The 57,671-nt window shown below is 75.3% G+C and carries 28 protein-coding genes; 16 read left to right on the top strand and 12 right to left on the bottom strand.

What is annotated here, in order from left to right; all coding sequences use genetic code 11:
- Positions 1-35 precede the first annotated feature (35 nt).
- Genes AB0J72_RS23610 through AB0J72_RS23600 form a run of 3 tightly spaced genes read right to left on the bottom strand, consistent with a single transcriptional unit; the run spans position 36 to position 7,503 of the window.
- On the bottom strand, positions 36-779 hold the full coding sequence (locus tag AB0J72_RS23610; RefSeq protein ID WP_363402031.1) for an HAD family hydrolase: 744 nt from the start codon (positions 777-779) through the stop codon (positions 36-38).
- A 17-nt stretch (positions 780-796) separates the two neighbouring features.
- Positions 797-2,545 (bottom strand): fatty acyl-AMP ligase, encoded by a 1,749-nt coding sequence (locus AB0J72_RS23605; RefSeq protein ID WP_363402029.1) that lies wholly within the window; start codon positions 2,543-2,545, stop codon positions 797-799.
- On the bottom strand, positions 2,542-7,503 hold the full coding sequence (locus tag AB0J72_RS23600; RefSeq protein ID WP_363402027.1) for an aminotransferase class III-fold pyridoxal phosphate-dependent enzyme: 4,962 nt from the start codon (positions 7,501-7,503) through the stop codon (positions 2,542-2,544). Before AB0J72_RS23600 ends, AB0J72_RS23605 begins: the two co-directional genes overlap by 4 nt.
- Positions 7,504-7,622: 119 nt before the next feature.
- Between AB0J72_RS23600 and AB0J72_RS23595 the strand changes: the two genes are divergently transcribed.
- On the top strand, positions 7,623-8,363 hold the full coding sequence (locus AB0J72_RS23595; RefSeq protein WP_363402025.1) for a rhomboid family intramembrane serine protease: 741 nt from the start codon (positions 7,623-7,625) through the stop codon (positions 8,361-8,363).
- Between the two features lie 59 nt (positions 8,364-8,422).
- Here the strand turns inward: AB0J72_RS23595 and AB0J72_RS23590 are convergent, their stop codons facing one another.
- Genes AB0J72_RS23590 through AB0J72_RS23575 form a run of 4 tightly spaced genes read right to left on the bottom strand, consistent with a single transcriptional unit; the run spans position 8,423 to position 11,778 of the window.
- The gene (locus tag AB0J72_RS23590) at positions 8,423-9,145 is read right to left on the bottom strand and encodes a 4'-phosphopantetheinyl transferase superfamily protein (RefSeq protein WP_363402024.1); all 723 of its coding nucleotides are present in this window, start codon (positions 9,143-9,145) and stop codon (positions 8,423-8,425) included.
- A complete protein-coding gene (locus AB0J72_RS23585) occupies positions 9,142-9,447 on the bottom strand; it encodes a ferredoxin (RefSeq protein ID WP_360565541.1) in 306 nt (101 codons plus the stop codon). Before AB0J72_RS23585 ends, AB0J72_RS23590 begins: the two co-directional genes overlap by 4 nt.
- 43 nt (positions 9,448-9,490) lie before the next feature.
- The gene (mqnE, locus tag AB0J72_RS23580; protein ID WP_354905225.1) at positions 9,491-10,657 is read right to left on the bottom strand and encodes an aminofutalosine synthase MqnE; all 1,167 of its coding nucleotides are present in this window, start codon (positions 10,655-10,657) and stop codon (positions 9,491-9,493) included.
- Between the two features lie 44 nt (positions 10,658-10,701).
- Entirely contained in the window at positions 10,702-11,778 is a 1,077-nt protein-coding gene (locus AB0J72_RS23575; protein ID WP_363402021.1) for a hypothetical protein, read from the bottom strand.
- Positions 11,779-11,983: 205 nt separating this feature from the next.
- On the opposite strand from AB0J72_RS23575, the gene AB0J72_RS23570 reads away from it, so the two are divergent.
- From AB0J72_RS23570 to AB0J72_RS23535, 8 genes are all read left to right on the top strand, one after another.
- Complete coding sequence (locus AB0J72_RS23570) at positions 11,984-12,856, top strand: 1,4-dihydroxy-6-naphthoate synthase (RefSeq protein WP_363402019.1); 873 nt, start codon at positions 11,984-11,986, stop codon at positions 12,854-12,856.
- Positions 12,857-12,894: 38 nt separating this feature from the next.
- On the top strand, positions 12,895-13,275 hold the full coding sequence (locus AB0J72_RS23565; RefSeq protein WP_363402017.1) for a DUF6069 family protein: 381 nt from the start codon (positions 12,895-12,897) through the stop codon (positions 13,273-13,275).
- A gap of 79 nt (positions 13,276-13,354) precedes the next feature.
- Positions 13,355-15,970: a LuxR C-terminal-related transcriptional regulator gene (locus tag AB0J72_RS23560; protein WP_363402015.1), complete on the top strand. Its 2,616-nt coding sequence runs from the start codon at positions 13,355-13,357 to the stop codon at positions 15,968-15,970.
- Positions 15,971-16,100: 130 nt separating this feature from the next.
- Complete coding sequence (locus tag AB0J72_RS23555; protein ID WP_363402013.1) at positions 16,101-16,256, top strand: hypothetical protein; 156 nt, start codon at positions 16,101-16,103, stop codon at positions 16,254-16,256.
- Positions 16,253-16,396, top strand: a complete 144-nt coding sequence (locus AB0J72_RS23550) for a hypothetical protein (RefSeq protein ID WP_363402011.1) — start codon at positions 16,253-16,255, stop codon at positions 16,394-16,396. Before AB0J72_RS23555 ends, AB0J72_RS23550 begins: the two co-directional genes overlap by 4 nt.
- Positions 16,393-18,867: a LuxR C-terminal-related transcriptional regulator gene (locus AB0J72_RS23545; RefSeq protein WP_363402009.1), complete on the top strand. Its 2,475-nt coding sequence runs from the start codon at positions 16,393-16,395 to the stop codon at positions 18,865-18,867. The genes AB0J72_RS23550 and AB0J72_RS23545 overlap by 4 nt, the downstream gene beginning before the upstream one ends.
- The gene (locus AB0J72_RS23540; protein WP_363402007.1) at positions 18,861-22,079 is read left to right on the top strand and encodes a LuxR C-terminal-related transcriptional regulator; all 3,219 of its coding nucleotides are present in this window, start codon (positions 18,861-18,863) and stop codon (positions 22,077-22,079) included. The genes AB0J72_RS23545 and AB0J72_RS23540 overlap by 7 nt, the downstream gene beginning before the upstream one ends.
- A gap of 470 nt (positions 22,080-22,549) precedes the next feature.
- Positions 22,550-23,317: a LuxR C-terminal-related transcriptional regulator gene (locus AB0J72_RS23535; protein ID WP_344506688.1), complete on the top strand. Its 768-nt coding sequence runs from the start codon at positions 22,550-22,552 to the stop codon at positions 23,315-23,317.
- 75 nt (positions 23,318-23,392) lie between these two features.
- On the opposite strand, the gene AB0J72_RS23530 is transcribed toward AB0J72_RS23535, so the two are convergent.
- The 4 genes from AB0J72_RS23530 to AB0J72_RS23515 are packed head-to-tail and all read right to left on the bottom strand — an operon-like array spanning position 23,393 to position 42,234.
- Positions 23,393-33,163, bottom strand: a complete 9,771-nt coding sequence (locus AB0J72_RS23530) for a type I polyketide synthase (protein WP_363402005.1) — start codon at positions 33,161-33,163, stop codon at positions 23,393-23,395.
- Positions 33,164-33,206: 43 nt separating this feature from the next.
- A complete protein-coding gene (locus tag AB0J72_RS23525; RefSeq protein ID WP_344506573.1) occupies positions 33,207-33,416 on the bottom strand; it encodes an MbtH family NRPS accessory protein in 210 nt (69 codons plus the stop codon).
- A gap of 39 nt (positions 33,417-33,455) precedes the next feature.
- Entirely contained in the window at positions 33,456-34,211 is a 756-nt protein-coding gene (locus AB0J72_RS23520) for an alpha/beta fold hydrolase (RefSeq protein WP_363402002.1), read from the bottom strand.
- Complete coding sequence (locus tag AB0J72_RS23515) at positions 34,204-42,234, bottom strand: amino acid adenylation domain-containing protein (RefSeq protein ID WP_363402000.1); 8,031 nt, start codon at positions 42,232-42,234, stop codon at positions 34,204-34,206. Before AB0J72_RS23515 ends, AB0J72_RS23520 begins: the two co-directional genes overlap by 8 nt.
- A gap of 133 nt (positions 42,235-42,367) precedes the next feature.
- Here AB0J72_RS23515 and AB0J72_RS23510 point away from each other — a divergent pair, with 133 nt between their 5' ends.
- The 5 genes from AB0J72_RS23510 (at position 42,368) to AB0J72_RS23490 (ending at position 54,116) form a co-directional block, all read left to right on the top strand.
- Positions 42,368-49,939 carry an amino acid adenylation domain-containing protein gene (locus tag AB0J72_RS23510; protein ID WP_363401998.1) on the top strand — a complete coding sequence of 2,524 codons (7,572 nt, stop codon included), beginning with the start codon at positions 42,368-42,370 and terminating at the stop codon, positions 49,937-49,939.
- A 1-nt stretch (position 49,940) separates the two neighbouring features.
- Positions 49,941-51,332: an MFS transporter gene (locus AB0J72_RS23505; RefSeq protein ID WP_363401996.1), complete on the top strand. Its 1,392-nt coding sequence runs from the start codon at positions 49,941-49,943 to the stop codon at positions 51,330-51,332.
- A gap of 104 nt (positions 51,333-51,436) precedes the next feature.
- Entirely contained in the window at positions 51,437-52,414 is a 978-nt protein-coding gene (locus tag AB0J72_RS23500; protein WP_363401994.1) for an NAD(P)-dependent oxidoreductase, read from the top strand.
- 28 nt (positions 52,415-52,442) lie between these two features.
- Entirely contained in the window at positions 52,443-53,753 is a 1,311-nt protein-coding gene (rfbH, locus tag AB0J72_RS23495) for a lipopolysaccharide biosynthesis protein RfbH (protein ID WP_363401992.1), read from the top strand.
- A 183-nt stretch (positions 53,754-53,936) separates the two neighbouring features.
- Complete coding sequence (locus AB0J72_RS23490) at positions 53,937-54,116, top strand: hypothetical protein (protein WP_363401990.1); 180 nt, start codon at positions 53,937-53,939, stop codon at positions 54,114-54,116.
- Here the strand turns inward: AB0J72_RS23490 and AB0J72_RS23485 are convergent.
- Complete coding sequence (locus AB0J72_RS23485) at positions 54,113-55,330, bottom strand: nucleotide disphospho-sugar-binding domain-containing protein (RefSeq protein ID WP_363401988.1); 1,218 nt, start codon at positions 55,328-55,330, stop codon at positions 54,113-54,115. The genes AB0J72_RS23490 and AB0J72_RS23485 overlap by 4 nt on opposite strands.
- 161 nt (positions 55,331-55,491) lie before the next feature.
- On the opposite strand from AB0J72_RS23485, the gene AB0J72_RS23480 reads away from it, so the two are divergent.
- Both AB0J72_RS23480 and mqnC read left to right on the top strand, forming a co-directional pair.
- Complete coding sequence (locus AB0J72_RS23480) at positions 55,492-56,400, top strand: menaquinone biosynthesis protein (RefSeq protein ID WP_363401986.1); 909 nt, start codon at positions 55,492-55,494, stop codon at positions 56,398-56,400.
- Between the two features lie 23 nt (positions 56,401-56,423).
- On the top strand, positions 56,424-57,671 hold a 1,248-nt coding region (gene mqnC, locus AB0J72_RS23475), incomplete at its 3' end, for a cyclic dehypoxanthinyl futalosine synthase (protein ID WP_363401984.1).

Here is a 57,671-nt window from a genome sequence, read left to right as displayed (position 1 = left end):
GGCAGCCACAAGGACGTCGACCACAAGGCAGGCGGTCACCGCACCGCGGGCACCAGGTCCAGGACAGGAGCCAGACCGCGGTCGCCGGTGCGGTGCTCCGCCGGCAGGATGAAGCAGCGCAGCCCGGCCGCGGAGGCGCCGCCGTCACGGACCGGGTTGTCGCCGACCATGAGCGTCGCCCGGGGGTCGGCACCCAGGTCCGCGCACGCCTTGCGGAACAGCTCCGGGTCGGGCTTCTCCCGGCCGGCCTCGTAGGACAGCGCGTACGTGTCGACGAGGTCGCCGAGGCCGAAGTGCGCGACGTGCGCCCGGATGTCCCAGGCGATGTCGCTGACCACCCCGACCCGGACACCGCGCGAACGCAGCCCGCGCAGGACGAGGCCGGTGTCCTGGTAGGGCACCCAGGACTCGGTGTGGACCATCCGGGCGTGCGCGGCCGCCTCGTGACCGCGCAGGAACGGCACCTCGGCGAACCAGGCGAGCATCGCCGAGCGGTGCCGGTCGGCGGACAGGTCGCGGCCCGCCTGCACGGCGAGGACCTCCGGCAGCTGGTAGGCGGCGGTGAGGTCGGTGAGCGCCGCCGCGAGCACGGCCGGGTCGTCGAGCTCCCCGGCCCGGCCGGTGTCGGCGGCGATCAGCCGCAGCCACTGCTCGGCGTCGATCATGTGGAAGATCGTGTTGGCGAAGTCGAAGAGCACCGCCTGCACCGGCGGCACCGGACCTGCCTGCGCGGCGGGGTCGGTGCTGTACGCGGAAGGCGTGTCGAACAAGGTGCGCATCGGCAGTACGGTACCGGTCACCACGCCTTGGGCCCGCCGTCGGGCAGCAGCTCCCGGCTCAGCTTGCGCTGGACCTTGCCGCTGGTGGTGCGGGGCAGGCCGCCGGGGCGCAGCAGGGTCACCGACGCGACGTGCAGCTGGTGCTCGTCGGCGACCGCCCGGCGGACCGCGGCGGCCACCTCGTCGAACGCGACGCCCGCACCGTCGGGCGCCCGCGAGATCCGGACCTGGCGGGCGGTCTCGGCGACGACGCCGAGCCGGCCGTCGTCGCCGAACTGGAACGCCGCCACGCAGTCCGGGCCGACCGCCGGGTGCGCGGCGCTGACGGTGCGCTCGATGTCGCTCGGGTAGTGGTTGCGCCCGTCCACGATGATCAGGTCGTCGATGCGGCCCAGCACGTAGAGCTGCCCGTCGCGCAGGAACCCGAGGTCGCCGGTCTTCAGGAAGCCGACGCCGGGACGGTCCTCGAGGGTGCCGCCGAACCGGGCCTCGGTCGCCTCCGGCTGCCGCCAGTAGCCGCCGGAGACGCTGTCGCCGGCGACCCAGACCTCCCCCACCAGGCCTTCCGGAGCCGGTACACCGGCGGCGACGATCCTCACGTCGAGGTTGGCCGGGACCCGGCCGCACGCGACGACCTGCCGCGACGGGTGCCCCGGCCGCGCCGCGACGAGCTCCCCGCGCTCCGCCAGCGCCGAGGCGTCCAGGTCGACGTGGCGGGCGTCGTCCGGGAGGCGGGCGCCGCTGACGTACACGACCGCCTCCGCCAGGCCGTAGCAGGGCCGGAACGTCGACGGGCTGAACCCGGCCCCGGCGAACGCCGACATGAACGCGGTGAGCGTGCCGTGCCGCACGGGTTCGGCGCCGTTGAGCGCGACCCGCCACGGGCTCAGGTCGAGCCGCGCCTTCTGCTCCTCGGTGATCTTCGCGACGCACAGCTCGTAGGCGAAGTTCGGGGCGGAGGAGACCCAGGCGCGGAAGCGGCTGATCGTGTCCAGCCAGACGAACGGCCGCATGAGCAGCGCCATCGGCGGCAGCAGCACGGCCCGGCCGCCCGGGTACAGGCCGCCGATCAGCTGGGCGAGACCCATGTCGTGGAAGACCGGCAGCCAGCTCACGACGCAGAAGTCGTCGGGGTCGCAGGCCGGCGCCTCGACGAGGACCGCGATGGCGGCGGCGTTGGCCAGCACGTTGCCGTGACTGAGCACGACACCCTTCGGCGCGCTCGTGGAGCCCGACGTGTACTGCAGGAACGCCGGATCCGACGGCCGCACCCCGGGGTCGCGCCACAGCCCGGCGAGGCCCTCCGGCACGTCCGCCACGACGATCGGCTCGACGCTGCCGAGGTCGGCGACGAGCGACGACTCGGCGTGCTCGGCGGTGGTGAGCACGACGGCGGGGTCGGCGTCCTTGACGATCCCGCCGAGCCGGCCGAGGGTCCGCTTCCCGCCGTGGATCGCGTCCGGGGCCGGTGACGGCACCGCGACGAGCCCCGCGTAGGCGCAGGCGAAGAACGCGACGACGAAGTCGACGCCGTTGGGCAGCATCAGCATCGCCCGGTCGCCCGGCTGCGCGGTCTGCTGCAGCAGTGCCGCGGTGTCGCGGACCCGCTCCTCCAGCTGCGCGTAGGTGAGGGTCAGCACCTCCTCGCCGTGGCTGTCCAGCTCGGTGCAGGCGGGCCGGTCCGGCCTGTTCGCGGCCTGGTGGCGCAGCAGGTCGACGAGGGTGCCGGCGCCCTCGAGCACCTGGATCGGGTGCCGGGACGTCACAGCGCGCCCGCCAGCATCAGCCGGGCGCCGGGGAACAGCCCGTTGGCGGTCATCGCGTCGGCTGCCTTCACGACGGCCGCCTCGATCCTGTCCAGGTCCTCGTCGGTGTGCGCAAGGGACAGGAAGCAGTTGCGACCTTCCCAGATGTACAGGCCGTCGTGGACGAGCATCGTGTGGAAGATCTCGGACCGCTCCGAGTTCGCGGGCTCCTCGACCAGCCGGAGCCGGAACAGGGAACCGAACCGGGCGACGCGGATCGGCACCCCCGCGCCCTCGAACCTCGTGTCGAGGCGGGCGCCGAAGGCCTCAGTCCTGGTGTTGAGCTCCTCCTGCAGCGCCGGGCCGCGACGGACCAGCTCCCGCAGGACCGCCCGGGCGGCGGCCATCGACAGGGGGTGTTTGCAGAACGTGCCGGAGAAGAAGGTGCGGACCGTCTGCGGGTACGGCTGGTCGCCGAACTCCCAGGCGCCGCCGTCGATGGCGTCGAGGTACCTCGCGGCGCCGGCGACCACCCCGATCGGCATGCCGCCGCCGACGACCTTGCCGTAGGTGGTGATGTCGGCGGCGATGCCGAAGAGGCCCTGGGCGCCGTTCGGGTGCATCCGGAACCCGGTGATGACCTCGTCGAAGACGAACGGGGTGCCGGCGTCGGCGGTGATCCGGCGGACCTCGCGCAGGAACTCGACCGGCTGGATGTCGGGGCGGCGGCTCTGCACCGGCTCGACGATCACCGCGGCGAGCTCGTGCACCCGCTCCCGCAGCACCTGCAGCGACGCCGGGTCGCCGTAGGGCAGCACGAGCGCGTTGGCGCTGACCTCCGGCGGGATGCCGGGCGCCATCGGCACCGACTCGCCGGAGGAGCCCTCGATGTCCTGCCGCGCCAGGATCGGGTCGGCGGTGCCGTGGTAGGCGCCCGCGAACATCGCGATCCGGTGCCGCCCGGTGACCGCCCGGGCCAGCCGGACCGCCACCATCACCGCCTCGGAGCCGGTGTTGCAGTAGACGACCCGTTCCTTGCCGGTCAGCTGCCTGATGAGGTCGGTCGTCTCCGGTACCAGCGGCGAGTGCGGCCCGAGCTGCATGCCGTCGGCGAGCTGGGCGGTGATGGCCTCGTTGATGAACGGCTCGTTGTGGCCGAACAGGTTCACCCCGAAGCCCATGGTGAGGTCGACGTACTCATTGCCGTCGACGTCCCACACCCTGGCCCCGTTGGACCGGGCCACCACGATCGGGTAGCGGGTCTCCTTGAGGTTGAGGTACGGCTGCGGCGCGTGCCGGACGTCGGCGTGGCCCACCCGCTCGGCGGCGGCCTGGGTGCGGGAGCCGGCGGTGCGGGCGCAGTACGCGCTGGACAGGTCGGCGATGAAGGCCCGCTGGGCGTCGGTGAGCTTCCGCGAGGCGCCGCCGGTGCGGGGGCCGAACGCGACGAACGTCCCCTGCGGCGCGGCCGGGATCGCCGTGCGCTGCACCGCCTGCTCAACCGGCTCGGGCGCCACAGCGGGCGCGGGCAACGCGGGTGCTGCAGACGGCGCGGGCAACGCGGGTGCTGCAGAAGGCGCGGCGCCGGGCTGACGGCGGCGGATCAGCTCGTACGCCTGATCCATCACCTGCGCGTGGACGTCGAGGAACCGGTCGACGGCGCTGCCACCACCCGGCGCGACCGGCGGCAGCACCGCGGCGACCGGCGACAGCACCGCGGCGGCAGGCGGCGGACTGACGACGGGCAGCGGGGCCGGCGCGGCGGGCGGGGGCGGCTCGCGCAGGGCCAGCACCGCGGCCGGGGCGTTGCGCATGATGTACCCGGCCAGCCGCCGCAGCGTGTTCACCTCCTCGAACAGCATCCCGATCGGGATGACCACCTCGTAGGTGCGCTGGATGCTCTGGATCGTGTGGAACAGCGTCATGGAGTCGGCGCCGAGCTCCAGGAACGACATGTCCGGGTCGATCGGCGCGTCGGACTCCAGCAGCGTCGTCACCACCTGGCCCAGCTCCGCCAGGACGCGGGCGTCCGCTCCTGCCGACGTCGGTTGTGCCACGTGCTCCTCAGCCCCTCTCTGGACGGGGATCGATGCCGGTGCGGGCTTCGGCAGGGTCGCCGTGGGCAGCCAGAACCGTCTGCGCTGGAACGGATAGGTGGGCAGGTCGACCCGCCGGCGGCGGAACCCGTCGTGGAAGGCGGCCCAGTCGAGGTCGTGCCCGGCGGCGTACAGCTGGGCGAGCGAGTCGGTGAGCACGTCGCCGTCCTCCGCGCCGGAGCGCAGCGACGGCAGCCACCGCGCGCCGGACACCACCCGGCGGCCGGCGCCGAGCAGCACCTGACCGGGTCCGACCTCGACGAACGTGGTGCAGCCGGCCTCGGCCAGCCGGCGCACGCCGTCGGCGTAGCGGATGGTCGAGGTGAGGTGCCTGGTCCAGTACGCCGCGTCGGGGCGGTGCAGGTCGTCGAAGAGCCGGCCGTCCAGGTCGCTGACCAGAGGGATCCGCGGCGACCGGTACGTCACGGCGGCGGCGACCTCGGCGAACGCGTCGCGGGCCGCGGCCATCATCGGCGAGTGGAACGCGAGGCCCGACTTCACCGGCCGCACCGTCACCCCGGCGGCGGTCAGGTACGCCTCGACGGCCGCGACGGCCTCGGCGGTGCCGGCGACGGTGACGTTGGTGTCGGCGTTGACCGCGGCGATCGCCAGGCTCGGATCGGCGACGGCGGCGAGCGCGGCCCGGACCGTGTCCTCGCCGGTGAACGCGGCGAGCATCGCGCCGGGTGCGCTGCGCTCCTGCACGAGCCGGCCGCGGGCGGCGACCAGCCGCAGCCCGTCCTCGAGGTCGAAGACCCCGGCGACGCAGGCCGCGGCGAGCTCGCCGACGCTGTGCCCCAGCAGGTGGCCTGGGTGCACGCCCCAGCCGGTCCACAGCCGCGCCAGGGCGTACTGGAGGCAGAACAGCGCCGGTTGGGTGTAGCGCGTCTCGTCGAGCAGGTGCCGTTCGGCCGGCTCCGGGAACAGCACCGTCTGGAGACTGCGGCCGATCAGGTCCCGGAGGATCTCGTCGCAGCCCAGGAGGGTGGCACGGAACTGCGCGTTCGTCACGTACAGCTGGCGGCCCATGTCGGCGTACTGCGATCCTTGCCCGCTGAACAGGAACGCGATGCCGCCGGGTCCGCCGGGCGGACGCTCGCCGGTGTGCAGGCCCTGGTGGGCCGTCCCCGAGGCGATCCGGTGCAGCTGTCCGGCGGCTTCTTCGCCGGTACGGGCGGCGAACGCGGCCCGGTGCCGGAAGTGCGACCGTCCGGTGTGGACGGAGGCGGTGAGGTCGGCGAGCGAAGGGGCGGGCCGCTGTTCGAGGCGGGTCGCGTACCGGGCGGCGAGCGCCGCGACCGCCGCCGGCGTCTTGGCGCTGACGGTGACCAGGTGCGAGGTGCGGACGTTGCCCTTGTTCGCGGGCGGCTTCGCCGGGGCCGGCGCGGCCTGGAGGATGACGTGGGCGTTGGTGCCGCCGAACCCGAACGAGCTGACGCCGGCGGTGAGGGTGCCGCGCCGCGGCCGCCACGACTGCCCGGTGACCGGCACGGTCAGCGGCGCGTCCGCGGGGATGCGCGGGTTGCGTTCGCGTAGGTGCAGGTGGGCCGGCATGTGCTCGTTCCGCAGCATCAGCACGACCTTGAGCACCCCGGCGATGCCGGCCGCGGCCTCGGCGTGGCCGATGTTGGTCTTCACCGAGCCGAGTATCAGCGGCTCGCTCGCGGGCCGGCCGGCGCCGAGGACGGCGGTGAGCGCGGCCGCCTCGATCGGGTCGCCGAGCGGGGTGCCGGTGCCGTGCGCCTCGACGTAGTCGATGTCGCCGGGGGCCAGGCCCGCGTCGTGCAGGGCGTCGCGCAGGACGTCCTGCTGGGCGCCGCCGTGCGGGGCGGTGAGGCCGTTGCTGCGGCCGTCCTGGTTGACCGCGGACCCGCGGACGACGGCGAGGATCCGGTCGCCGTCGCGGACCGCCGCGTCGAGGCGCTTGAGCAGCACCAGGCCGCAGCCCTCGGCGCGGACGTAGCCGTCGGCGGCGGCGTCGAAGGTCTTGCACCGGCCGTCGGCGGCCATCATGCCGGCCTGCTCGAAGACGTCGGTGCCGTCGGTGTCCAGCAGCAGGTTGACGCCGCCGGCGAGCGCGGTGTCGGACTCGCCGAGCCGCAGGCTGCGGCAGGCCATGTGCAGCGCCACCAGCGAGGAGGAGCAGGCGGTGTCGACGGCGACGCTGGGGCCCTTGAGGTCCAGCGCGTAGGAGATGCGGTTCGCCGCGACGCTCAGCGCCTGCCCGGTCCCGGAGTACGGGGTGTGCAGGTGCGGCTCGCGGGCGATGAGCCGGCCGTAGTCGCTGCCGCTGATGCCGACGAAGACGCCGGTGCGGGTGCCGGCCAGGCTCGCCGGCACGACCCCCGCGTCTTCCAGGGTCTCCCACGCGACCTCGAGCAGCAGCCGGTGCTGCGGGTCGACGTGCCCGGCCTCCTTGCCGGAGACGGCGAAGAACTCCGCGTCGAACTGGTCGACGTCGGCGAGCAGCCCGTGCGGTCGGCCGAGCGGCGGGTGGCCGGGCACGTCGCCGCCGACGGCGTCGGTGCCGGTCTCCAGCAGCCGCCAGAACGCGTCGGGGCCGGTGGCGCCCGGGAAGCGGCAGCCCATGCCGATGACGGCGACCGGCTCGGTCACCTCGGGTTTCGCCGCGCGTTCGATCGCCGCCACGGGTTCGCCGGTGCCGGTGAGGTGGCGGGCCAGCAGCCGCGCCGTCGGGTACTGCCAGAAGACGGTCGCCTCGACGGGCCGGCCCAGCAGCTGCTGCAGGTCGCCGAGCAGCACCAGGGCGTCGCGGGAGGACAGGCCCAGGTCGGCGAGCACCGCGTCGGGCTCCACCGTGCCCGCGCCGACCTTCTCCGCGACGTGGCGCAGGATCCACGCCTCGACGTCCGCCTGCGTCACTGGTTGCACGTCTCGCCTCCCATGCTCGGTACAGAAGCATCGGCGATCGCGGTTAAGAGAACGCCTAGTTCGCCGAGCGCGCCGAGAGGGACGAGCACGCGACCGGTAGCGTATGAGCAGTGACCGCCGTCGAAACCCGCCGCCGCGCGGGCCTGCCGATCGCCACCGTGGTCGTCGCGTTGATCACCACGCTCGGGGCCGCCGCTCAGCTCAACGATCCCGACGTCCTGGAACGGTTCCGGCGCAACTACCCGGCGCTGCACGACGGCGAGTGGTGGCGGTGGTTCACGCCGCTGCTCGTGCAGGGTTCGGGCTGGGGCCAGATCCTGTTCAACATCGGTTCACTGGTCGTCGTCGGCGTCATCGCCGAGCGCCGGTTCGGCACGTTGCGCTGGCTCGTGCTGTACATAGGAATCGGGCTGGCCGGTGAGGCCTTCGGCGAGCGGCTGGACCCGACCGGCTCCGGCAACTCCCTCGCCGTCTGCGGCCTCGCCGGCGCCCTGGCGACGCTGCTGCTCCTGCGCCCCGGCGCGGCGACCCGCCCGCACGCGTTCGTGGTGCCGTACTACGTGGCGTGCGTGGCCGGGCTCGGGTTCGGCGGGGTCGTCGGCGCGACCGTGGCCCCGACCGTGGTCCTGGTGGTGATGAGCATCCTGCTGCGCCGGGACCGCTACACCGGGATCGCGTTCGCCGCGGGCCTGGCCGCGCTGGTCGGCGCCGGTGCGCTCGCCGCCCGGCCGGACCAGCACGGTATCGCCCTGCTCTGCGGCGCGGTCGCCGGCCTGCTGCTCTTCCCGCCCCGCTACCGCGCCGGACGGGTCGCGGACGACCGCCCGGCACCCGCGCGCGGCCGCTCATGATCCGGTAAAGAAGTTGTCGCTATGACGGCAACAAGTCTTCCGGATCATGGGAGAGGCGGTCAGCCGGCGTAGGAAGGCTGCCGGGCCGGGACCGCGATGCTGGTGAGGACCAGGCCGCGGTCGACGAGCCAGCGGCCGGCGAAGCCGGCGACCTCGACCCCGCCGACGACCGGGCCGGGCACCAGCAGCCAGGCGTGGAACGTCTCGCGCTGCGGCGCGATCGTCACCGTGGCCTCGGTGAAGTCCAGCCAGCGGCCGGTCAGCGGGTACCACGCCTTGAACACCGACTCCTTGATGCTGAACAGCAGCCGGTCCCAGTGGACCCCGGGCCGCTGCCCGTCCAGCTGCCGCAGGTGCCGGCGCTCCTCGACCAGCGTGATGCTGTCCAGGACCCCGTCGGGCAGCGGCGCGTGCGGCTCGGCGTCGATGCCGACGGTGGTGAGGTGCCCGGCGCGGGCCACCGCGGCGGCCCGGTAGCCGGCGCAGTGGGTGATGGTGCCGACCACGCCGGCCGGCCACACCGGCTCGCGGCGGGGCCCGGCCGGGATCGCGACCGGGCCGAACCCGAGCCGGCCGAGCGCCTCCCGGGCGCACCGCCGGCCGGTCATGAACTCCGCGCGGCGCTTCGCCACCGCGTTGCCGAGCGCCGCCAGCTCCTGCGGGAACAGCGGCGCCGGCAGCGCGTCGTCGAACGCCTCGACGACGGCCGTGCCGGCGGGCAGCAGGCTGCCGAGCAGCGTGCGGGCACCCGTGCCGGCCGGTCCGGCCGCCGTCACGGTCACGGCGTCTGCGCTTCCGGGCCGTACACCTCGACGCCGTCGCCCTGGCGGCGCACGTGGATGCAGTCGCCGGGGCACTCGTTCGCCGAGTCGATCACGTCCTGCGCCGCGACCAGCGGCACCAGCACCGCCGTGCCGGGCGTGTGGCGCAGCTCCCCGTCGTCGCCCTTGACGTAGGCGAGCCCGTCCACGTCGAGCTCGAAGACGTCGGGCGCGTACTGCGCACAGATCCCGTCGCCGGTGCACAGACCCTGGTCGATCCAGACCTCGAGCTGGTCCTGCTGCGGTGTCGTCGCTGCGGTCACCCGCGCTCACCTGCCTTGTCTTCTCGTACGGTGGCCGGCACGGTCAGACCCGCATCGGCTGGGGCGTCTCGCGGCGCGCGTGGTCCGGTCCGTCGAACTCGCGGATGATCTCGTAGCGGGTGTTGCGCTCGACCGGCCGGAAACCGGCGTTGCGGATCAGGTCGAGCAGGCTCTCCCGGGTCATCTTGTCCGGGGTGCCGAACTCGTCCGCGTCATGGGTGATCTTGTACTCGACGACCGAGCCGTCGATGTCGTCGGCGCCGTGGTTGAGCGCCAGCTCGGCGGTCTGCAGGCCGTGCATCACCCAGAACACCTTGACGTGCTGGACGTTGTCGAACAGCAGCCGGGACACCGCGAAGGTCTTCAGCGCCTCGGCGCCGGTCGCCATCGTGGTGCGGGCCATCAGCTTGTTGCGGATCTTGCCGTCCCGCGAGTCGTGGAAGTCGTGCTGGTACCGCAGCGGGATGAACACGTGGAAGCCGCCGGTCTCGTCCTGCAGCTCGCGCAGGCGCAGCACGTGGTCGACGCGGTGCTTCGGCTCCTCGATGTGGCCGTACAGCATGGTGCACGGCGTCTTGAGACCCTTGCGGTGCGCGAGCCGGTGGATGCGCGACCAGTCCTCCCAGTGGGTGGCGTGGTCGACGATGTGCTGGCGGACCTCCCAGTCGAAGATCTCCGCGCCGCCGCCGGTCAGCGACTCCAGGCCGGCGTCGATGAGCTCGTCGAGGACGTCCTCGGCGGACAGGCCGGAGATCCGCTCGAACCAGTGGATCTCGGTCGCGGTGAAGGCCTTGATCGCCACGGTCGGCGGCAGGGCCTCCTTCAGCGCCCGGATCGAGCGCGGGTAGTAGCGCCACGGCAGCGTCGGGTGCAGGCCGTTGACGATGTGCAGCTCGGTGAGCTGCTCGTTCTCCATCTCCTTGGCGAGGCGGACGGCGTCCTCGATCCGCATCGTGTAGGCGTCCTTCTCCCCCGGCTTGCGCTGGAAGGAGCAGTACGCGCACGACGCCGTGCAGACGTTCGTCATGTTCAGGTGCCGGTTGACGTTGAAGTGGACCACGTCACCGTTCTTCTCGGTGCGGACGTGGTGCGCCAGCCCGCCGAGCCACGCGAGGTCGTCGCACGCGTACAGCGCGATACCGTCCTCGCGGCTGAGCCGCTCACCGGCGACGACCTTCGCCTCCAGTTCCCGCTTCAGACCTGTGTCCACCAACGACTCCTCATCGACTCTGTGTGGGGGTTTGCGAACGCGGCTCAGTAGAGCCCTTCGGGCGCGGCGGAGCTGATCTGCAGCGGCCGTACATTGGCGACGGCGTCACACGGCCAGCCTTCGACCTGGTGCCGGACCGCCTGGTCCCGCTCCATGATGTTGGGCAGGAAGAGGTCGTCGTGCAGGACGGTGAGGCGCACCCGGCCGGTCTCGCCGTAGCCGACCGTCCGGCGCGGGTCCTCCTTGTCGACGACGGCCATCGTGACCTGCGGGTAGTTGGGCAGGTACGGCAGGATGGCGCCGTCCCGCTCGACCGGCAGGCCCATCGCGCAGCCGAACGTGTTGCCGTACGTCATGCCGATCACGCCACCCTGCAGCGCCTCGGCGATCTCCGTGTACATCGGCGGGGTCAGCTGGGTGCCGCCGAGGCCGACGCCCTCCAGGCCGGCGACCAGCTCGGGACGGCGGGAGATGAGCGCCTGCATGATCGCCGGCGTCGTCTCCAGGTAGTGCACCCGGCCCGTCTCCAGCACGTCGGTCATCTGCTCGATGGTGTGCTCGACGTACATGTTCATCTCGACCAGGCGGCTGTCGCGGATCAGCGTCTTGATCCACCGCGGGTCGAGGTCCATCGTGTACACGGTCGACTCGTAGAGCTCCGCGATCTGGTTCGCGCCGCGGCCGACGATGTGCGGGCCGCTCGGGCACGCGTACAGCCAGGTGCGGCCGGGCTCGAAGCCGCTGAGCCGCAGCCCCGCCAGCCGCCACGCGGTGTGGTGCTCGGCCATCGACGGGGTGTGGAAGATGCGGCACGGCTTGCCGGTGGTGCCGCCGGACTCCCAGATCCGCCCCGCGAGGGGCCGCGGCACGTCCGCGGGGACCAGCTGCACGGGGTCGAGCTCGCGCAGCGTGGCCAGCGAGAACGGCCCGAACTGCGCCAGGTCGTCGTAGCGGGTGATGTCGAGCGGGTCGAACCCGAGGTGTGGCCGGCGGGCCAGCCAGTACGGGCTGCCCGTCACCGGGTCGAAGTGCCGGCGGACCACGCGGACGGTCCACTCGTCGAGGTCGGCGGCCAGCCAGGCGTCGGTACGCGCCGCGGCGGGTTCCATGACGGTCGTCATCGATTCGTCCTTCGGGTGCCGGAAGCGATGGGCCCGGCTCGACGCGCCGGACACCGGGAAACAGGCAGCGGTCTCCCACAGCACTTGTGTTGCTGGCATCGTGCCGTGGCGCGGATTGGGGAAATCACCACACTTGATCCCCATGCGAACTGCGGGCCGCCACGAACCGGGACAAGCCGTGACCTTCGGCCGTAAGATCCGGACCATGACCGAGCGGCCGCTGTCGATCGCTTACTCGCCGTGCCCCAACGACACGTTCGTCTTCCACGCGTGGACGCACGGCCTCCTGCCGGGCACGCCCGCGACGACCGTCACCCACGCCGACATCGACGTCACCAACCACCTGGCCGGCAGTGACCGGTTCGACGTCATGAAGATCTCCTACGCGGCGCTGCCCGGCTTCCTGGACCGTTTCGCGCTCGTGCCCTGCGGCGGCGCCCTCGGCCGGGGCTGCGGCCCGCTGCTGGTCGCCCGCCCGGCGGGGACGGTGGAGCGGCTGCGTGAGGCGGTCGTCGCCGTGCCGAGCGAGCAGTCCACGGCGTACCTGCTGCTGCGGCTGTGGGCGGAGCGCGCCGTGCCCGGCGGCTTCGGCGGCATCGTGGTGCTGCCGTTCCACGAGATCATGCCCGCGGTCCGGGACGGCAAGGTCGACGCCGGCCTCATCATCCACGAGGCCCGCTTCACCTATCAGTCCTACGGCCTGCGGGAGCTGGTCGACCTCGGCCGGTTCTGGGAAGAGGACACCGGCCTGCCGATCCCCCTCGGCGCCATCGTGGCCCGCCGCGACCTCGGCGCCGGACGCGTCGACGAGGTCGCCGGCGCGATCCGGGCGTCGGTGCGGCACGCGTGGGCGCACCCCGACGCGTCCCGGGACTACATCCGGCGGCACGCGCAGGAGATGGCGCCGGACGTGACGGCGCAGCACATCGCCCTGTACGTCAACGGGTTCACCGAGGACCTCGGCGACGACGGCCTGGCCGCCGTCCGCGCGCTGCTGGACCGGGCCGCCGCGGCCGGACTGTGCCCGGCCGTTCCGCCCGGCTCGCTCGACACGGTACAACCGATCCGCGTGCCCTGAAGCAGTCCCGTTCCACCGACCCGGAGGTACCCCCGCACATGAAGCCGTCCGTCGTGCGCCCGCTCGCCATCGCCGGCGCCGCCGTCCTCGCCCTGATCGTCTTCTTCATCGCCCGTTCAGCCGCCGGTGACCTGGTGGTCAAGTCCGGCGGCAGCGAGCAGACGGTCAGCGCCGTCGCGGTCGTCGCGACCGTCGTCATCGCCGGCCTCCTCGGCTGGGGCCTGCTCGCGCTGCTGGAGCGCTTCACCGCGAAGGGCCGCACGATCTGGACCGTCATCGCGGTCGTGTTCCTGCTGCTGTCGCTGCTCGGCCCGCTCGGCGGCACCGACGCCGGCACGAAGGTGTCGCTCGCGCTGCTGCACCTGCTGGTCGGCGCCGTGATCATCACCGCGTTCACCCGGACGTCGCAGCGCACCTGACCGTGCACCGGTCCGGGGCCGCCGCCCCGGACGACCGCCCGGCCGGCATGTCGAAGACCGAACGCGATGGGACGCCCTCATGACGCCGCAGCCCGCCGAACCGGACCGCAGCACCGGCACCGTGCCGGCGCGCGGCGGACCGCCGCTGCTGCCGGACGTCGAGTCGGTCGCCGTCGTGATGGTCACCGGCGCCCCCGGCACGGGCAAGAGCACCCTGCTGCGGGCGCCGGCCGGGGCCGGTGTGACGGTGCTGTCCGCGACCTGCACGGAGGCCGGCGCCGCGGTCGAGTTCGCCGCGGCGCGGCAGCTGCTGCCGGTGCAGCCGCGGTCCGGCACCCAGCCGGCACCCGCCGACGGTGGCCATCGCACCGTGCTGCACCTGTACCGCCGCGCGCTGGGCCTGCTCCAGTTCGGCCCGGTGCGCCTCGTCCTCGACGACGCCCACTGGTGCGACAGCGCGACCCTGCGCTGGCTGCACTACCTCCTGCGGCGCTGCACCAACCGGCCGCTGCAGGTCGTCCTCGCCGTCGAGCCCCGCGAGCACCCCGCGCTCGACCCGCTCTTCGCCGACATCCTCGGCGGCCCGCGGCAGCGGATCCTCGACCTCGACGCGCCCGAGCACGCCGGCGCCGAGCCGCGCACCGACCGGCTGCGCCGCTTCCTGAGCCGCCAGCCGAACCTGCTGCGGGTCGCCGTCGCCGCGGCCGCCCTCCAGCAGACCGACCCCGACCTGGTCGGCGCGCTCGCCGGGCTGCCGCCGCAGCTGACCGTCGCCCGCCTCGCGACGCTGCGCAACACCGGGGTGCTCACCGGCGACCCCGACCGGCCGGTGCCACCCGCCATCGCCGAGGTGCTGGCCGGCCTGCTCCCCGCCGACGAGCTGCAGCGGCTGCGGCGCCGGGCGGCGCACATGCTCAACGACGCGGACGCGCCCGTGCGGCACATCGCCGAGGTGCTGCTGGACCTCGACGACCTCGACGAACCCTGGATGCTCGAACGGCTCCGCGAGGCCGCCACCCTCGCCTACGCGCAGGACGCGCCCGCCGCCGTCCGCATCTGGACCCGCCTGCTCGCCGCGCAGCCGCAGTCCCCGGACGCCGCCGTCGACCTGGCCGTCGCGCTGCTCAACGTCGACCCGTCGGCCGCGCTGGTGCACGCCCGGCAGGCGCTGCCACGCACCGGCGACGCCCGCACGAAGGCCCGGGCCGTGGTCTGCCTGGGCCTCGCCGCGCTCGTCACCGGGCGCGAGCCGACGGCGCCGTACCTGCTGCACGACGCCATGGAGACGCTGCGCCGCGCCGCCGGGAACATGCCCTCGCTGCGGGACCGCATCCAGCTCTCGGCCGTCGAGTCGACGCTCGCCGCCAACGCCGTTATCGGCGGCGCCACCTTCCACACCGTCCGCTCCCGCATCGGCGACTCGCCCGTCGGCGTCGCCGGGGCCTCGTCCAGCCACCGGATGCTCGCCGTGCACGCGCTCGCCACCGCCTACGAAGGCGTCGAGGTCGAGCAGGCCACCCGGTACGCCCGGCTGGTGCTGGACCGCCCGGTGACCGGCGACAGCTGGGCGCCGCTGATGGCGACCCGGGTGCTGCTGATGGCCGACGACACCGCCGGCGCCCTGGCCGCCGCGAGCCGGCTGGCCGCGCACCACCGCGACCGCGGCGAGCCGTGCGCCGAGGCCGTCGCCCGCGCGACCTGGGCGCGGATACTCCTGGAGATCGGCGACCTCGAGACCGCCTGGACCGAGGCGACCACCGCGCTGCGGCTCGCCGGGGACGGCGAATGGGGCGCCGCGACCTGGTCCGCGCAGACGATCATCTCGCTGATCAACAGCTCGCAGGCCCGGATCCTCGCCGCCGAGCAGGCGCTGGAGCCGATGCAGGAACGCACCTCCGACATGCCCCTGTGGGAGCAGGTGCAGGCGGTCGGGGCGACGGCGTTCGCCGCCTACTGGGGCCAGGACCACGACCGGTCGCTGCAGCGGCTGCGCGCCTGCGGCCGGCTCCTCGAGGAGGCCGGCGTGGGCAGCCCGGCGTTCAGCAGCTGGTGGCTGGACGAGATCATCATGCTGGCGATCCGCGGCCAGCGGGCCGAGGCGCACCTCCGGCTCGAACAGGCCGAGGAGCTGTGCCGGCGGTGGCGGACCCCGCGCACGGCGGGCATGGCGCTGCTGGCCCGGGCCGCGCTCACCACCGAGGGCCCCAACGTCGAACTGCTGCTCGGCGCCCTCGCCGAGCTGGAGCGCTCCCCCGCCCCGCTGCACCAGGTGAAGGCGCAGCTGATGCTCGGCCGCACCCTGACCGTGCTGGGCGACCGCGCCGCCGCCCGCCGCCACCTGCGCGACGGCATGGTGCTGTCCAACCGGCTCGGCTACACCATGCTGGCCGCACACTGCCGCAACGTGCTCAGCTCCGCCGGCGGCCGCACCGGCACGGAGCTCGCCGCGTGCGGTGAACTGTCCAGCAGCGAACGGGCCGTCGCCCGACTGGCCGCCGGCGGCGCGACCAACCGGCAGATCGCCGAGGAGCTGTTCATCTCCATGCGCACCGTCGAGTTCCACCTCACCAACGTCTACCGGCGCCTCGGCATCCGCCGCCGCGACGCCCTGGCCGGCATCGTCGAGGCGATGCCCCTGTCCCGCCGAACCACCACCGCCGCCACCACAGCCCCCGCCGACGGAAACGCGTCATGACCGCGCCTACGCGATGGCGATCCGCGCTCGCTGCCGCAGGCCGGGGCGCCGCCGCTCACACCAAGGCGCTCCTGGCCGCCGCCGCGACCGGCGACCCCGCACTGCTGGTGGCCGCCGACGGGAGCCCATCGTGACCGCACCCGCCCGCACCGCGACCACCGCCACCCGCTGGCGATCCGCGCTTGCCGCCGCAGGCCGGGGCGTCGCCGCACACACCGAGGCCCGCCTCGCCGCCGCCTCTGGGAACCTTGCGGCGCTGATCGCCGCTGACGGGAGCGCGTCATGACCACGCCGACCCGCACTGCGGCCACCCGGTTACGCTCCGCGCTCGCCGCTGCGGGCGTCGACACGCACATCGAGGCACTTCCTGCCGCCGCAGCCCGCGACCCCGCAGTGCAGATCACCGACGACGGGGGTGGATCGTGACCGCGCCGGCCCGCACCGCGAGCACCGCCACGCGGTGGCGATCCGCGCTTGCCGCTGCGGGCCGGGGCGTTGACGCGCACACCGAGGCGCTCCTGGCTGCCGCCGCGGCCGGGGACCCGGCGGTGCTGATGGCTGCCGCGGCGGCCGGGGACCCGGCGGTGCTGCTGGCCGCGGTGCGCCGCTGCGGGCCGCACCCGGACCTCGACACGCTCAACGCCGCGTGCCGGGAGGTGCGGCGGGACCGGGTCGCCGAGCGGCTGGCGGATCTGCCCGGCCCGCAACTGCGCTGGCTGCGGGTGCGGGCGCTGCTCGGGCCGGGCGTGCCGGAGCGCCTCGCGGCCCGGCTCACGCACGGGCTGCCCGGCTGTCCTGGGCTCGACCCCGCCGATCCGCTCGTCGCCGAGGTGGTGCTCGCCGCGATGGACGGCACCGAACGGGCGGCGCTGCGCCGGCACACCGCCGAGGCGGCCCACGACAAGGGCCTGCCGCCGGTGCTCGTGGGCCGGCTGCTGTCCGCGACCGGGCCGGGCTGGCCGGGCTGGGCGCTGGACGCGCTGCTGGCTGCCGCCGCGTCCGCCCGCGCGGAACGCCGTTGGGAGGCGGCGGCGGCGCTGTACAGCCGTGCCCTGTGCGAGCCGATCGGCGACGAGGCGCGGCTGGCCACCCTCCTGGCGCTCGGCGATGTGCAGCTGAGCTGCGCGCCGGAGGCCGCCGACCGTACGTTCCGCACGGTGCTGAGGACGGCGCCCGACAGCGCGGCCGCGGCCCGGATCGCGGCCGCCGACCGGCTCCTGGTCCGCGGCGACGACGAGGCCGCGCGGCGCGAGCTGGCCGCCGCCTACCATCACGCGCCCGCGACACCGCCACCGCAGACCGGCACCGCCGCCGATCCCACCGCGGCACCACCGCCACCGGGGATCGGCACCGCCGCCGGCCCCGCCACGGCACCGCAACCGCGGACCGGCTCTGCCACCGGTCCCGCCGCAGCGCCGCCGTCTCGGACCGGCACCGCCGCCGGTCCCGCCACAACCGCCGGTCCCACCGCGACACCACCACAGCGGACCGGCGCCGATGCCGGGACCGCCACGGCACCGCCGCCGCAACCGCGGACTGGCACCGCCGAAGGGCCCGCCGCGGAACGGGCGGCGCTGGCGGCGTTGTACTGGCTGGCGGCCGACCGGGCCGGCACCCCTCCGGAGCTGACCTGCGACCGGGTGCCGGCGCCGGGCGACGCCACCACTGACCTCGCCGACCCGGCCGGGCACGGCGTCATGGCGTGGCGGGAGGCGGTGGCGGGCGAGGACCTGGACCGGGCCCGCCGGCACGCACTCGCCGCGCTCGACCCGGCGGCAGGGGTCGTGGTGCCGGCCGCTGTACAGGTGGCGGCGGCCCGCACGCTGACCCTCACCGAGGACTTCGCCACGGCCGAGCACCGGCTGAACGGGCTCGTCGAGGCGACCCGGGGGGCGGGCTCCGCCGCCTGGCCGCTCGCCGCCCGGGCCGAGCTGTGGCTGCGCACGGGCCGCCTCGACGACGCCGAACGTGACCTGCACGACCTGCGTCAGTGCCTGCCGGAACAGTCCTGGCACGCCGGCACCCTGCCCCGGCTGCGGGCGCTGCAGCTCATGCAGCTGCTGGCCACCGGCCGGCGGCGGAAGCTCCGCGCGGTGCTCGACGCGCCGCTGCCGCCGGGCTGCGAGCGCGGCATCGCCTGGGCGCAGCTGCTCTACGCCCGGGCGTTGGCGGAGGCCGCCGACGGTCAGGTCGACGCGGCCGTGGGGATGCTGCACGAGTGCGGCCGCAGGTGCCTGGCCGCCGGGTACCGCAACCCGGCCCTGCTGCCGTGGCGCTCCCAGGCCGCGATGCTGGAGCACGGCCGCGGCCGCGACGCCGAGGCGGCGGCGCTGCTCCGGGCGGAGCGCCTGGCCGCGGAGCGGTGGGGAGCGGCGGGCGCGGTCGCGCTCACCGAGCTGCGGGCGTCGCTGCTGCACGCCGACGCGACGACCCGGGCCGATCGGGCGGTGGTGGCGCTGTGGGCCGCGATGCGCGGCAGCTGGTCGGCCGAGACGCTGCTGACGCTGGAGCGGGCGGCGGCGCGGCGGCGCAGCTCCCCGGCGGCCGGCGCCGCCCTGCGCGCCGCGGGCCGCATCGGAACCGGCAACGGCTGGAGCGTCCGGGCCGGCGGCAAGGGACCGGCTCCGGCCAGGAAGAGCGCCGCGCGGCACGACGCCGGACGGTCTCCGGCCGAGACGGGCGGCGGACCGGGGACGTTGTCGGCGGCCCAGCTGAGGGTCGCCGAGCTGGCCGCGAACGGGCTGCCGAACGCCGCCATCGCCGAGATCCTGGACATCACCAAGCGCACGGTCGAGCTGCACCTGAGCAACGCGTACCGGAGGTTGGGAATCACCAATAGAGCGCAACTTTTCGATGTACTGAGTGGCGCGGCTGGGGAACACTCTCCGGTGTGCTGATCGAGCGGGATCAAGATCTCGAGCTCTGCCGCGCGGCGCTGACCCGGCTCCGCGGCGGGCAGGGCGGTGTCCTCGCCGTCGCGGGCGGCCTGGGTGCGGGCAGGTCGGCGCTGCTGCAACGGACGGCAGACCTCGCCGCCGGCGGCGGGATCCCGGTGGTCGCGGCCGCGGCGAACCGCGCCGAGCAGGACCTGCCGCGCAGCCTGGCGGCGCGGCTGTGGCGGGAGATCCGCGCGTCGGCCGCGGCACGCACCGGCACGCTCCTGGTCACCATCGACGACCTGCAATGGGCCGACGACGCGAGCCTGGCCTGGCTCACCCGGCTCGACCGGCAGGCCGGCCGTGCGAGTGGCGTAGCGGTGCTGGCGGTGCTCGCGGTCCTGGACGGCGACGCGGCCGGCGACCGGCCCGGGGTCCGCGCCGCGCTGGCCCGCGCCGACCGGACGCTTCGACCGGCCCGGCTGTCCCCGGCCGGCGTCGAGCGGCTCCTGACCAGCATGGCCGACGCGTCCGCCGCTAACGGCGCGGCCGGCGCTGCTGGCGCTAACGGCGCTGCTGGCCCTAACGGCGCTGCTGGCCCTAACGGCGCCGCGGGCGCTAACAGCGCGGCTGGCGCTAACGGCGCGGCCGGTGCAAACAGCGCGGCTAGACCAACCAGCGCGGCCGGCAATACCGGCGCCGCTGGCCCTATCGGCGCGGCCGGCGCTGCCAACGTCGGGGCGGCCGGCGCTGCCAACGTCGGGGCGGACCGCGCCGCGGCGGCCCGCTGCCACCGGCTCACCGGCGGCAACCCGCTGCTCGTGCGCGCAATGGCGGCGGACCCCGGCAGCTGGGCACCACCGACCGGATGGACGCCGCCAACCGGGCGAACGCCACCTGCAGGGTCGACGCCACCGGCAGGGTGGACACCGTCAGCCGGGGCGGCACCGTCAGCCGGGTGGGCGCCGTCAGCCGGGTCGACGCCAACAGCCGGCAGCGAGTCGCCGGACGTCACCGGGCGCGAGTACGAGCCACTGCGCCGGCGGGTCGCCGCCGCGGTCACCGCGCTGCCCGCGGCGCAGCGCGCGTTCCTGCTGCACGGCGTGCTGCTCGGCGCCGACGCGGAGCCCGGTCTCGTCGGGCGGCTCGCCGGGCTGGACGACATCGACGCGCGCATCGCCGCCCGGGCGCTGCGCGACATGGGGCTGCACGGGTCGGCCGAGCCGCAGCCGTTGCTGGACGCGGTCGTGCGGCACGTCGTGGGCACCACGATCTGCCCGGAGTCGTTCGCGGTCGGTCACGTGCAGGCGGCGGAGGCGCTGTACCGGGCCGGTGCCCCCGCCGAGCGCATCGCGGCGCACCTGGAGCAGGCCGTGGTGCTGCAGCCGTACGCGGCGGGCGTGCTGTCCGACGCCGCGACGGCCGCCCTCGCCCGCCACGACGTGGCCAGCGCGGTGCGGTACCTGCGGCTGGCGCTGCGCGGGCTGCCGCCGGACAGTGCCGAACGGGCCGGGATCCTCGTCGAGCTCGCCCTCGCCGAACGGTGCGGCAACCCGTCGACGCTGGTGCGCCGCGTGCTGCAGGCCCTGCCTGCGCTGCCCGGTGACGACGCCCGCGCCGTCGCGCTGGCCCGCATCCCCCCGATGGCGCTGCTGTCCGGCGCGGAGGCCGCCGGCGAGGCCATCGACGGCGTCCTGCGGCACCTCGCCCCCGAATCCGCCGCCTCCCCGCCGCCCGCAGCGCCGGCGGCGCCCGCAGCACCTGGAGCGCCCGCAGCACCCCCGAGGCCCAGGGAGCCGGCGGAGTCCGCACAGTCCGCCGGACCCCCGCAGTACACCAGCCACCTGCAGCAACAAAAAAGGCCCGCGACCGCCGGTGACGCGCCGGCGCGGGTGGCGGGTGTCGAGGCGCTGGCGCAGCGGCTGGAGGCGCGGCGGTGGTTGGCGGGCTGGCAGGACCCGGCCGTGCTGGCCGCCGCGACGGTCCGGCTGCGCGACGGGATGATGCGGCCGCGCACCCCGGCCGAGCGGGAGCTCGCGGCGGTGCTGCTGTTCTGCGCGACCATGTCGGCGGAGCTGTCCGCGCAGGAGCTGGCGCCGCTCGCCCAGCTGCTGTTCGAGGCCTTGCCGGTCGACCACGACACGCTCGCCTCGATCGCGCCGCTCCTCGTCGCCTGTGCCGTCGCCGTCGAGCGGGTGCCGGCGCTGCGGCCGTGGCTGGCGGAGGCGAGCCGGGTCTCCGACGCCGCGCCGTGCCGCCGGGTCGCGGCGCAGGTCCACGCCCAGCTGGCGTTTCAGCAGCTGCACACCGGGCAGCCCGGCGCGGCGGCGGCCAGCGCCGCGAACGCGCTCACCGTGCTGCCGGAGGGTCTCGGTGACGACTCGGTCGGCGCCGCGATGCTCTTCGCGGTCGCCGCCGCGGTGCCGGACGACCGGCTGCGGCAGCGGACCGCGGCGCTGTGGCGTCCGGAGCGGGCGACCGCCGAGACGGGCATGCTGCCGATGGTGCGCAACCTGCTGTACGGCGCGACGCTGTACAACAGCGAACCGCAGGCCGCGCTCGTCGCGTTGACCGAGTGCCAGCAGCAGCTCGCCGCCCACGGCTGGCGCAACCGGGCGCTCTTCCCGACCGGCACGATGATCGCGCCGCTGCTGGACCGGCTCGGGCGGGCCGAGGAGGCGGTCGAGTGCATCGCGGAGGAGCACCGGCTGGTGGCCGCCTGGGGTGCGCCGGCGGCGACCGGCCGCACGCTGCGGGTCTGGGGTGAGCTCAGCCAGGGCCGGCAGTCATTGCGCCTGCTCGACGACGCCGTGGACGTGCTGGAGCACTCCGCCAACGAGCTGGAGCTGGCCCGCGCGCTGCTGGCCCGGGGCACCCGGCTGCTCGCGTCGGGGCGCAGGGGTGCCGGCGAGGATCTGCGCCGCGGTGGGCAGCTGGCGGTCGCGGCCGGGCTCTCCTGGCTGATGGAGCCGGCCACGACGGCCCTCGAGGCGCACCACGAGCAGCTGGTGCCCGGGATCAGCTCGTTCACCCCGGCCGAGCGGACGGTCACGGACCTGGTCACGGCCGGGCTGACGAACCACGCCATCGCCACGCGGCTCGGCATCTCCCAGCGGGCTGTGGAGAAGCACCTGACCAACTGCTACCGAAAACTGGGGGTCACCAATAGATCCGCACTAAAGGCGGTTCTCAACCGGGTAGCGGGTAAATTGTCCGATCCACCCATCGAATAGCCTCGTTCGTCTCCAAACAACGGAAGATCACCGCGGGTAATAGTCACACCACTCAAAGCATTCATCGATACATCTCCGCGGCCGTGAACTCTCAAGTCAATGCTCAAATTTTTCGCAAGATCGATGTCCGCCAGTACGACCTACCCGACGGTCACAACTCGGCCCGAACCGGACTTCGGTCAGGATTCCGTTGCGCTCGGTGCCCTGATCCGGCTCCGGGGCCGGTCCGCCGGCCGTCCGGACATACGTTGACCTGCATGGATGGACCACCGCCGGCACCCATACGGAAACCTTGGCCACCCTGCGTCCCCGTCCGGCCACGCCGCGCCGCCGACTACGGTCCACCACACCGAACTAGGCGCACGCCTACCACAGTCTTTGCTGCCCGATTTGCTCGCGTTGACGCTCGCGGAAAGCCGTGCAAGGCTCCCGATGCGAGTTCAAATTTGGAGCATTTGGGAGACGTGTCGATGCTTCTGGTCGGTAACTTGAAGGCAGACGTTCAAGACGCAACTCGGACCGACCCGCTCCGCAGGCAAAACAGGAGTGAAACATCGTCGGAACAGTGCTGTCCATTTCCGCAGCCCCATCCGGCGCTCGTCGGCGCGAGCGAATACGGCGAGCTGTTTCTGTCCATTGTCGAACGGACCGGGGTCGGCCTCGCCGTCCTCAATCCACAACTGCGCATCCAGCAGACAAACGCAGCATTACTGGAGCACTGCGGCCAGCCGCGCTTCGACCTGCACGGATTCGACTTCTCCGAGCTGCTGCACCCGAGTGTGCGGCAGCACATGCGCCGACAGTTCGACCGGCTTCTCACCGGTCGCAGCGGACGATTCGTCGAGCATCTCGCCGCCATTTGGGCGACCCGCACCGCCTTCACCGGATCACTCACCGGAATGGCGGTGCAGGGCGACGCCGGGCAGCTGAAGACAATCGTCGTGCTGGTCGCTCCCGACAAGGGGGAGGACGATCGGCGGGTGCTCATCAGCCCCAACAAGATCTTGACAGAAATCAATGCCAAGATTCTCGAGGGAGTGGCCACCGGTGTCCCTACCGTACAACTGGCCGCAAAGCTGTATCTGAGCCGTCAGGGTATCGAGTACCACGTCAGCAACATGCTGCGGCAGTTCAAGGTGCCGAACCGGGCGGCACTGGTGTCGAAGGCCTACTCCATGGGCCTCTTCGGCGTCGGCTCGTGGCCGCCCAAGGTGCTCAACGAGTACGTGCGCCGCTGAGCGGGGCGCACCACCAGTCAGACGAACGGTGGCCGGGACGATGTCCCGGCCACCGTTCTGTTTACCCGCCGCCCGTCAGGTCAGGCCGAGCTCCCGGTCGATCAGGTCGAACATCTCCTCGTCGTCGGCCTCGTCCAGGCCGTCCGCCGCCTCGGCCGCCCCGTCGTCCCAGCGGCGCAGCAGACTCCGCAGCCGGTCCGCGACCTGCCGCCGGGTCTCCGGGTCGACGTCACCGCCGGGCAGCGCCGCCGCGAGCGCGTCCAGCGCCGCCAGCGGGCCGTCGCCGGTGTCCGGGACGAGCGCCGCGTCGAGGTGCCGGGCGAGCGCGGCCGGCGTCGGGTGGTCGAACACCACCGTCACCGGCAGCCGCAGCCCCGTCACGGCGGTGAGCTTGTTGCGCAGGTCGACGGCGGTCAGCGAGTCGAAGCCGAGCTCGCGGAACGGCCGCGACGCGGCGACCGCGTCCGGGGTCGCGTGGCCCAAGGTGCCGGCGGCGTGGCTGCGGACCAGGTGCACCAGCTCCCGCTGCCGCTCGTCGGCGGTCAGGCCGAGCAGCCGCCGCGCCGGCTCGGGCCGCTGCGACCCGGGCTCGTCCCCGGCCGCGGCCAAGGAAGCCGATGACCCGGCGATTCCCAGCTCGTCCAGCAGCGGGCGGTGCCTGGCCATCGAGTACAGGTCGGCGAACCGGGGCCAGTCGACCCGGGCCACGACCACCGCGGCCTCGCCGTGCTCGACCGCGTCCCGCAGCGCCGCGACCGCGTGCCGCGGGTCCATGCCGAGGATCCCGTGCCCGGCGAGCCGGGCGGACTCGCTCGCGTCGACCATGCCGCCCGCCGCCCAGGCGCCCCACGCGACGCAGGTCGCGGCCTGGCCGCGGTGCCGCCGGTGCCGGGCGAGCGCCTCGAGGTAGGCGTTGCCCGCCGCGTACGCCGCCTGGCCCAGGTTGCCCCAGACGCCGGCGCCGGAGGAGAACACGACGAACGCGTCGAGCGGCACGGCGGCCAGCAGCGCGTCGAGGTGCATCGCGCCGGCGGCCTTGCCGCGCAGCACCGCGGCCATGTCCTCAATGCTGGTGCCGGTCAGGGGCCGCTCGTCGCCGGGCACCCCGGCCGCGTGCACCACCGCGGTGAGCGGCGCGCCCGCCGGCAGGTCCGCCAGCAGCCGGCGCACCGCCTCGCGGTCGCCGACGTCGCAGGCCACCACGGTCGCCTCGGCGCCGAGGGCGGCGAGCTCCGCGACGAGGTCCGCGGCGCCGGGCGCCGCCATCCCGCGCCGGCTGGTCAGCACCAGTCGGGTCGCGCCGGCGCCGGCGAGCCAGCGGGCCACGTGCCCGCCGAGCGCCCCGGTGCCGCCGGTGACGAGCACCGTCCCACGTGGACGCCACGGGCGGCGCGGGCCGTCGGCGGCGAGCGGGGCCCGGACGAGCCGGCGGCCGAAGATGCCGCCGGGGCGGATCGCGACCTGGTCCTCGTCGCCGACCCCGGCCAGCACGGCGCACAGCCGCGCGGCCGCGGCGGCGTCCACCGTGGACGGCAGGTCGACGAGGCCGCCCCAGCCGTCCGGGTCGTCGAGCCCGGCGACGATGCCCATGCCCCACACGTGCGCCTGAGCCGGGCGGTGCAGCACGTCGCCGGCACCGACGGAGACCGCCCCGCCGGTCGCGCACCACAGCCTCGCGCCGACGCCGGCGTCGTGCAGCGCCTGCACGAGCCCGACGTTGCCGGCCAGCCCGGAGGGCAGCTCCGGCACCGTGCGGTGCGGCGTCTCGTCCCAGGCCAGCAGCGACAGCACCCCGTCGACCGGGCCGTCCGCCACGGTACTGAGCCGCTCGGCGATCCTGTCCCGGTCCGCCTCCCCCGCCGGCAGCCGCAGCAGCTGAGCCTGGGCACCGTGGGCGGCGATCGCGGCCAGCACCACGTCCGCCGGACCGTCGAGCGCGCCCCCGGCCGACTCGTCGCCGGCGGCCACGACCAGCCAGCGCCCGGCGAGCCGGGCCTCCGCCGGCGCGGCGAGCACGTCCCACCGCACCGCGTAGCGCAGCTCGTCGACGGCGGCCCGCACCCGGGACTCGTCGTGCCAGGTCCGCAGCGCCGGCAGGACCGCGGCGAGCGCCGCCGGGTCGGCCGACGTCGCGCCGGCCAGCCCGGTCACGTCGCCGCGCCGGACCGCGTCCCAGAACCGGTCGTCGGCGGGAGCGCCCACGGCGGTGCCGGCGGGCGGCGCGTCGAGCCAGAACCGGCGCCGCTGGAACGCGTACGTCGGCAGGTCCACGACCGTGCGGCCGGTGCCGATCAGCGGCGTGAAGTCCACCGCGCAGCCCCGCACGAACAGCTCCGCGACGGAGCGCGCGAAGCGGTCCGGCCCGCCGTCGCCGCGGCGCAGCGAACCGGCCACCACGTAGGCGCTGTCGGTGGCCGCGTCGGCGATCTCCTGGATCGGCACGGTCAGCACCGGGTGCGGACTGCACTCCACGAACACCCGGTAACCGTCCTCGACGAGCCGCTGCACGCTGTCGGCGAAGCGGACCGTCTCGCGCAGGTTGCGGTACCAGTAGCCGGCGTCCAGCTGCGGACCCGCGAGCCACTCCCCCGTCGCGGTCGACAGCATCGGCACCGAGCCGGGCACCCCACGGACCGGCGCGAGCGCCTCCCGCAGCACCGCCTCGATCGACTCGACCTGCTCGGAGTGCGACGCGTAGTCGACCTCGACGAGCCTCGCCCGCACCCCGTCGGCGGCACAGTCGGCCACGAACCGGTGCACGGCGTCGACGTCCCCGGCGACCACGACCGCCGTGGGCCCGTTCACGACGGCGACACTCAGGCGGCCCGGGCAGGCGGCGATGCGGTCCCGCACGGCGGCGACGGGCAGCGCGACCGACGCCATCGCTCCCCCGCCTGCGAGCGCGACGATCGCCTTGCTGCGCTCGGCGACGACCCGGGCGGCGTCGGGCAGGCTGAGCATCCCGGCGACGCAGGCCGCGGCGATCTCGCCCTGCGAGTGCCCGACGACGGCGTCAGGGCGGACGCCGTACGAGCGCCACAACGCGGCCAGGGACACCATCACCGCCCATGACGCGGGCTGCACGACGTCGACCCGGTCCAGGCCGGGCGCGCCGTCCTCGCCCCGCAGGACCGCGGTCAGCGACCAGTCGACGAACGGCGCCAGGGCCTCCTCGCACGCCCGCACCGACTCGGCGAACACCGGCGCGGCGTCCAGCAGCGCGGCGCCCATGCCGGCCCACTGGGCGCCCTGGCCGGGGAAGACGAACACGACCCGCCCGTCGACGTCGGCGACGCCCTGCACAACCGTGTCGGCACCGCCCGCGAGCGCGGCGAGCCCGCCCGCCACCTCGGCACGGTCCGAGCCGAGGACGACGGCGCGGTGCGGCAGCGCGGCCCGCGTGGTCAGCAGCGACCAGCCGACGTCGGCCAGTTCCACAGCATCGGCGTTGGCGGCGTCGGTACCGTGGTGCGCCCCGCCGATCGGCCCCAGCAGCCGGTCCGCCTGCGCGGCGAGCGCCTTCGCGCCGTGCGCCGAGACCACGATCGGCACCAGCCCAGCGCTGGGTGCCTCCGGAAGAGCAGGCGAGTCGTCGGCGGGCGGCGGCTCCTCCACGATCACGTGGGCGTTGGTGCCGCTGATGCCGAACGACGACACCCCGGCGCGGCGCGGCCGCCCGCCCGCCGGCCACGGGCGGGCCCGGTCCAGCAGTCGTACGGTGCCGGACGACCAGTCGACGTGCGGCGACGGCTCGTCGGCGTGCAGGGTCCTGGGCAGCAGGCCGTGCTCCATCGCCAGCACCATCTTGATCACGCCGCCGATGCCGGCCGCGGTCTGCGTGTGCCCGACGTTGGACTTCAGCGAGCCGAGCCACAGCGGGTCCGCCGGGTCGCGCCCGGCGCCGTACGTGGCCAGCAGCGCCTGCGCCTCGATCGGGTCGCCGAGCAGGGTGCCGGTGCCGTGGCCCTCGACCGCGTCGACGTCGGTCGCGGCGAGGCCCGCGGCGGCCAGGGCGGTGCGGATCACCCGCTGCTGCGACGGCCCGTTGGGGGCGGTGAGGCCGTTGGAGGCGCCGTCCTGGTTCACCGCGGTCCCGCGCACGACGGCGAGGACCCGGTGGCCGTTCGCCCGGGCGTCGGACAGCCGCTCCAGCACCACCATGCCGGCGCCCTCGGCGAGGCCGAACCCGTCGGCGCCGGCCCCGAACGCCTTGCATCGCCCGTCGCGGGCGAGGCCGCGCTGGCGGCTGAAGCCGACGAACTGGGCCGGCGTCGACATCACCATCGCGGCGCCGGCGAGGGCCAGGTCGCATTCGCCGCGGCGCAGCGACTCCACCGCCAGGTGCAGGGCGACCAGCGACGACGAGCACGCGGTGTCGACGGTGACCGCCGGGCCCTCCAGCCCCAGCACGTAGCTGATCCGGCCCGACGCGACGCTCGACGCGCCGCCGGTGACGAGGTACCCCTCAAGACCCGAAGGACCCGAAGCGCCGGCCTGCAGCCGGGAGCCGTACGCCTGATCGGCCATCCCGACGAAGACACCGGTCCGGCTGTCGCGCAGCGACGTCGGGGCGATCCGCGCGTGTTCGGTGGCGTCCCAGGCGACCTCGAGCAGCAGCCGCTGCTGCGGGTCCATGGCGACCGCCTCGCGCGGGCTGATCCCGAACGCCTCGGGGTCGAAGTCGGCGGCGTCGTAGAGGAAGCCGCCGTCCCGCACGTACGTGGTGCCGGCCCGGTCGGGATCGGGATCGTAGAGGGCGGCGAGGTCCCAGCCGCGGTCGGTCGGCATCGCCCCGACGGCGTCGACCTCGCCGGCGACGACCCGCCACAGGTCCTCCGGGCTCCGCACGCCGCCCGGGTACCGGCAGCCGATGCCGACGATGACGACCGGGTCGTCGCGGTCGGCGGCCGGGACCGGCGCGGCGGCCGGCGCGTCCTGGGCCTCGCCGAACAGCGACGCGCGCAGGAACCGGGCCAGGTGCGCGGGCGTGGGATGGTCGAACACGGCGGTCGCCGGCAGCCGCAGCCCGGTCGCGGCGTTGAGCGCGTTGCGCAGCTCCACGGCCGACAGGGAGTCGAAGCCGAGCTCCATGAACGCCCGGGAGCTCTCGACGGTGGCCGCGGACGCGTGCCCGAGCACCCGGGCGACCTGCCCGCGGACCAGGTCGAGCAGGACCCGGTCCCGCTCGGCGCCGCCCGCCCCGGCGAGGTCGCGGGCGAGCGTGCCACCGCCGCCCGTCGCGGCCGGTGACGGGGCCGCGTCCGCCAGGCGGCGGATCTCCGGCAGCGCGCCGATGAGCGGGCTGGGCCGGGCGCTGCCGAAGACAGCGGCGAAGCGCTCCCAGTCGACGTCGGCGACGGCGACGGTGGTGTCGTCGTGGTCGAGGACCTGCTGCAGGGCGTGCATCGCCGGCTCGGGGTCGATCAGCGGCACGCCGCGGCGGCGCAGCGTGTCGGCGAGGGAGTCGGCGATCATGCCGCCGCCGGCCCACGGGCCCCACGCGATCGAGTGCGCGGCGACGCCGTCGGCGCGCTGCTGCTCGGCGAGGGCGTCGAGGTGGGCGTTCGCGGCCGCGTACGCGCCGTGGTCGCCGACGCCCCAGACCGCCGCGATCGAGGAGAAGTAGACGACGGCGTCGAGGGCGGCCCGGTCCAGCAGGGCGTCGAGGTGCAGCGCCCCGGCGACCTTCCCGGCGGCGACCGACGCCATCCCTTCGGCGGTCAGGTCCGGCAGCGCGGCCAGGTCGGCGACGCCGGCGGTGTGCATGACGGTGGTGATCGGCTCGCCCCGCCCGGCGCAGTCGGCGACGAGCGCGGCGACGGCGTCCCGGTCGGCGACGTCGCACGCGACGACCCTCGCCTCGGTGCCCGCGGCGGCGAGCTCGGCGACGAGGTCGGCCGCGCCGGGTGCTTCGGCGCCGCGGCGGCTGGTGAGCACGAGCCGGCGGGCGCCGCCGGCGGCGAGCCACCGGGCCACGTGCCCGCCGAGGGCGCCGGTGCCGCCGGTGACGAGGACGGTCCCGGACGGCCGCCACGCGCGGGCGGGTGCGGTGGTGCCGGTGCCGGCGTGTGCCAGGCGCCGCCCGAAGACGCCGGTGGCGCGCACCGCGACCTGGTCCTCGCCGCCGAGCCCGTCGAGCCCGGCGAGCACCGCGCACAGCCTGGCCCCCGCACGGGCGTCCAGCGCCGTCGGCAGGTCGACGAGGCCGCCCCAGCTACGCGGGAACTCCAGGGCCGCGACCCGGCCGAGGCCCCACGTCTGCGCCTGCGCGGGTGCGGCGAGCCGCTCGCCGTCCACGGCCACCGCGCCACGGGTCGCGCACCACAGCGGCGCGGCGGTGCCGAGGCCGGCGAGGGCCTGCAGGAGCAGCAGGTTCCCGGCGGGCGTCGATTCGTCGGTACCGAGCAGCGACAGCACCCCGTCGACGGGCTCCGCCAGTGCGTCGCGCAGCGCGTCGGGGAGGTTCGCGAGGCCGGCGGCGAGGGTGCGCACGGTCGCGCCGTGGGCGGTCAGCGCGGCCTCGACCGGGGCGGCCGGCTCCGCCTCGGGGTGCACCACCAGCCATGTGCCGGTGAGGGTGACCGCGGACGGCTCGGGCAGCGCCTCCCAGCGGATCTTGTACCGCCAGCCGTCGACCAGGCCGCGCACGGCCCGCCGCTCGTGCCAGGTGCGCAGCGCGGGCAGCACGGCGCCGACCGTGCCGGCGTCGGTGGCGAGGACCCCGGCCAGCTCGGCCGCGTCCGAACGCTCGACGGCTTCCCAGAACTCGGCGTCGACGGTCCCGGCCGGCCCGGCCGCCGCGTCCTCCAGCAGGGGCGCGTCGAGCCAGTACCGCTGCCGCTGGAACGCGTACGTGGGCAGGGCGACGGTCCGCCGGCCGGGGCCGAAGACGCCGGTCCAGTCGACGGTCGCGCCGTGCGCCCAGGCGGCGCCGAGCGACGCGAGGAACCTGTCCCGGCCGCCGTCGTCGCGGCGCAGGGTCCCGGTGACGAACGCGTCCCCGGTGTGGCCTTCGAGGGTCTCCTGGATCCCGACGGTGAGCACCGGGTGGGCGCTGACCTCGACGAACGTGGTCACGCCCGCGTCGGCCAGGTCACGGACGGCGGCGGCGAACTCGACGGTGTGCCGCAGGTTGCGGTACCAGTAGTCCGCGCCGCCGACGGCGACACCGTCGAGGTCGGCGCGGACGGTGTGCCGCAGGTTGCGGTACCAGTAGTCCGCGCCGCCGACGGCGACACCGTCGAGGTCGGCGCCGACAGTTGAACGCAAAGGAACGGTGGCAGGCCCCGGGGCGACGGGGGCGAGCAGCTCCAGCAGCCGGTCCCGGATCGCCTCCACCTGCACACCGTGCGAGGCGTAGTCGACGTCGACGCGCCGCGTCCGTACACCCGCCGCATCACACACCGCGGTGAACTCGTCGAGCGCGTCGGGCTCCCCGGACACCACCGCGGAGGTGGTGCCGTTGACGGCGGCGACACCGAGCCGGCCGGCCCACGGCCCGATCCGCTGGGCGGCGTCGGCGGCGGGCAGCGCCACCGACAGCATGCCGCCCTTCCCTGCCAGGGCGGACAGCGCCTGGCTGCGCAGCACCACGACGCGGGCGGCGTCGTCGAGCGAGAGGATCCCGGCGACGTACGCGGCGGCGATCTCGCCCTGCGAGTGCCCGACGACGACGTCGGGTTCGACACCGGCCGCCCGCCACATCCCGGCGAGGGACACCATCACCGCGAACAGCACCGGCTGGACCACGTCGACCCGGCTCAGCGGCGCCGCGTCCGGTTCGCCGCGCAGGACGGCGGTCAGCGACCAGTCCACGAACGGCGCGAACGCCGCCTCGCACCGGGCGATCGACGCCGCGAAGCCCGGGTCGGTGTCGAGGAGCCGCACGGCCATGCCGGCCCACTGCGAGCCCTGGCCGGGGAACACGAACGCGACCTTGCCGCCGGGGCGGGCGACCGCGCCGGGCACGGCGCCGCCGGCGATCCGCAGCAGCTGCTCGCGGACGTCGTCGCGGTCGGCGCCGACGACGACCGCCCGGTGCGGCAGGGCGGCGCGGGTGCTGGCGAGGGACCAGCCGACGGCGCCGAGGTCGGGCCCGGGGTCGGCGTCGAGGAACCCGGCGAGGCGGCCGGCCTGGGCCCGCAGCGCCGCGTCCCCGCGCCCGGACACCACGATCGGCACCGGCCCCGACGTGGGCTCGGCGGGGTCGTCGGCGTCCTGCGGCGCCTCCAGGATCACGTGCGCGTTGGTGCCGGAGACCCCGAACGACGACACGGCGGCGCGGCGCGGGCGGCCGGTCTCCGGCCACGCGACCGCGTCGCGCAGCAGCTCGACCCGGCCCTCGGACCAGTCGACATGGGTGGAGGGGGCCGACACGTGCAGGGTCTTCGGCAGCACGCCGTGGTGCATGGCGAGGACCATCTTGATGACGCCGCCGACGCCGGCGGCCGCCTGGGTGTGCCCGACGTTCGACTTCAGTGAGCCCAGCCACAGCGGGTCGCCGTCGCCGCGGTCCCGGCCGTAGGTGGCGAGGATCGCCTGCGCCTCGATCGGGTCGCCGAGGGCGGTGCCGGTGCCGTGCGCCTCCACCGCGTCCACATCGGACGGTGACAGCCCCGCGTCGGCGAGCGCGGCGCGGATGACCCGCTGCTGCGACGGGCCGTTCGGGGCGGTGAGGCCGTTGGACGCGCCGTCCTGGTTGAGCGCGGAGCCGCGCACGACGGCGAGGACCCGGTGGCCGCGGGCCCGGGCGGTGGACAGCCGCTCCAGCACGAGCATGCCGGCGCCCTCACCCCAGCCGGTGCCGTCGGCGTCGTCGGAGAACGCCTTGCAGCGCCCGTCGGGCGAGAGGCCGCGCTTGCGGCTGAACTCCATCAGCACGCCCGGCGTCGACATCACGGTGACCCCGCCGACGAGCGCGAGCTCGCACTCGCCGCCGCGCAGCGCCCGCGTCGCCAGGTGCAGCGCGACCAGCGACGACGAGCAGGCGGTGTCGACGGTGACGGCCTGCCCCTCCAGCCCGAGGGTGTAGGCGACCCGGCCGGACGCGACGCTGGTGAGGCTGCCGGTCAGCAGGTAGCCGTGCATGCCGTCGGCGGGGCGGTGCAGCGCCGGGCCGTAGTGGGTGTAGGGCACGCCGACGTAGACGCCGCCGGGCCGGCCGGCCACCGACAGCGGGTCGATGCGCGCCGATTCGAGGGCCTCCCAGGCGACCTCGAGCAGCATCCTCTGCTGCGGGTCCATGCCGAGGGCCTCGCGGGGGCTGATGCCGAAGAACGCGGGGTCGAACTCGGCGGCGCCGTGCAGGAACGAGCCGTGCCGGGTGCAGCACTTCCCGACCGCGTCGGGGTCCGGGTCGTAGAGGTCGGTCCGCCAGCCACGGTCGGTGGGGAACGTGCCCACGGCGTCGGAGCCGGCCGCGACGAGCCGCCAGAGGGCTTCGGGTGTGTCGACGCCGCCGGCGTACCGGCAGCTCATGCCGACGATCACGACCGGGTCGTCGGCGCCGTCGGAGGCGGCCCGCGCGACCGTCACCTGTTCCTCGACGGTCGGGCCCAGCAGCGAATCGCGCAGGAAACCGGCGACGGCGGCCGGGGTCGGGTAGTCGAACAGCAGGGTCGCCGGGATGCGGACGCCGGTCGCGGCGGCCAGCTCCTCCCGCAGCTGGGTGCCGATCGCCCGGTACACGCCGAGCTGGCGGAACGCGAGGCCGGCGTCCACCGGCCCGGGCTTGCCGGTGGCGGCCACGACCGCCGACCGGACCACGTCGAGAAGTATCCGGTCCCGGTCGGCGTCGCCCACGGCGAGCAGCCGGGCGAGCAGGGACGGCTGGTCGTCGAGCGCCATGAGCGGCACCGCCTTCGCAAGAGGGGGTCTGGTGGAGGAGCGCTCAGGCGCTCTGGTGTTCCATCGCGCGGCGCAGGCTCAGCGGACGCATGTCGGTCCAGACCTCGTTGACGTGGGCGAGGCACTCGTCCCTGGCGCCGGTGAATCCGGCGTCCTTCCAGCCGGCGGGGATGTCGCGGCCCTCGGCCCAGATCGAGTACTGCTCCTCGTCGTTGACCACCACGGTGTAGCGGCGGGTCTCGTCGTCGGTCATGTCACTGTCCCTTCGAAGGCGAGTGTTGCAACAGGAAAGTCAGCGCAGGGCGAGCTCGTCGGCGAGCCGGCCGAGGACCAGCTCCGCGTGGCCGAGGACGGCGAAGTGGTCCCCGGGCAGGATCCGGCGGTCGAACCGGCCGGTGGTCACCGCGGCCCAGCCGTCGACGTCCTCCGCGCTGCTGACGGTGTCGCCGGCGCCGACGTACGCGCTGACGGGGCAGGTGAGCGGCGGGCCGGGTTCGGGGACGTACCCTTCGACCATCGCCATGTCGGCCCGCAGCACCGGCAGGTAGATCTCGGCGATCTGCGGGTCGTCGAGCACCTCGGCGGGGATGCCGCCGTGCCGGGCCTGCATCGCCCGGCCGAACTCGAGGTCCGGCAGGTGGCTGAGCGCCGGCATGCGGGCGGCGCCGCCCGGCGGTTTCGCCCCGGCCACCACCAGCCGGGTCGGCGACGGCAGGTGGTCGCGGCGCAGGTGCCGGGCCAGCTCGTAGGCGACGAGCGCGCCCATGCTGTTGCCCAGCAGCGCGAACGGCACGTCCAGGGCGGGCAGCAGCGCCTCGGCGAGGTCCGGGACGAGGTCGACGACGCCGGTCGGCAGCGGCTCGCCGAAGCGGGACTCGCGGCCGGGCAGCTGGACCGGGCACACCTCGAGGCCGTACGGCAGGTGCTGCCGCCACGTCCGGAACGCGGAGGCGGCGCCACCGGCGTGCGGGAAGCAGAACACCCGCAGCACGGTGTCGCTCGCCCGCCGCCGGTTCGGCAGCCAGGGGTTGGGCATGAGGTCACTCACCGGCGGTCACCGTCTTCGCTGGAGCTGGAGCTGAGGCGTTGCGGACATCGAAGGGGCGGCAGCAGCGGGTGCCCGGGTCGGCGACGACCTCGGCGAGCAGCGCCGTGTACCGCTCGGCGAGCCGGGCGACGGTCGCGTCGTCGAACAGGTCGACGCTGTATTCGAGCAGCCCGTCGACGCCGAGGCAGGCGCCGCCGGGGCCGAGCCGCTCGCGCAGCATCAGGTTGAGGTCGAACTTCGCCGTCGTCGACGGGGCCGGCTCGATCCGCATCCGCAGGTCCGGCAGCTCCAGCGTGCCGCGGCCGGTGTCGTCGGCGACGATCATCACCTGGAACAGCGGGTGCCGGGCGCCGGACCTGGCCGGGTTCAGCGCCCGCACCAGGTGGTCGAAGGGCACGTCCTGGTGGGCGTAGGCGTCGAGGTCGGCGTCGCGGACCCGGGCCAGCAGGTCGGTGAACGACGGGTCGCCGGACGTGTCGGTGCGCAGCACGACGGTGTTGACGAAGATGCCGACGAGATCGTCGAGGGCCGGGTCGGTCCGCCCGGCGGCGGGCGTGCCGAGCGGGATGTCGGTGCCGGCGCCGGCGCCGGTGAGCAGCGCCGCGAGGGCCGCCTGGGCGACCATGAAGACGCTGGCCCGGTGACCGCGGGCGAGCGCCGCCATGCCGTCGTGGACCTCGGCGGGGACGGTGAAGCGGACCCCGCGGCCGGCGGACGTCGGGACGGCGGGGCGGGGCCGGTCGAACGGCAGCGCCAGCTCCGCCGGGGCCTTCGCCAGGGCCCGCCGCCAGTACGCGGTCTGCCGGGACAGCAGGCTGCGGGTGTCGCGCGGGTTGCCGAGCAGCCGCTGCTGCCACAGCGTGTAGTCGGCGTACTGGGCCGGCAGCGGCTCCCACCGGACCGGGTCGCCGGCGACCCTGGCGGCGTAGGCGCGGGCGAGGTCGGTGGCGAGCGGCACCATCGACCAGCCGTCGCAGGCGATGTGGTGCAGCACCAGGCGCAGCACGTGCTCGCCGGGGGCGGCCGGCAGCAGCCACGCGCGCAGCGGCAGGTCCTGCTCCAGGCGGAAGGTGGTGGCGAGGGCGTCGTCGAGGTCGCGGGCGCCGTCGACGACGGTCAGCTCGACGCCGGCGTCCGCCGCCGGCACGATCCGCTGGGCGGCGACGCCGTCGATCTCGACGACCGTGGTCCGCAGGCTCTCGTGCCGGGCGACGACGTCGCGCAGCGCCCCGGCGAGCGCCGCGGTGTCGAGGGCCCCGGTCAGGTGGATCGTCAGCGGCACGTTGTAGGTGGCGCTGGGGCCGGTCAGCCGGTACAGGAACCACAGCCGCTGCTGGGCGAAGGACAGCGGCACGGCGTCGGGGCGCGGCGCCGGCACCAGCGGCGGGCGGGTGCTGCCGGTCGCGCCGTCGACGAGGGCGGCGATCCCGGCCGGGGTCGGCGCCTCGAACACCGCCCGGACCGGCACCTCCACGCCGAGGTCGGCGCGGAGGCGGGCGACCAGGCGGGTGGCCAGCATCGAGTGGCCGCCGAGGGCGAAGAAGTCGTCGTCGACGCCGATCCCGGGCCGGTCCAGGACCTCCTCCCAGACCCGCAGCATCGCGGCCTCGGCGGCGGTGCGCGGCGCCACGTAGGTCGCGGCGACGGGCCGCACCGGCAGGTCGGCGAGGGCCCGCTCGTCGGTCTTGCCGCTGGTCAGCTCCGGCAGCGCGGGCATGAGGACGAGGAAGGCCGGCACCATGACCGCCGGCAGGACCGCCCGCAGCCGCTTGAGCAGCCCGGTGGCCTGGGGTGCCGGGGCGGCGCCGTGGGCGACGTAGCCGACGAGCGCGGGTTCGCCGTCGACCGGCCGCACGAGGACGGTCGCGTCGAGGACGCCGGGCAGCTCCCGCAGCGCCGCGGCGACCTCGCCGGGCTCGATCCGCACGCCGCGCAGCTTCACCTGGGCGTCGGCGCGGCGCACGAACAGCAGCTCGCCGTCGCCGGTCCAGCGGACGAGGTCGCCGGTGCGGTACAGCCGCCCGCCGGGCGGGCCGAACGGGTCGGGGACGAACGCGGCGGCGGTCAGGCCGGGCCGGTCCAGGTAGCCGTGGGCGAGCCCGGCACCGCCGAGGTACAGCTCGCCGGTCGCGCCCGGCGGGACCGGGCGGAGCCGCTCGTCGAGGACGTAGGCGCGGGCGCCGCGGATCGGGCGGCCGATCGGGACGTGCCGCGGCAGCTCACCGCGGCGGGTCCGCCAGGCGGTGGCCTCGATCGCCGTCTCCGTCGGCCCGTACAGGTTGAGCAGCTCGACGTCGAGCAGGTCCAGGCACCTGCCGGCGAGCTCCGCGGAGAGCGCCTCGCCGCCGCAGAGGACGCGGCGCAAGGTCGTACACCTGCCGGCGCCGACGACGTCGAGGAACTGCCGCAGCGTGGTCGGCACGAACTTCGCCGACGTCACCGCGAACTCTTCGATCGCGCGGACGAGGTAGTCGGGGTCGCGGTGCCCGTCCGGATCGGCGAGGACGATGGTGGCGCCGGCGGCGAGGGTGCCGAAGAGCTCCAGCAGCGCCGGGTCGAAGGTGAGCGGGGTCTTGAACAGCACCCTGTCCGACGGCGTGACCGGGGCGGCGTCGACGTACCAGCGCAGGGTGTTGACGACGGCCGCGTGCGGCACGACGACGCCCTTCGGGCGGCCGGTGGAGCCGGAGGTGTACAGCACGTACGCCTCGTCGCCGGGCAGCGCCTCCGCGAGGGCCTCCATGAGGGCCGCGGGCGCGGGCGGGTCGTCGGTGCCGTCGACGCCGTCGACGCCGTCGATGAGCAGGACCGGCACGTCCGGCAGCAGGTCGCGGTGCGCCGCGTCGGTGACCACGACGGCGGGGCGGGCGTCTTCCAGCAGCCGCGCGATGCGGGCCGCCGGGGCGTCGAGGTCGACGGGCACGAACGCGGCCCCGGCCTTGCCGGCGGCGAGCGCGGCGGCGACGAGACCGGCGCCGCGGGGCAGCGCCAGGGCGACCCGCCCGTCCCGGCCCGCGCCGGCCGCGCGCAGCCTGGCCGCGAGCGCACCGGCCCGGGCGTCCAGCTCGGCGTAGGTGACCGTGCCCTCGGCACCGTCCAGCGCCACGGCGTCCGGGGTCCGCCGGACCTGCGCCTCGACGAGCGCGGGCAGCGTCGCGGGCGCCGGCGCGTCCGGGGTTTGCCGGACCTGCGCCTCGACGAGCGCGGGCGCCGCCGACGAGGGCGAAGTCGCGCCGGTCCAGCGGTGCAGCACCAGGTCTCGTTCGGCGTCGTCCATGACGTCCAGGTCGGCGCAGCGCGTGTCCGGGTCGGCGGCGGCCGCGGCCAGGACCCGCAGCAGGCGGGTGGTGAGCCGGGTGGCGTCGGCGTGGTCGAAGCGGTCGGTGCGGTAGCGCAGGTCGGCCCGGATGCCGTCGCAGCGCCCGCCGGGGCCGTGCCGCTCGCGCAGCACCAGGACCAGGTCGAACTTCGCGGTAGCCGCCGCCAGGGGCTCCTCGGTGACCCGCAGGCCTGGCAGCTCGGCGTGCACCTGCTCGGTGCCGTCGGCGACGAGCATCACCTGGAAGAACGGGTGCCGGTCGTCGACGCGGGGCGGGTTCAGGGCGAGGACGAGGTGCTCGAACGGCACGTCCTGGTGGGCGAACGCGGCGAGGTCGGTGTCGCGGACCCGGTCCAGCAGCTCCCGGAACGTCGGGTCGCCGGAGGTGTCGGTGCGCAGGACGAGGGTGTTGACGAAGAAGCCGACGAGGTCGTCGAGCGCCTCGTCGAGGCGGCCGGCGACGGGGCTGCCGATCGGGATGTCGGTGCCGGCGCCGAGCCGGGTGAGCAGCGCGGCGAGGGCCGCCTGCACGACCATGAAGACACTGCCCCGCGCGTCCCGGGCCAGCCGGGCCAGGCCGGCGTGCAGCGCGGCGTCGACGGCGAAGCCCACGCCCGCGCCCGCACTCGACGCGTCGGTGGTGTTGCCGTTGCCCGGGATGTCCAAGGCGGCGGGCGCACCGGCCAGGACGGCCCGCCAGTGCGCGACCTGCCGGCTCAGGACGCTGTCGGGGTCGGTCTCGGCGCCGAGCAGCCGCTGCTGCCAGAGGGTGTAGTCGGCGTACTGGACCGGCAGCGGCGCCCACCGTGGCGCTTCGCCGTCGCGGCGGGCGGCGTAGGCGGCGGTGAGGTCGCGGGCCAGCGGCGCCATCGACCACGCGTCGGCGGCGATGTGGTGCAGCACCGCGACGACGACGTGCTCGCCGGCGCCGAGCGCGAACAGGTGCACCCGCAGCGGCAGCTCGGCGGTGAGGTCGAACGGCCCGTCCGCGGCGGCGGCGACCGCGGCCGGCAGGTCGGCGGGGTGGACCGACGAGGTCAGGAACGGGACGCGTACCGCGGCGGCGGGCGCGACCTGTTGCACGGCGGTGCCGTCGACGGTGCGCACCGTCGTGCGCAGCGTCTCGTGCCGGGCGACGACGTCGTGGAACGCGGCCCGCAGCGCGTCGCGGTCCAGGGGGCCGGTGAGCCGCAGCGCGAGGGGGATGTTGTACGTCGCGGCGGGCCCCTCGAACTCGTGCAGGAACCACAGCCGCTGCTGCGCCGGCGACAGCGGCACGGCCGGCGGGCGGATGGCCGCGGCGGTCAGCGCGGGCCTGACCCCGGCGACCACCCGGCCGCGGCCGGCGTCAAGCGCGGCGCCGAGGGCCGCGCCGATGCCGCGGGCCAAGCCGGCGATCGTCGGCGTCTCGAACAGCGCCCGGATCGTCAGCTCCAGGCCCAGCGCGGTGCGGACCCGGCTGACCAGCCGCGTCGCCAGCAGCGAGTGCCCGCCGAGGGCGAAGAAGTCGTCCTCGACGCCGATCCGCTCGCGGCCGAACACGTCGGACCACACGCCGGCGAGCCGCTGCTCCAGGTCGGTGCGGGGGGCGACGTACTCGCGCCGGGCGACCTGGACGCCGTCGGTGCCGCGGGCCAGCAGCGCGGCCCGGTCGACCTTGCCGTTGCGGCTGGCCGGCAGCGCGTCGTGCAGCACGTAGCCGTCGGGGACCATGTAGCGCGGCAGCCGCCCGCCGAGCTGCTCGTGCCAGTCGGCGAGCTGTCTGCCGGCATCCGGGTCGCCGGTGGCGACGTGGGCGATGAGCCGGTCGTCGCCGTCGGTCTCGCCCCGGTACGGCAGGACGACGACCTCGGTGGCGCCGGTGACCGCGCGCAGCGCCGCCTCCACCTCGCCGAGCTCGATGCGGTAGCCGCGGATCTTCACCTGGTGGTCGCGGCGGCCGAGGTACTCGATGGTGAGGCCGTCGCCGCGGCGGCGGTAGCGGGCCAGGTCGCCGGTGCGGTACAGCCGCGCGCCCGGCGCCGACGGGAACGGGTGCGGGACGAATGCCGCCGCGGTCAGGTCCGGGCGGCCGGCGTAGCCGCGGGCGAGGCCGCCGCCGACGTACAGCATGCCGGGCACGCCGACGGGGACGGGCCGCAGCTCGACGTCGAGCACGTACGCCTCGGCGTTGGGGTACGGCCCGCCGATGAGGCACAGCGCGCCGCCGTCCGCCGCCTGGTCGTGCACGAGGTAGGTGCTGTCGATCGTGGCCTCGGTCAGGCCGTACGAGTTGACGACCTCCCCGCCCGGGCCGAGCAGCGCCCGCATCCTGACGAGGTCGTCGGCGTGCACCAGGTCGGAGCCGACGATGAGCAGCCGCAGTTCGGGCAGGCGCGCGCCGGTCGCGGCGGCGTGCTCGGCGAGGCGGCGGGCGACCAGCGGCACGAACTCGGCGCAGTCGACCGCCTCCCGCCGCAGCAGCTCCAGCAGCGGCTCGGGCTGCAGCAGCAGGTCGCGCGGGCACAGCACGAGCCGGGCGCCGTTGCACAGGGCGCGGGTGAGGTCGCCGACGAAGACGTCGAAGCCGAAGTTCGCCATCTGCAGCACCGACGTGACGCGGCCCGGCAGCCGGTACGCCTGGTCCCAGCCGCGCTGCACGGCGAGCAGCGCGTCGTCGGCGACCATGACGCCCTTGGGCCGGCCGGTCGACCCGGACGTGTAGACGACATACGCGAGCGCGCCCTCCGGCCGCCGGAGCTTCTCAGCGGCGCCGTCCACGGTGAGGTCGTCGACGTGGACGCTGGTGCCGTCGAACTGTGCGGCCAGGGCGGCGGTGGTGACCGCGACGCGGACCCCGGCGTCGGCGGCGACGGCGGCGCGGCGGGCGGCGGGCTGGTCCGGGTCGAGGGCGACGAACGCCGCCCCGGCCTTCCACACGCCGAGGACCGCGACGACCAGGTCGGTGCTGCGGGGCAGGAGCACGCCGACACGGTCCTCGGCCCCGACGCCCTCGCGGCGCAGCCGCCCGGCGAGGGCCCCGGCGCGGGCATCGAGGTCTACATAGGACAGTCGCTCGGCGCCGTGCACGACCGCGGTCGCGTCCGGGTTCGCCGCCGCCTGCCGCTCGATCAGCTCCAGGACGTTGCGGGCCGCGACCGGCGCCGTCATCGGGCCGCGACCGGCGGCGAGCAGCTCCCGGCGCTGCCCCGGCGGGGTCAGCTCCAGGGTGTCGACGCGGTCGCCGGGGCGGGCGGTCAGGCCGCGCAGCACGTGCTCGTACATGGCCGCGAAGCCCCGCACGGTCACCGCGTCGAACAGGGCGGTGTCGTACTCGAAGACGACGGTGAGGTCGCGCTCGACGACGAGCATGTCGACGAACAGGTCGACCTTCGCCACGGCCGCGGGCGGGGTCACGACGGAGGCGTGCAGCCCGGTCGGGTGCGGCATGACCCGGGCCCGGTCGAGGTTGAAGAACGTCCGCAGCAGCGGCGCGGGGTCGGCGCCCTCGCCGCGGAGCAGCTCGATGCTGAAGTCGGGGTGGTCGTAGGCGCCGACGAGCGCCTGCTGCACGGCCCGCACCTGCTCGGCGAACGTGGCGGCGCCGTCGCGGACCAGCCGGACCGGCAGCACCGTGTTGCAGTGCCCGACGAGCACGTCCGCGCCGGGGTGGTCGCGGTGCGCCACCGGGATGCCCACGACGATGTCGTCGTCGCCGGTGAGCCGGTGCAGCAGGTGCGCGTACGCGGCGAACAGCACCGTGAACAGAGTGGTGTGCAGCTCGCGGGCCCGGGTCGCGGCGAGGCCGGCGACGGCCGGGTCCAGGGGCAGGTCGATGCGGGCCGCGCGGCCGGCGCCGCGGGCGGGCCGGGGCCGGTCCAGCGGCAGCTGCAGCACGGGCCGCGGCCCGCGGAACCGTTCGGTCCAGTACGACGCCGCCGCCTGCCCGGCCGGGCCGTCGCGGCGGGCCGCCTGGCGCGCGACGTGGTCGCGGTAGGCCGGGGCGGGCACCAGTCCCGCGGAGACGCCGGTGCGCAGCTGCTCGTACAGGCGCAGCAGCTCGTCGATGACGACCACGAACGACCATCCGTCCACGACGCTGTGGTGGACGAGCAGGTGCAGCTGATGGTGCTCGGGCGCGAGACGCAGCAGCGCGGCGCGCAGCAGCGGCCCCCGGGTCAGGTCGAACGTCTCCTGGACCCGGCCGTCGAGCCACTCGGCGCGCCCGGTGCCGGCGTCCACGACGGGCAGCTCCACCGGCGCGGGCGGGAGCACCCGCTGCCAGGACCCGTCCGCGGCGAACACGGTGCGGAGGCTGTCGTGCCGCGCCACCACCGTTTCCAGCGCGCGACGCAGCGTGTCGGGGTCGAGCGGCCCGGCGAGGTCCAGCAGCACGGTCTCGTTGTAGGCCTGCGAGGAGGCGTCGCCGAGCTGGTCGAGGAACCAGATCTCCCGCTGCGTCGACGACAGGGGGTAAGGCGCCTCGTGTTGCGGCGGCGGCTGCTGTACGGCCGGCGCTTCGGCTGGTGCCGCGACCGGCGCCTCGAATGCCGCCTCGAACGGTGCTTCGAATGGTGCTTCGAATGGCGCTTCGAATGGCGCTTCGGCCGGTGCCTCGCTGATCAGCGCGTACACGTGGGCCATGACGCGCGCGTGCACGTCCAGCAGCCGCTCGACCGATGCTTCCAGCTCGGTCCGTAACGTCCCGTCATCCGTCGGCCGCACAGGTCCCCCGTCTCGATGGTGCCCGCGACTGACCGTAGGCGGTGGGTATTAACAAGTTCCCTAGTCCACGTCGTGTTGCCTGTCTGCAGACGTGGCGTGCCGGCGCCCCGCGCCGCGACGGAGGGGACCCCCGATGAGCACCAGCACCAGCCCGGAGTTCCTGTCGACCGACGTGCGGACCCTGGTGGAGCAGCGGCTGGCGCGGCTCACCGCCGGCCCGCCGAAGGCGGCGATCACGCCCGGCAGCGGGCCCCGCCCGGCCTCCCCCGCCCAGCAGCGCCTGCTCTTCCTCGAACAGCTCGACCCCGGCACGCCGACCTACCACGTGATCTTCACGCTGCGCATCGACGGCCCGCTCGACCCGGACGCCGTGGAGGCGTCGCTGCGCGGCATCGAGGAGCGGCACGAGGTCCTGCGCACGACGTACCGGCGAATCGGCACCGGCGAGGAGCAGGTGACCGAGCCGGTCGGGCTCCGGCTGCGCCGCCTGGACCTGCCCGGCGCCACCGACGCGCGGCTCGACGAGCTGACTCGCGACGAATACGAGCGGCCGTTCGACCTCCGCGAGGGACCGGTGTGGCGGGCCGTGCTCGCCCGCACCGCCGAGGACCGGCACCACCTGGTGCTCACCGTGCACCACATCGCCTTCGACGGCTGGTCCGTCGACGTCTTCGCCCGCGAGCTGTCCGCCGGCTACGCCGCCGCTCTGGGCACCGGCCCGGCGGTCAAGGCCCCGGCGGTCCAGTACGCCGACTACGCCGCCTGGCAGGCGCACCGCCTCGCCACCGGCGGCTTCGACGGCCAGCTGGCGTACTGGACCGGCCGGCTCGCCGACGCCGCCCAGCGCATCGAGCTGCCGTCGCCGGGCCCCGGACCGGCCGGGGACACGGGCGGCGGCCGGCTTCGGGCCAGGGTCGGCGCCGACGTCACCGCCGCGGTCCGGGCCCTCGCCCGCGCCCACGGCGCCACCCCGCACGTGGTGCTGCTGGCGGCCCTGCACGCGCTGCTGCACCGCTACAGCGGGCAGCGCGACATCCTCGTCGGCACCCCCGTCGCCAACCGTGCCCTGCCGGAGGTCGAGCCGCTCATCGGCCTGTTCGTCAACACGGTCGTGGTCCGTGCCGACGTCGCGCCGCGGCTGCCGTTCGCGGCGCTGCTGGACCAGGTCCGCGACGCGGCCGCCGCCGCGCAGGCCCACCAGGACGTGCCGTTCGAGCAGGTGGTCGCGGCGCTGCCGGTCGGCCGCGACACCGGCGCGACCCCGCTGGTGCAGGTCATGTTCGACTGGAACAGCTCCGCCGCCCGGACCGGCACCACGGTGCGGCTCGGCCCACCCGACCGCGCGGCCCGGATGACCCTGGTCGAACGGTTCCGGCCGGACACCGCGAAGTTCGACCTCGTCGTCGCGGTCAGCGAGCTCGCCGACGGCCTCGAGGTCGAGCTGGAGCACCGCCACGACCTGTGGGACGAGCCGGCGGCGCGCCGCGCGATGCGCCACTACCTGACCCTGCTCGCCGCCGCGGCCGCCGACCCCGGGCTGCCGGTGGACCGGCTGCCGCTGCTGGACGACGCCGAGCGCGCGCTGGTGACCGCGGCGTGGCAGGGCCCGGTCAAGGCGCACGCCGACCGGCCCGACCTCACCGCCCGCATCGCCGCCCGCCGCGACAGCGACGCCGTGGCGCTGGTGCAGAGCGGCCGCCAGGTCACCTACCGGGAGCTGATGGCCCGGGTCGACCGGCTCGCCGCCCACCTGCGCGACGCCGGCGCCGCCCCGGACCGGCCCGTCGGCGTGCTGCTGCACCGCGGCATCGACCTCGTCGTCGCGATCGTCGCGATCGTGCGGGCCGGCGCGCCGTACCTGCCGCTGGACCCGGACCACCCGGCCGACCGCACAGCGACCGTCGTGCGGGACGCCGGCGCCGCCCTCGTCGTCACCGACACCACGCTCGCCGGAATCCTCGCTCCTGACGTCACGGCCGTCTGCGTCGACGCCGAGCGCGAGCGGATCGCGGCCCGGCCCGACCGGTGCCCCGACCCGGACATCCTGCCCGAGCACCTCGCCTACGTCTTCTACACGTCCGGCTCCACCGGCCGGCCCAAGGGCGTCATGGTCAGCCACCGCGCCGCCCACAACCAGGTGCACTGGCAGGTCGACCGGTTCGCGCTCGGCCCCGACGCGACCGTGCTGTTCAAGACCAACGTCACGTTCGACGACTCGGTGGTGGAGGTCTTCGCCGCGCTGAGCAGCGGCGCCCGGCTGGTCATCGCCGAGCCCGGCGGCCACCGCGACCCGGCCTACCTGCGCTCGCTGCTCGCCGCCGAGCAGGTCACCTACGTGCGGTTCGTGCCGACGATGCTCGCGGCGCTGCTGGCGTACGGCGGCGACACCCCACTGCCCGCGCTGCGGGTGGTCAAGAGCGCCGGCGAGGCGCTGACCCCCGAGCTGCGAGCCAGGTTCCTCACGTCGCTCGGCGCGGAGCTCTACAACGCCTACGGCCCGACGGAGACCGCGGTCAACGTCACCGCCGACCGGTGCCGCCTCGACGGCGACCCGCGGGTGCCGATCGGCGCCGCCACCACCAACGTGCGCTGCTACGTGCTGGACGCCGACCTCCAGCCGCAGCCCGTCGGCGTGCCCGGCGAGCTGTGCGTCGGCGGGGTCCAGCTGGCCCGCGGCTACCTCGGGCGGCCCGACCTCACCGCCGACCGGTTCGTGCCCGACCCGTACGGTCCGCCCGGCGGCCGGCTGTACCGCACCGGCGACCTGGTCCGGTGGCGCGACGACGGCCTCATCGACTTCCTCGGCCGGCTCGACCGGCAGGTGAAGCTGCGCGGCTTCCGGGTCGAGCTCGGCGAGATCGAGTCGGTGCTCACCGAACGCGTCCGGCACGCCGCCGTCGTCGCCCGCGACGACCGTCTCGTCGCGTACGTGACCCCGGGCGACACCCCGCCCGACCCCGCCGACCTGCAGCGCTGGCTGCGGACCCGGCTGCCGGAGTACATGGTGCCCGCCGTCATCATGGTGCTGCCGGCGCTGCCGCAGCTGTCCAGCGGCAAGGTCGACCACCGGCAGCTGCCCGACCCGCCGGACGCGGCACCCGACCCCGTCGCCTACGCCGCCCCGCAGGGCGACACCGAGACGGCGCTCGCCGCGCTGTGGGCGGAGGTCCTCGGCCTCGAACGGGCCGGCCGCGACGACGACTTCTTCGCCCTCGGCGGGCACTCGATCCTCGCGGTGCGGCTCCTCGCCCGGGTCCAGCAGACCCTCGGCGTCGACGCGCCGCTGAAATGGGCGTTCGACGCGCCCACCCCGGCCCGGTTCGCGGTCCTGCTGGACCGGGCGGCCGCCGCCGGCCCGCCACTGCCCGCCGTCACCGCCGCGACCGGCCCGGTGCCGGAGCTGTCCGCGACCGAGGCCGGGATGTGGCTCGTCGACCAGCTCCACCCGGCCGACCCGTCCTACGTGGTGCCGGTCGTCAGCCGGCTCCGCGGCCCGCTCGACGCCGACGCGCTCGTGGTCGCGCTGACCGCGCTGCCGAAGCGGCACGAGGCGCTGCGGACCGCGTTCACCGCCGACGGCGGCACACCCCGCCGGGTCGTCGCCGACCGGATCGACGCCACCGTCCACCGGCACGACCTGCGGCACCTGCCGGAGCCGGACCGGGCGGCCGCGCTCGCGGCGCTCGTCGGCGACGTCACCGGCACCGGGTTCGACCTGGCGGCCGCGCCGCTCATGCGGGCGGCCCTGATCGCCGTCGCCGACGACGAACACGTCCTGGCGCTCGCGTTCCACCACGCGGTCGTCGACGCCTGGTCGATGAACGTCCTGCACGACGACCTCGTCGCCGCCTACGAGGCCGCCGCCGAGGGCCGGCCGCAGCCGCCGGTGCCGGCCCGCCGCACCCCCGCGGACTACGCGCGCTGGCAGCAGGGCCTCGCCGGCGGCGACCGGCTCGGCGCGGAGCTCGCGTACTGGCGGGACCGCCTGCAGGACCTGCCCGCCGGACCCGACCTGCCCGCCGACCGGCCCCGCACGGCGACACTCGACCCCGCCGGATCCGCGCACCGCTTCACCGTGCCCGCGCCGGTCGCGACCGCGCTGCGGGACCTCGCCGCGGCCGAGGGCGGCACCCCGTTCATGGTGCTGCTCGCCGGCTACGTGACGCTGCTGCACCGGTGGACCGGCAGCCGCGACGTGGTCCTGGCGATGCCGGTCGCCGACCGGGCCCGGCCGGAGCTGGAGCAGGTCGTCGGCGCGCTGCTCAACACCGTCCTGCTGCGGGTCCAGGTGTCCGGCGCGGGGACGTTCCGGGAGCTGCTGCGCGACGTGCGGGCCGCGGTCGTCGAGGCGTACGAGCACCGGCAGCTGCCGTTCGCCCGCCTCGTCGAGGCGCTGCGGCTGGACGCGGCGGCGCTCACCCGGTACACCGTGACCATCGACCAGGCGCCGGCCGTCGCGACCCTGGCCGGAGGGGTGACGCTGCACCCGGAGCCGTTCGTGCCGTCCGCGGCGAAGGCCGAGCTCAACCTGTCCTTCGAGGACGGGCCCGACGGGCTCGCGGGATCGCTGGTGTACCAGACGGCCCGCTTCGACGCCGACCGCATCGCCCGCACCGCCGGGCACCTGCTGACGCTGCTCGACCGCGCCGCCGCCGACCCCGACACGCCCCTGTCCCGCCTCGACCTGCTCGACCCGGCGCAGCGCGAGGCGCTCACCGGCGAGGAGCCCGCGGAGCGGCCCACCCCGACCTGCCTGCACACGCTCGTCGACGACGAGATCACCCGCCGCCCCGACGCCGTGGCCCTGCGCACGGCCGCCGGCGCGGTCACCTACCGGCAGCTCGGCGAGCGCGCCGCCGACCTCGCGGCGCGGCTGCGCGCCCGCGGGGTGCGGGGCGGTCACGTCGTCGGCATCGCGCTCCCCCGCGGCGCGGACCAGGTCGTCGCGGTCCTCGCCGTGCTGCGGACCGGCGCCGCGTACGTCGCGCTCGACCTGCGCCACCCCCAGGCCCGCCGGGACGCGGTCCTGCGCGACAGCGGCGCCCACAGCCTCGTCACCGAGGGCCTCGCCGTGCAACGCCTCGACCCCGCCGCCCCCGCCCTGTCCGGTGACGGCCGGCCGAGGCCGCGGTCGGTGGCCTACCTCGCCTACACCTCCGGCTCGACCGGAACGCCGAAGGGCGTCCGTACCCCGCACGCCGCCGCGGCCGGCTACCTCACCGGCTACCTGCTGCCGACGTCCCGGCTCGGCCCCGGCGACACCGTCCTGCAGCTGCCGGCGCTCGCGTTCGACGCGTCGGTCCGGGACCTGCTCGGGCCGCTCGCCGCCGGCGCCCGCGTCGTGCTCCTCGCCGACGAGCAGGCCACCGACCCGGCCGCCATCCTCGACGCGATCGACCGCGACGGCGTCACCTGCCTGCTCAGCGTCGTGCCGACGCTGCTGCGGGCGCTGCTCGCCGAGGCCGACTCCCGGCCCGGCACCGGGGAACGGCTGCGGCTGGTCCTCACCGCCGGGGAGGTCCTCGACCGGCACGACGCCGCCCGCACCCGGGTCCTGTTCGCCGGGCGGCCCGCGGTCGTCAACCAGTACGGGCCGACCGAGGCCACCATGACCACCACCTGGCACGCGGTCGACGCCGAGCCCGGCGACCGCGGCAGCGCCCCGATCGGCCGGCCCGCGCCCGGCGCCCGGGTGTGGCTCGTCGACGCCGCCGGCGACCTCGCCGCCACCGGCGTCCCCGGCGAGGTGTGGATCGGCGGCGACCGGCTCGCCGACGGCTACCACGGCCGACCGGACCTGACCGCGGCGAGCTTCGTGCCCGACCCGTTCTCCGGGGTGCCCGGCGCCTGCGCGTACCGCACCGGCGACACCGCCGTCCGCGACGCCGATGGGGTGCTGCACTTCGTCGGCCGCGACGACGACCAGGTGAAGATCCGCGGCAACCGGGTCGAGCCCGGCGAGGTCGAGGCGGTCCTGCGCGGCCTGCCCGGCGTCGCCGAGGCGGCCGTGGTGGTCACCGGTTCGCCGGCCCGGCTGGCCGCCTTCGTGGCACCCGCCGGGGTCGACGCCGCCGCCCTCCGGGCCGCGCTGCGCGAGCAGCTGCCGGAGCACCTGGTGCCCGCGACCCTGCACGCCGTCGCCGCGCTGCCCCGCACCACCAACCAGAAGGTCGACCGGAAGGCCCTGGCAGCGGTGCCGCTCCCGGCGCCGGTCGCCGACCCGCCGCGGACCGAGACCGAGCGCCGGGTCGCCGCCGTGTTCCAGGAGGTGCTCGGCACCGAGCTGCCGGACCGCGGGCCGTGCGGGCGCGACGACGACTTCTTCGCCCTCGGCGGGCACTCGCTGCTCGCCGCCCGCCTCGCCGCGGCGCTGCGGGCGGCGTTCGGCCGGGACGTGCCGCTGCGGGCGGTCTTCGACCTGCGCACCGTCGCGGCGATCGCGGCCGCGATCCCGTCGGCGTCCACTGTGGACACGTTCGGCTCCACTGTGGAGAGCGGCACCGGCCGGCCGACCTTGGCGCAGGAGCACATGCTGCGGCACAAGGACAGCGGCGCGGCGTACCACATCGGCTTCGCCGCCCGGCTGCACGGCGACCTGGACGCCGTCGCCCTCGTGCGCGCCGTCGACGCCGTCGTGGCCCGGCACCCCGCGCTGCGCACCAGGTTCCCGGTCACCGGCGGACACCTGAGCACGGTCGTCGAGCCGGCGCTGCCGGCCGAGATCACGGTCCACCAGACCGGCGACGCAGCCTTGCTGGAGGCCGATCTGCGCCGCCCGTTCGACCTCCACGACGGCCCCATGGTCCGGGCCACCGTCGTCCGCGGCGGCGACGGCACGCACCTGTTCGGCATCGCCGTGCACCATGCCGTCGCCGACGGGTGGTCGCTCAGCGTCATCCAGCGCGACGTCGCCGCCTACTACGCGCACTTCACCGGCGGCGCCCGGCCGGCGCTGCCCGCGGTCGCGGGCTTCTCCCCGCACGCCACCTCGGACGTCGCGTTCTGGGACGACCGTATCGGCGGGATCCCGGTCGACGTGGCCGCCGCGCCCGACCGGCCCCGGACCGCGACCTGGTCGCTGGCCGGCGCCACCCACCGCTTCACGCTCCCGGCCGAGCTGTCCGCGGCCGTGCGGGCGGCGGCCGACGCGACCGGCGCCACCACCTTCATGGTGCTGTTCGCCGCGGTACAGGTGTGGCTGGCCCGGCAGTCCGGCGCCGAACGGTTCCTGATCGCGGTGCCCGTCGCCGGCCGGGACGCGGCGACGCAGGACGAGGTCGGCCCGTTCGCCGATGTCGTGCCGGTGCCGGCGGACGTCACCGGGGCACCCGCGTTCCCGGAGCTCGTCGCGCGGGTCCGCGCCACGATGCTCGCGGTCTGGGAGCACCAGGGGACCCCGTTCGAGGTGCTCGCCGACCGCCACGACCCGGCCGCGCGCGCCGGGGACCGGCCCCCGCTGTGCCGGTTCATGTTCGCGATGCAGAACCTGCCGCCGGGCGCGGAAGACCTGCCCGGGCTGCGGCTCGAACGGGTCTCCGTGCACCGCGGCACCTGCCGCTACGACCTGCACCTGCGCTGCCGCGAGACCGCGGACGGCATCAGCGGCTGGATCGAGTACAGCACCGCGCTGTACGACCCCGCGACCGTCGAGCGCCGCCTCGCCGACCTGCTCCAGCTGCTCGCCGATCTGACGGAAGGTGCCTGACATGCGGCTGTTCCACGTCCTCTGGGCGGGCCAGGCCGTCTCCCTGATCGGCTCGTCGGTGACCGCGTTCTCGGCCGGCATCTGGGTGTACGACCGGACCGGTTCACCGGCGGCGTTCACGTTCATGGTCCTCGCCGCGACGCTGCCCGGGATCGTGCTGCTGCCGCTCGCCGGCGCCCTCGTCGACCGGTGGGACCGCCGCCGGGCCATGCTGCTCAGCGACGCCGGCACCGCCGCCGTCACGCTGGTCGCCCTGATCCTGGTCAGCACCGGCATGTTCGCGATCTGGATGGTGTACGTCGTCGCGGTCCTGCTGTCGGTGTTCAAGGCGATCCAGTGGCCGGCGTTCTCCGCGCTCGTCGCCGAGATCGTGCCGCGGGAGCACCTGAGCAAGGCCAACGGCCGGGTCGGGCTCGCCGAGGCCGTCGGCGAGGTCCTCGGCGCCGTCATCGCCGGCAGCCTGTACGGCGTGCTCGGGCTGCGCGGCCTGCTGCTGCTCGACGTGCTCACGTTCACGGCCGCGCTCGGCACGATGCTGTGGTCGCTGCGGCGGATGCCGCCCCCGCCGGCCCGGGAACGCCAGGCGAAGCTCACCGGCGAGCTCAGCGCCGGGTGGCGGTACATCCGGGCCCGCCCGGGCCTGTCCGGCCTGCTGCTGTTCTTCGCGGTGCACAACTTCGGCATGCAGTGGGTGATCGTGCTGGTCCCGCCGCTGGTGCTGAGCCTCGCCGGGGCGGCCGCCTACGGGATCGTCGAGGCCGTCGGCTGGGCCGGCATGGTGCTCGGCGGCGTCGTCATCAGCGTCACCCGCGAGCCACGGCACCGGATCCGGGCCGTCCTCACCGTCGCCACCGTGCAGGCGGTCCTCGTCGTCGCCATGGGCGCCGGGCACGCCGTGTGGACCGCCGCCGCCGGCATGTTCGGCATCCTCGCCGGGTACGCCGTGACGAACGCGGTCACCGCCACCCTGTGGCAGCGCAAGACACCGCAGGAGGTGCAGGGCCGGGTCTTCGCCGTCCGGCGGATGATCGCCTGGTCCGCGCAGCCGCTCGCGTACGCGACCGCCGGCCCGCTCGCGCAGTACGCCGCGACGCCGCTGGTCGACCCGGGCGGCCCCCTGCACGGGACGTTCGGGCAGGTCACCGGCGGCGGCACCGCGGGCGGGATCGCGCTCGTCTTCCTGGCCGCCGCGCCGCTGCTGCTGGGCATCGTCGCGTTCACCGCGCTGCGCCCGCGGGTGCGGCTCCTCGAACGGGAGCTGCCCGACGCCCCCGCGCCCGCGCCTTCGCCCTCGCCTTCGCCTTCGCCCTCGCCCTCGCCATCGCCTTCGCCTTCGCCTTCGCCTTCGCCTTCGCCGGAGCCTTCGCCCGAGCCGCAGCCGGCGGCGGCGTGACCGGCAGCGACCCCGAGACCGGGGAAACCCCCAGACTTCGTCTGAGTGCGGCGCCGACCCGCGACACCTGCCGCAGGATGGCAGCACGCGCTGAGGAGGCCGTCATGCACTCGACCGGACCCACCCGCGATCCGGCGCCGCACGCGGTGGTGTTCGGTGCGACCGGGTTCGTCGGGCGCAACGCGAGCGCGGCGCTGCTGGACGCCGGCTGGCGGGTCACCGCCGCCGTCCGCGACCCCGGGACCGCCGGCGAACGGCTCCAACCCGGCTGCCGGCCCCTGCCCCTGGACCCGGTCCGCGACCGCCCCGAGGACCTCGCCGCCGCGCTGCGGGCGGCCGCGCCGGACCTCGTCGTCAACGCCGCCGGCGCGCTGTGGGGCGCCGACGGCCGCGACGAGCGCCGGCTCCACGACGGCAACGTGCTGCTGGTCGAGCGTCTCGTCGGCGCCCTCGCCGGCCGGGCGGGCGTCCGGCTGGTGCACATCGGGTCCGCGTACGAGTACGGCGACCAGCCGTCCGGCACGCCGCTCACCGAGGACCTCGCCGAGCACCCGGTCAGCCGTTACGCGCAGACCAAGCTGGCCGGGACCCGTACCGTGGCAGCCGCCGCCGACGCGGGACGCCTCGACGCGGTCGTGCTGCGCATCTCCACCGCCGTCGGTCCGTGGGCCCCCGCGGACAGCCTGCTCGGCGGGGTCGCGCACCGGCTCGCCGCCGACCCTTCGGGTGTCGTGCTGCCACCCCTGGCCGGACACCGCGACTTCGTCGACGTCCGCGACGTCGGCGACGCCGTCCTGTGCGCCGCCACGGCCCGCCGGGTGCCGTCCGTCGTCAACGTCGGCGGCGGGCGGCTGACCGCCGTCACCGACCTGGTGGACCTGCTGCTGCGGTGCGCCGGGGGCACCGCCCGGGCGGCAGGTCCGGCCGCGCCGGGCGAACGCCGGGACGCGGGCATCACCGCACAGCCGCTCGACCTCCGCACCGCCCGGCGCGCTCTGTGCTGGGAGCCGACCCGGCCGCTCGCTGACGCCGTCGCCGCACTGTGGCTGCAGGCGCGGGCGCACGCGACCGCCTTCCATTGAAGCTCTGCACCGAACGGAGATCCCACGCATGGCTGACGAGGTCAAGCAGCTCATCCTGGAGCAGACCCGCAAGCTCCACCGCGACCGGGCGGCGGCCGATCAGGGCTTCGTGCCGGGCGTCACCCACATCATGCCGTCCGGCGCGGTCCTCGACGAGGACGACCGGGCCGCGCTGGTCGAGCAGGCGCTGGAGATGCGCATCGCCTCCGGCGCGACCGCGCTGCGCTTCGAGCGGCTCTTCGCCCGCACGATCGGCGTGCGCAAGGCCCACCTGACGAACTCCGGCTCCTCGGCCAACCTCCTCGCCGTCGCGTCGCTGGCCGCACCGGAGCTCGGCGACCGGCGGCTGCGGCCCGGCGACGAGGTGATCACCGTCGCGGCCAGCTTCCCGACGACGGTCAACCCGCTGCTGCAGCACGGCCTCGTCCCGGTCTTCGTCGACGTCGACCTCGGCACCTACAACACCACCGTCGAGCGGGTCGAGGCGGCGCTGAGCCCGAAGACCCGCATGGTGATGATGGCGCACACGATGGGCAACCCGTTCCCGGTCGCGGAGATCCGGCAGCTGTGCAAGGACCGGGGCCTGTTCCTGGTCGAGGACAACTGCGACGCGGTCCTGTCCACCTACCAGGGGCAGACCACCGGCACGTTCGGCGACTACTCGACGGTCAGCTTCTACCCCGCGCACCACCTGACGATGGGCGAGGGCGGCTGCATCCTGACCGACAGCCTGGAGCTGGCGCGGATCACCGAGTCGATGCGCGACTGGGGCCGGGACTGCTGGTGCGAGCCGGGGCAGGACAACAAGTGCCTCAAGCGGTTCGACTACCAGATGGGTGACCTGCCGTACGGCTACGACCACAAGTACATCTTCTCCCACGTCGGCTACAACCTGAAGGCCACCGACATCCAGGCCGCGCTGGGCCTGACCCAGCTGACGAAGCTCGAGGACTTCGTGGCCGCCCGCCGGCGCAACTGGCAGCGGCTGCGCGACGGCCTCGACGGCACGCCGGGCCTGCTGCTGCCGGAGGCGACGCCGGGCAGCGACCCGAGCTGGTTCGGGTTCGTCATCACCCTCACCGCCGACGCGGGCTTCGAGCGGCGGGCGCTGGTGGACTTCCTGCAGTCACGCAACATCGGCACCCGCCTGCTGTTCGCCGGCAACCTGGCCCGCCAGCCCGCATACCGCAACGAGCCCTACCGCGTCAGCGGCACCCTGGAGAACAGCGACGTCATCACCGAGCGCACCTTCTGGATCGGCGTCTTCCCAGGCGTCACCGCCGAGATGATCGACTACATGGTCGCCTCGATCCGCGAGTTCGCCGAGCGCCGCCACTGACGGCGGCCAAACCGTTTGCGCGGGTGGCCGGTCACCGGCTACCAACGTCGCCGTGGACACGACGTGGGAGACGCGACTGGGCTGGACCGCCGGCCTGGTCGCCGACGACCCCGTCGTGCGCCGGCGGGCGCGCCGCCGGCTCGTGGCCATGCGGCGGCTCATGCACGCCTCGCTGCGGCGGCGGTGGACCTGCCGGACTTCCGGCAGCGGCTCGTCGACGTCGACGACGGCTCCTCGTCGATCCCGGCGAAGCGGGCCCGGTTCCTGCTCTGGCTGCTCGACCACCCCGAGGCGCCGCAGCTGCGGCGCACCCACTGGCACTACGGCCGCTATCCCCAGCCGCGCAAGCGCAGACGGCGTTAGCCGGCGGCCAGCTTCTCCAGGCGGGGCAGCAGTTCGACGGGGGTCGGGCGGTTGACGGCTGACCGACGCAGGCTGGCCGCGGCCCGGTGGTGGCGCTCGTCGTCCAGCAGCGCGGCCACAGCGGCGCGGATCGTCGCCACCGTGGCGGTGTGCCCCGGCAGGTGCAGGCCGGCGCCCGAGGTGGCGATCCGGGTGGCGAGGCAGGCTTGTTCGCTGGCGAACGTGATGGCCAGCTGCGGGGTGCCGCTCACCATCGCGGTCATGGCGCTGCCCGCGCCGCCGTGATGCACGACGGCGTCGCAGTCGGGCAGCAGCGCGTACAGGGGGCAGCGCTCCAGCAGGCGCACACCCGGCGGGACGGGGCCGAGCGCCTTGGCGTCCTCGCGGGTCGCGGTCAGCACCGTCTCCACGCCGAGGTCGGTCAGCGCCTCGACGATTGCCGGCAGTGCGTAGGAGCGCGGGCCCGTCATCGTGCTCAGCGCCGTGGACCACGTGACGCAGACCCGCTTGCGCCCGCCACGCGGCTGCCGGGGCGGTGGGACGCCGGGGCCGTTGTAGGGCACGTACCGGACGGGGAGCCGCTCGCCGCCCACCGGCGGGGCCACCTCGTCCGGGCACGGGTCGAGCACGTGCCGGATCAATTCGGGGCCGAACGGTCCGAAGCCGTGGCGGGCGAACGAGTCGCCGAGGTCGTCGGGCAGGATGCGGACCGGCGGCGCCTCGTGGGTGCCGACCGGGCCCCAGAGGGCGAGCAACGCCGGTACACCGGCCGCCAACGCAGCGAGAAGGCCCTCGGTGCTGACCGGGTCGTGGACGACGAGGTCCGGGCGCCACTCGCGGGCGAACGCGACGGCGGCGTCGTGGCCGGCCGCGGACGCCTCGGCGAACCGGGCGCCGTCGGTGCGCGCGTGAGCCTCGGTGTCGAAACCGTCCAGTGTGGACATCTGCGCGCCGGTGACCGGGTGCAGGGGTGTCCACGGGTACGGCCACTGCCCGGCGAGCGCCTCCCGCACGTAGGACAGTCGATTGTGGACGGCGACCTCCATCCCGCCCAGCAGCGGCACCGGCGGCAGTCCGGCCCCGGCCACCGCAGCGGTCTGCGACGGCGCGCACAGCACCCGCAGCTCGTGCCCGGCGGCCTGCAACGCCCAGCCGAGCGGCACCATCGACGAGTAGTGCGTGGGCCACGACGACACGGAGAACAGCACGCGCATCCGCTCAGGATGCCGCAGCGTCTGGTCACGGGCCGGACACGACGCAAGAACCCGGGAAACCCCCAGACTTCGGGTGGATCGAGGGACCTGGGCCCGGCCGGTGCTGGATAGTGACCGTCGTCCGCGGGTGCCTTCCCAACGCTCGAACGGCAGGAGTCGCGATGCCTGAACCGACCGGCACGCTCACGTACCCCGGCGGGATCGCACCGGCCGGATGGCGCCGACCCGTACGGCCGCGCGTCGGGCACATCGAGTTCCTCAACTGCGTGCCGCTGTTCTGGGGGCTGGCCCGCACCGGCAGCCTGCTCGACCTCGACCTGCGCCGGGACAGCCCGGACGGGCTCAGCGACGCGCTCACCGCCGGCACGCTCGACATCGGGCCGATCAGCCTGATGGAGTTCCTGAAGCACGCCGGGGACCTGGTCGCGCTGCCCGACATCGCGGTGGGCAGCGACGGGCCGGTCATGTCCTGCCTCATCGTGAGCAGGGTGCCGCTCGACCAGCTCGACGGCGCGCCGGTGGCGCTCGGCTCGACCAGCCGCACGTCGGTCCGGCTGGCCGCGCTGCTGCTCAGCGACCTCGTCGGGGTGCGGCCGAGGTACTTCACGGCCGCGCCGGACCTGGACGTCATGCTCCGCGACGCGCCGGCGGCGGTGGTCATCGGCGACGTCGCGCTGCGGGCCGCGCTCGCCGACGCGCAGCGGCTCAACCTGCACGTCTACGACCTCGGCGAGATGTGGCGGGAGTGGACCGGCCTGCCGTTCGTCTTCGCGGTGTTCGCCGCCCGCCGCGACTTCGTGGCCCGCGAACCCGAGACCGTCCAGCGGGTGCACCGGGCGTTCCTGGCGTCGCGGGACCTGTCGCTGCTCGAGGTCGACGCCGTGTGCGAGCAGGCGGCCCGCTGGGAGCCGTTCGACGCGGCGGTCCTGCGCCGCTACTACATGACGGCGCTCGACTTCAGCCTCGGCACGCGGCAGCTGGCCGGGATCGCCGAGTTCGCCCGCCGGGTCGGCGGGCCGGACGCCGGCTTCCCGCCGGACGTCGAGGTGCGCCTGCTGTCAACGCCGTGACCCACTTCATGAAAGGCTCTGCCATGCTCCGATCTGCCAGCGCGGTGCTCGACCGAGCCGCCGCGGGCGAACGCATCACCCCCGAGGAGGCGCTGGAGCTGTACCGCTCGGCGCCGTTGCACGCCCTCGGCGCCGCGGCCGACACGGTGCGCCGCCGCCGGTACGCCGGTGTCGAGCACATCGCCACGTACATCATCGAACGCAACATCAACTACACCAACGTCTGCGTGACGGCGTGCAAGTTCTGCGCCTTCTACGCCCCGCCGAAGAGCGACAAGACGTGGGAGCGCGACCTCACCGACATCCTGCGCCGCTGCGCGGAGACCGTCGAGCTCGGCGGTACCCAGATCATGTTCCAGGGCGGGCACCACCCGGAGTACGGCGTCGAGTACTACGAGGGCATGTTCAAGGCCATCAAGGACGCCTACCCGTCGCTGGTCATCCACTCCCTCGGCGCGTCCGAGGTGCAGCACATGGCAAAGGTGTCCGGGGTCAGCCCGGAGGAGGCGATCCTGCGGATCAAGGCCGCCGGCCTCGACTCGTTCGCCGGTGCCGGCGCGGAGCTGCTGCCGGCCCGGGCCCGCACGGCGATCGCCCCGCTGAAGGAGAGCGGCGAGCGCTGGCTGGAGATCATGGAGATCGCGCACGGTCTCGGCGTCGAGTCGACGTGCACGATGCTCATGGGCACCGGCGAGACCAACGCGGAGCGCATCGAGCACCTGCGCATGGTCCGCGACGTGCAGGACCGCACCGGCGGGTTCCGGGCGTTCATCCCGTACACGTACCAGCCGGAGAACAACAAGCTGCAGGGCCAGACGCAGGCGACCTCCCTGGAGTACCTGCGGATGATCGCCATCGCCCGGCTGTTCTTCGACAACGTCGCGCACATCCAGGGCTCGTGGCTGACCACCGGCAAGGAGATCGGCCAGCTGTCGCTGCACTACGGCGCCGACGACCTCGGCTCGGTGATGCTGGAGGAGAACGTGGTCTCCTCGGCGGGCGCGAAGCACCGCTCCAACCTGCTGGAGATGATCCACCTGATCCGCGCGTCGGGGCGCGTCCCCGCCCAGCGCAGCACCACGTACGAGCACCTGCGGGTGCTGGAGGACCCGGCGGACGACCCGGTCGACGACCGCGTAGTCTCGCACCTGTCCTCGACCGCGGTCGATGGTGGCGCCCGGTCGCAGGCCGACGGCCAGCAGCGCGTTGGCGAGGCGGCTCGCGCGCTCGTCGAGGGCGGCGTAGGTGAGCGTGCGGTCGCCGTCGATCAC

Source organism: Dactylosporangium sp. NPDC049742 (assembly GCF_040674675.1).
Lineage (GTDB): Bacteria > Actinomycetota > Actinomycetes > Mycobacteriales > Micromonosporaceae > Dactylosporangium > Dactylosporangium maewongense.
This window is presented reverse-complemented; position numbering and strand designations above follow the sequence as displayed.

What these genes read in the sequence shown, in the direction of transcription:
- AB0J72_RS23610 (WP_363402031.1), bottom strand. Translation starts at nt 779, where the DNA reads ATGCGCACCTTGTTCGACACGCCTTCCGCGTACAGCACCGACCCCGCC.
- AB0J72_RS23575 (WP_363402021.1), bottom strand. Translation starts at nt 11,778, where the DNA reads ATGACGACCGTCATGGAACCCGCCGCGGCGCGTACCGACGCCTGGCTG.
- AB0J72_RS23570 (WP_363402019.1), top strand. Translation starts at nt 11,984, where the DNA reads ATGACCGAGCGGCCGCTGTCGATCGCTTACTCGCCGTGCCCCAACGAC.
- AB0J72_RS23565 (WP_363402017.1), top strand. Translation starts at nt 12,895, where the DNA reads ATGAAGCCGTCCGTCGTGCGCCCGCTCGCCATCGCCGGCGCCGCCGTC.
- AB0J72_RS23560 (WP_363402015.1), top strand. Translation starts at nt 13,355, where the DNA reads ATGACGCCGCAGCCCGCCGAACCGGACCGCAGCACCGGCACCGTGCCG.
- AB0J72_RS23550 (WP_363402011.1), top strand. Translation starts at nt 16,253, where the DNA reads ATGACCACGCCGACCCGCACTGCGGCCACCCGGTTACGCTCCGCGCTC.
- AB0J72_RS23535 (WP_344506688.1), top strand. Translation starts at nt 22,550, where the DNA reads ATGCTTCTGGTCGGTAACTTGAAGGCAGACGTTCAAGACGCAACTCGG.
- AB0J72_RS23530 (WP_363402005.1), bottom strand. Translation starts at nt 33,163, where the DNA reads ATGGCGCTCGACGACCAGCCGTCCCTGCTCGCCCGGCTGCTCGCCGTG.
- AB0J72_RS23525 (WP_344506573.1), bottom strand. Translation starts at nt 33,416, where the DNA reads ATGACCGACGACGAGACCCGCCGCTACACCGTGGTGGTCAACGACGAG.
- AB0J72_RS23510 (WP_363401998.1), top strand. Translation starts at nt 42,368, where the DNA reads ATGAGCACCAGCACCAGCCCGGAGTTCCTGTCGACCGACGTGCGGACC.
- AB0J72_RS23505 (WP_363401996.1), top strand. Translation starts at nt 49,941, where the DNA reads ATGCGGCTGTTCCACGTCCTCTGGGCGGGCCAGGCCGTCTCCCTGATC.
- AB0J72_RS23500 (WP_363401994.1), top strand. Translation starts at nt 51,437, where the DNA reads ATGCACTCGACCGGACCCACCCGCGATCCGGCGCCGCACGCGGTGGTG.
- rfbH (WP_363401992.1), top strand. Translation starts at nt 52,443, where the DNA reads ATGGCTGACGAGGTCAAGCAGCTCATCCTGGAGCAGACCCGCAAGCTC.
- AB0J72_RS23485 (WP_363401988.1), bottom strand. Translation starts at nt 55,330, where the DNA reads ATGCGCGTGCTGTTCTCCGTGTCGTCGTGGCCCACGCACTACTCGTCG.
- AB0J72_RS23480 (WP_363401986.1), top strand. Translation starts at nt 55,492, where the DNA reads ATGCCTGAACCGACCGGCACGCTCACGTACCCCGGCGGGATCGCACCG.